The sequence below is a fragment of the Staphylococcus sp. GDY8P198P genome (genome assembly GCF_017891615.1).
GTDB classification, from domain to species: Bacteria; Bacillota; Bacilli; order Staphylococcales; family Staphylococcaceae; genus Staphylococcus; species Staphylococcus cohnii.
The window spans coordinates 461,371-519,041 of the sequence record NZ_JAESJQ010000005.1 but is presented as its reverse complement, the minus strand read 5'-3'; the positions used below and the strand labels follow the sequence as shown (position 1 = coordinate 519,041).

Sequence of the window (57,671 nt, the reverse complement as noted above, 5' to 3'; positions counted from 1 at the left end):
GGATTTGTTTATGTAAAGTAACAATAGTATGAGCGGAATAAAAAATGGTGATTTTTCCGCTCTATACCCCTTTGTTAGTTATTTAATGTGGCATTTCACTTAAATATATCCTTTACCGCAATTGTTAAAACGACTAAATGTATAATTTGAATGATAGGTACGAATATTATCTTAAATATTAAATGATGATATGCAAATTGTATACAATGATTTATGTGCATCTATTGAATTTTTATAATTTTGATAGATGCTTTTTTGGTTGTTTTAAAGCCTTTAAATATATTTTTATAAAAAATTATTTAAATAAACCTTTGACTTATTATATTTAAAAGTGTAATATTCATGAATATTAATACAAATATTAGAATAATAATAAGGTTGGTGTATTTAATGAATGAGTTATTCGAATTAACAGATCAATATAGTTCAAATAATTATAGTCCTTTGAAATTAGCATTAGCCAAAGGTAAAGGTGCGCAAGTATGGGATGTTGAAGGTAAGCGATATATTGATTGTATAGCAGGATTTTCAGTAGTGAATCAAGGACATTGTCATCCGAAAATTATAGAAGCATTTCAAGCACAAAGCGAGCAAATAACTATGGTATCACGTGCCTTATATAGTAATAACTTAGGACAATGGGAAGAAAAAATTTGTAAGTTAGCAAATAAAGACAAAGTACTACCTATGAATACTGGGACTGAAGCTGTGGAAACAGCAATTAAAATTGCACGAAAATGGGGCTCAGATGTCAAAGGTATTAAAGAAAATGAAAGTGAAATCATTGCTATGAAAGGTAACTTTCATGGTCGTACATTAGGGTCTTTATCTTTATCTGCCCAAGATAATTACAAAGAAGGGTTTGGCCCATTGCTAGATAATATTAATTATATAGAATTTGGAGATATTGAACATTTGAAAGTATTGATTAATGATAATACATCGGCCATTATTTTAGAACCGATTCAAGGTGAAGGCGGCGTGAATATTCCTCCAAACTATTTTATTCAAGAAGTGCGTAATTTATGTAATCAACATAATATTTTATTCATTGCCGATGAAATACAGGTTGGACTAGGTAGGACAGGCAAGATGTTTGCTATGGAATGGGAAGGTGTAGAGCCCGATATTTATTTACTCGGTAAATCATTGGGCGGCGGACTTTACCCTATTTCAGCTATCTTAGCAAATGAAACAATCATGAATGTCTTAACACCCGGCACACATGGTTCTACATTTGGCGGTAATCCACTTGCATGTGCAGTATCGATGGCAGCCATAGATGTTTTGCTAGACGAAAACTTAATTGAACGTTCCGCTGAATTAGGCCAAACATTGCTGAACCATTTACAACTTATTGATAGTCCAATCATTGATGATGTCAGAGGGAGAGGGTTATTTATCGGTATTGAATTAACAGAACAAGCGCAGCCCTATTGCTTGGAAATGATAGAAAAAGGTGTGTTGTGTAAAGAAACACAAGGCAATGTAATTAGAATTGCACCACCGTTAGTTATTAATGAAGATGAGATTAACCAAATTGCTGAAGTGATTAAAGAAGTGCTTGAAAAAAATAAAATAGCACATTAAAAATTCCGAATATTCAGAAAGGTATGAATCAGATGATAACAGTTGGAATAGTAGGCGGAAGCGGTTATGGTGCGGTAGAACTTATACGTTTATTACAACATCATCCTAACGTCGTAATTAAATATGTATTTTCACATTCTAAGATTGATGAACCAATCAGTAAAACATTTCCGCATTTAAACCATATCGCACTTAATTATACTGAATTAAATGAACAAGCGACGTCTTGTGATGTTATATTTTTTGCAACACCTTCCAATGTCAGCAAACATTTAGCACCAAATTTAATTAATAAAGGTATTAAAGTGATTGATTTGTCAGGGGATTTTAGGTTGACGGATAGAAATCTATATCAAACATTTTATGGTGAAGCAGCTGCAGAACAAGCACTTTTAGATAAGGCGCTTTATAGTATTGCAGAGTGGAGTGAAATAGATCCACAACGCACAAATTTGATAGCAAATCCTGGTTGTTTTCCTACTTCTATTTTATTAGCTTTACATCCTCTGATTGCTCAAAATGTAATCGATATTCAATCAATTATTATTGATTCAAAAACGGGTGTTTCAGGAGCAGGCCGTTCATTAGCACAACATGTGCATTACGCTGAAATGAATGAAAATTTTAGTGCTTATGCAATTGGAAACCACAAACATAAACCAGAGATAGAACAGTATATATCTAAAATTGCAGGAACAAAGTGTAATGTGATGTTTACGCCGCATTTAGTACCGATGACAAGAGGTATTTTATCTACAATTTATGTGAAGTTAAACGAATATACGACAGCTGAGCATTTACATGCTATTTATAAAAATGATTATGGACAGAAACCATTTATAAGAATTAGAGACTTAGGAGAATACCCTAAAACAAAAGAAGTGTATGGTAGTAATTTTTGCGATATAGGTCTATATGTAGATGAAAAAAATCAAAGAGCTGTCATCGTATCAGTGATAGATAATTTAGTTAAAGGTGCTAGTGGTCAAGCAATCCAAAATTTAAATTTACTTTATGGTTTAGATGAGGCAACTGGTTTGAATCAGTTACCAATTTATCCTTAATAAGATCCGAAAGGAGAGATGAGATGAAAGATATTGAAACAATAGATACACTCAATCAAATTACTGTAGATATTAATGGTGATGTAGGATCACCATTGGGCTTTATAGCTGGTGGTTTTCATGCTGGTTTAAGAAGAAAGAAAAAAGATTTTGGTTGGATTTATTCTACGACAGAAGCAACTGCAGCAGGTGTATATACCCTTAATCGTTTCAAAGCGGCACCTCTTAAAGTAACTGAAGATAGTATCAGCATCAATCAAACATTGCAGGCAGTTGTAGTTAATTCAGCAAATGCGAATTCATGCACTGGAGATAGAGGTATACAAGATGCGAAAGATACGCAAAGTTGGGTAGCTGAACGATTAAACATAGAACCACATCATGTTGGTATTGCTTCGACAGGGGTTATTGGTTCGTTTTTACCTATGGATAAAATAAAACATGGCGTCGATCATGTTTTACAAGATTCGTTTAATCAGAGTGAATATTTTAATCAATCGATTTTAACGACAGATACGACCACGAAACATTTGTCTGTAAAAGTAGACATAGATAATCAAACAGTGACAATTGGTGGCACTGCAAAAGGATCTGGAATGATACATCCTAACATGGCGACTATGCTAGGTTTTATAACGACAGATGCAAAAGTTGATAGTAAGGCATTGAATCAATGTTTAAGTCAAACTACAGATCACTCTTTTAATATGATAACCGTTGATGGTGATTCTAGTACGAATGACATGGTCTTATGTATGGCAAATGGTCAAGCTAATCATCATTCGTTAGATGAAAATCATCCTGAGTGGCAAAAATTTGTTTATGCTATCAATTATGTTGCACGTTATTTGGCTCAGTCGATTGCAAAAGATGGTGAAGGCGCTACAAAATTGGTGACAGCTAAGGTTAAAGGTGCAATAGATATTCATGAGGCTAGAAAAATGGCGAAAAGCATTGTTTCATCTAACTTAGTTAAAACAGCAATTCATGGTGAAGATGCAAATTTTGGAAGAATTGTAACAGCGATGGGCTACGCATCAAAATATATAGACCCTAATGCAACCAATGTGAAATTATGCCAAGTTTCTGTGGTTAAACAAGGCATGTCGGTGGCATTTGATGAAGCTTATTTAAAACAACAATTGGAAGCAGATAACATCGTTATAGAGGCTACTGTAGGTGATGGAGAAGGAGAAGCTACCGCTTATGGTTGTGACTTATCATATGAATACGTGCGCATAAATGCGTCGTATAGAACTTAAGAGGTGTTTGATATGGATTACATTGTAATTAAAATAGGTGGAAGCACTTTGACGGATATGCATGATTCTACAATTGAAGATATTGTTGCATTAAAAAATCAAGGTTATAATCCAATAATCGTCCATGGAGGAGGCCCTTTTATAAATCAATCTTTGGAATTACAAAAAGTAGAATCAAAATTTAAAAATGGTTTGAGAGTTACTACTGACGATGTGCTTTCTGTTACGACTCAAACATTAATTGGACAAGTGAATCCTAGTTTAGTCAATAAAATCAATCAATTTGGTGTTCAAAGTATTGGTATGAATGGCATAGATGCTCAATTATTTGATGTTAAACCGTTAGATCTAAAATATGGTTTTGTTGGCGAACCTATTCATATAGATACAAGTGTTATCGCAACTTTAACTCAATCTTTTCTACCAGTCATCGCATCTATAGGTGCTAATCAGACGACGTCTCAAGTATATAATGTTAACGCCGATACATTGGCATACAAACTTGCGCAAGCTTTACAGGCACCAATTTATTTATTGAGCGATATTCCGGGCGTTTTAATCAACGAAAAAGTACAACCGTCACTGAATGCGAAAAACATCGAAACATATATTGAACAAAAATTAATATATGGTGGAATGATACCTAAAGTACAAGACGCTGTAAAAGCAATAGAAATGGGATGCCAAAAAGTGGTTATTGCTGCAGGGAATGAAGCACATATTATTCAAAAACTGCAACATGGCCATAATGTAGGCACTACAATCCGTAAATAATATTTACCATGAGTGGCATATACACAATTTTTTAAAAGTGAAGCTTTTGTCCCACTCAGACAAGGATGAAGTTTTAAAAGTAAGTTTACAGATCTGACATCTCGTGCCCTATATATAAAAAAGCCCAGACATTTACTATGTTCTGAGCTTTTTTATATAGCTAAAGATTATTTAATTAAATCAAAACTAAAGATTTTTAGAATAAGTTGTTAAAAGTTCACTGTAAAAATCAATGAATTTTAAATACATATCTTTTTCTACACATTCATCAATTTGATGTGGTTTAATACCAGGGCCAAATACTAAGAATGGGAAACTTTCATCTTTATTTTTTAATAAGTTTGAAGCATCTGTAACGCCACCGATTGGAGAGGCAATAAAGTCCTTATCAAATAGAGATTTAGCTATAGTCTGAGCGGTATTAATTAAGCTATTATCACCAGTAGTAAGTACTGGATCTAGGTCTAAATATAAGTTGCTTGATAAATTTGCGCCTTTATCATTATGACTTTTAATTGTGTTTGAGAATAATGCTTTTACTTGTGCGTTATCATATTCTGGAATTGTACGAATATTAAAATCTGCATCAGCCTTTTCAGGGACAGAGTTAACTTGTACCCCACCTTTAATTAAAGTATTACTTATAACTAAACCTTGCAGTGCAGATTCTACATCTTCAAGTGCTGTTGTTGCAGGCAATGAAGGTTTAATTCTATCAATAAATTTTGTGAAATCTAACGCTTTTCCTTGTACTTCTTTGGAAATTCTAGCATAAGCGTCATCGATATCTTGTATAAATGAAATCAATGGTTTTATCGCATTTATGCCCATTACCGGCATAGAGCTGTGTGCTGATTTACCATAGGAAGTTATACGATAGTCCATAGAACCTTTATGTGCGTATACCATGATATCTTGGCAAGGTTCTGCTATAAGTAATGCATCAACGTCGTCCATATAGCCATGTTCATATAAAGTTTGGGAACCAAGTTGTTCCATTTCTTCACCACTAGTTGCTAAAAATCTAATACGACCATGTTGCAGTGCTTGAGATTGTTTAATATCAATAAGTGCAATTGCTAACGCAGCAAGTCCAGATTTCATATCTGCTGCACCACGGCCATATAAAAATCCATCATCCTCAGTAAGTGAAAATGGATCGTATGTCCATTGAGATTTATTACCCGCAGAAACCACGTCCATGTGACCTGAGATACCAATTACTGGATTTCCTTCACCTATTTCAGCAATAAGATTAGCACGTCGTTCATCAATTTTTTGGATTTTTGATTCAATCCCATAATTCGAAAATAATTGCTCTAAATAATTACAAACTTCAATCTCGTTATCATTTACTGTTTCAATTGCAACAATATCTGATAGGATTTGTACTTTTTCTTTATTAGAAAATGTACTCATTGTGTATCACTCCTTTGTATGACTAAATTAAGTATACATCTAGAAAAAATGATTTTTAAAGCGAAACGATTTTTAAAAAAAGAATATAACAAAATTATTTATATTGTAAAATCTTTAATAATGAAAACAAAATAAACTGTACTTGTACGATTACACATTTCGACGTGTGATATTGAAAATTAAGTATGTGTTAGGAATATAAGTAATACATCAATTGGAAAGTTAAATGTCATAACAATTTGTGAAGCAATGGTAGAAGCGGTAATTTATAAATGGATTTAGGTAATTCAACATATAGCTTTGAATAAAACATCAGTATTTCCATGGAAATGCATAATCAATGTTATAAATTAAATGTATACATTTATTGTGGCATTAATGAATGTATTATTGAATATAAACCGAAAGGAATGCAAAATAATTATTGTAATATTTCAAATCATTTTCTATGATTTTACCCGTATTTGATGATACGCTAAAGAAGTGGAATTTGGTTCCAAATTATTTTGTTTTTTCATATATTTTTTAAATAGTTAAGAATGAAAATGACAGTTATATATATGAAAATTTTATATAGAAAGGGGATAATCATATTGGCAAAAGTAGCAATTATTGCTGGCGGCAATAAACTTAAATCAAGACTCACAGGTATTATAGATTATGCGGAATCATATTTGAATGCTGAGGGCATCGAAACAAATGTCATTCATGTACATCAATTAGATGCTGAGGCTTTAATTACTGCAGATTTCTCTAATGAATCAATAAATACTACGCATAAAACGATAGAAGATGCAGATGGTATTATTATAGTATCTCCAGTATTTAAAGCAGCTTACTCAGGTATCGTAAAAACATATTTAGACTTATTACCACGTGGAGCATTTACTGGTAAAACAGTACTACCATTAGCTTTAGGTGGCACATTTGCGCATGTATTGGCAATCCAATACAGTCTTGATCCAGTGATCAAAGAACTAGGTGCAGATACAATTCATAAAGGTAGATTTATATTAGATAAGCACATCACACAAAACGAAGATGGTAGCTATGGTTATGATCAAGAAGCGAAAGATGGCTTAAATAAAACTTTAAAGAAATTTGTCAGCGACAAATCACAAGTTAAAGAATAAATGTATTTGGAATACGGATTATATCAAAAGTTACGATAAACGTAGTATCAACCATAATATAACAGTAATAAAAAAATAAGCACACAGTATCAAAACTTGTAAATTGATATTGTGTGCTTATTATTTTTTATAGTTCATTTAAATGCCACTGAGCTTGGTTATCTAAGGTTAACTTAAATTCATTTGTTTGAATGCACATGGGATGGGCTTCAGAAAATTGATCAGAGAATAGCCATTTATTATCTTCCGGCGTCAGTAAAATAAAACTGTCATCATAATGATCGCCGATAAAATTTAAATCATCTGGTACAAATGTTTGATTTTCATATGTATTTAAATGATACTTTGATAATGCTTCAAAGACTTCCGTCGTTTCATTACAAACGAACCCAATCTCACTAATTCTTGAAAATTCAGGGTCATCCGTAATATTAGAAATGCGTGCAATGAGTTCAACGACATTCCCTGATGGATCTTGAAAGTAAAATGAATGTGCAACAAAAGATTCGAAATAAGTCGTATGTTTACCATCTTCCATCAATAAAAATAATATATTTTGATAATGCTGTTTCATGTCATAAAAATGGTTGTATGGAATGTCAATTGCAAAGTGGTAAAATGGTTGGACATCATCGTCTGTTTGTTGAAAACACAAATGAGTCTCTCCAATTTCAACTGTAAAAGCTTCCCGACTAATCATACGAACAGGACATTCTAAAATTTCTTCATAAAATTGGAATGTCTCTTCAAACTCTGAAGTGAATAATTTAATGTTTTCAATTTTCATAAACGAACCCCACCCAATCCTCATTTTTAACATATAAATATAAGAAATAATTTACTTGTACTTTATCAAAATAATAATCAATATGATAATAATAAGAATTTTATATGAAATAATACGCTTTAAGTAACAATAAAGCCTATTTTCAGAAGCCATTTAACGCTATCTACTACAACTTAATTTTTTAGAAATATATACTGCAGTACATATTTCGCTTATGTTTGTTATAGGATTTGTCTACGATTATAAACATTTTCTTATTATTAACACTTTAAGAGCTGCAAACTAAATAAAGTTAAACTAGAAATGGTATTTGATATGTGTATATAGTAATATAGCGATTGATAAAATTTCATAAAAAGAAAAGGCTGAGACAATTCAACTTGTCTCAGCCTTTTTTGTCAGAGTAGGATGACAAAATGGTTTTAAATCAATTAGATTTCAATATTTCACTCTGATTTGTTAGTTCAAGATGTTTGTATATCAGACTTGCTTATACTAAGTGAATAATAATGAGATAATATAAGCACTAATACCAACTAAAATACAATACAGAAGTGCAGGTCCTAATGTTTTTCTTATGACACTACCTTCTTTGCCTGGCATATTAACCACTGCACACACTGCTACTACATTGTGCACACAAATCATATTACCAGCAGCTGCGCCAATGATTTGTGCAGCTAATACAATAAATGGATCTCCACCAATAGAGTTGGCGATATTTAATTGAATAGGCGAGAAGGTCAACGTTGAAACAGTTGCACTACCTGTAATAAATGAGCCTAAAGCACCTAAGAATGGTGCAACAAATAGCCAAATAGGACCTAAAGTGTTGGCCATATTTTTGGCGATGTATTCTGGCATACTAATTAAATCATGTGCATTCATACCAGAGTTAATAAAAACATGCACCATAGCGAGCGTAGCAATAAGTGTAATACCAGTGATTTTTATTGTGGATAGAGACGTTAAACTTGCATTACCAAAATCCTTAATAGATTTTCTTTGAACTATAATTGCGAAAACTGCAGATAATAATAAAATCGTCCCAGGTGAATAAAGAAATTGCCATTCAGATGATATTTCAGAGAAATTCAAAATATTATTCCAAGAAAAATCAAGGACATGTGTTGTGAAGTATTCAATACTTGGCACGGTTCTCGTTAATAGAAGTAAGATAACAACCATTACATAAGGTGCCCAAGCAGTTAGTAAACTCATAGAATGTTCCGTACTATCTGCTTCGTATGTGTCATCTAAGCCATCTCTCCACACTGTTTTAGGTAATAGCCACCCCTTACTTGCAGTTAAGACTGCTACTACAAGTCCAGTTAATGATCCTAATATAGCGACAAATTCTGCACCGAATACATGTGCATATACAAAGGCAGACACGGCATATACAATACCTATTAAAGCTAGCCACGGTAAAATTTCAATAATAGATTTTAGTTTCTTGTTTTTTCCAAAGAAAATCACCATTGTAGCGATTACGATAATAGGTATGAAAATACCACTTAATAAATCTAATACAGTTATTTGTTCAGCTGTAGACTGGAAAAAAGATTGATTTGCTTCTCTTAAAGTACTCAATCCAACAATAACTGGTGTACCTACAGCTCCGAAAGACACGGCAATACTGTCGGCAATTAAAGCTGTAACAACAGCAATCATAGGTCTAAAACCTAAAGCAACCATTAAAGGTGCCGTAACCATTGCTGGTGTACCAAAACCTGAAGCACCTTCAATAAGTGAACCAAATAAGAAAGCGACAATAATTACTTGGACACGCATATCTGGTGAAATTTTTTTGAATCCTGCATTTATACGGTTTACGGCACCTGTCTGACGTAATGTATTAAGTAAAACGAGTGCCCCGAATAAAATGTAAAGTATCGTTAATGTTTTATGTGTACCTTGAAGTATTGAAGCAATAACGACATTACCTTGCATCCCCCATACAAATATCCCTAAGATTGTAACAACGATAGCGCTAATAATCATTCCTTTTAAAGCAGACATACGTAAGAGTACGAGAAATAAAAAAGGTACGATTACTGCACTGAAAGCAACTAATAACATCATTTTATATAAAACTCCCTCATAAAAATTTAATAATCATCTAGTCATATGATGTTTAAATAATTTTCATTGTAAACGTTTACAAATAAATTTTCAATCATGTATAAAAAATATATTTTTAATTTTAAAAAATTAAGTGTTATGCAAATATTCTTTCTTTAACTTTAACAGCCTATATTTATTGATTTTATTCATTTATGTCTTAAAACGAAAATAAACGAAAATAAATTTGCGTTATTAGAAAAAATATAATAATATAATGATAATATTTGAAAGCGTTTACAAAACGATAGTCACAAAAATTGGAAGAAAATATTTAAATCAATTCTAATATTAACGATTGATTTATAAGGGGTGCGTAATATGAGTGATAAATTAACTAAAATGGGCATGCCTCCAACGTTATTTTGGGGATATGTTGGTGTATTAATATTTATGATGGGGGATGGTCTGGAGTTAGCATGGATTAGTCCTTATTTACATGATCATGGTCTGTCCGTACAACAAACAGCGATTTTGACAACGTGCTATGGTGTGACGATAGCCATTGGTTCTTGGTTATCAGGTGTCTTGGTAGAAATTATTGGTCCAAGAAAAGTAATGCTGTTAGGGACTGGGTTATATATCATAGGTCATGCAATATTCGTTGGTTTGGCAATTCCAACGATGAATTACAATATCATGATTCCTTCTTATGCAATAAGAGGTTTTGGCTATCCGTTATTTGCTTATTCTTTTTTGGTTTGGGTTGCTTATCGCTCTCCGCAAAAACGTTTAGGAGCTGCAGTAGGATGGTTTTGGTTTGTGTTTACAGGAGGGCTTAGTGTTCTAGGATCATTTTATTCTTCATTTGCGATTCAGTTATTTGGACATTTCTTTACATTATGGACTGCGATCATTTGGGTGTTAATAGGAACATTTTTAGCAGTGTTTGTAAATAGAGATCAGTTTATTATTGAAGAAAAAGGCCACGGCTTTAAAGAACACTTTAGTGAGGTGCTTGCAGGTTTAACGATACTAAAAAGAGAACCGCGTGTTGCAGTGGCATGTGTTGTTAGAGTCATTAACCAAGCAGCGCAGTATGCTTTTCCATTATTCTTGCCGATTTATTTAGCTTCCAAAGGTATTGCAACTACAACTTGGTTAAATATTTGGGGGACAATTTTTATTGCTAATATTATTTTCAATCTAATTTTTGGTGCGTTGAGTGATAAAATTGGCTGGAAAAATACAATTTCCTATATTGGTGGTGTGGGATGCGCGATATTTACGTTAGGGTTGTATTTTGTCCCTGAATTATTTACAGGTAATGTCTTTATTGTCGGTGCTGTAGGATTTTTATGGGGAATGTGTTTAGCAGGCTTTGTCCCTATTTCTGCGCTTGTTCCTTCATTAGTTCATGATGGAGATAAAGGGCCTGCAATGGCAATTTTAAATTTAGGAGCTGGACTTTGTGTATTTGCAGGACCAGGATTAGTGGCATTGTTTTATGACAGTATTGGTGTGAAAGGCATGATGTACTTAATTTTTGGATTATATGTTGCTAGTGCAATCATGACACGTTTTTTAAAAACCCCAGAAGAAAGAGAACGTAGGAAAACTGAAAATTTTGCATCATAGCTTAAATAATCTATATAGAAGCTATGAAAAAGTAAGTACTTGGTTTAGTGCATGATATACCTAATAGTATGAATTTGAAATTAGTAAATAATAAAAAACGGGCATACAGTTTCAAAATGATGGATTTTGATATTGTATGCCTATTTTTATTCATTTTTAAAGGATGATTATGCAATGATTTTGAGATGATGTGGGATAAAGGGAATTATTTTTCTTGGAAACCACCAGAAACAAAATGAGCAGCAATTTGCTTAATAGTGGCAAATAGTAAATCTAACATATATATTCACCTCCAATGAGCTAGCGATTACATCATTAATTTACTATATATCATTAAAATATAGTGTAAGAAAGCACAACTTAGTTAAATGATTGCCACGTTGTTTATTGTCAGAAATTTTGCTTGCTTAACCGTTGCAAATAAGGTCGTGATTGTATATAAATATGTTTTCAAAGTAGCTTACACGTTGTTGATTTTATAAAATATTTAAAAATATACAAAAAAAGGTATATTTATACTTGAAAATAACTCTATTTAAGTTTAATATGTATATAAATCTTATAAAAATATTGGAGTGATGAAATTGGGGCGTACACAACAGATTTAAAAAAACTAGCATTGTTAAAAGGTAAGAGCTTTTTGAAAACGAGTGACTTTACTGCAGATGAACTAGTAACATTGATTGACTTTACCGGAGAATTAAAAGAAAAGAAAAAGCGTGGTATTCCACACCCTTATCTTAAAGGTAAGAATATTGCTTTATTATTTGAAAAACCATCTACAAGAACACGTTCAGCATTTAGCGTAGCAGCTAATGATTTAGGTGCATTTCCAGATTATTTTGGTCAAGGTGAAATTCACTTAGGTGTCAAAGAATCAACAGAGGATACGGCAAAAGTATTAGGTAGTATGTATGATGGTATTGAATTTAGAGGTTTTTATCAAAAAGATGTAGAAAGTATAGCGCAACATGCCAAAGTTCCAGTATGGAATGGTTTAACAAACGAATGGCATCCTACTCAAATGATTGCAGACTTTTATACATTAAAAGAACACCTAGGTACATTACAAGGTAAGACACTGACTTATGTCGGTGATGCAAGAAATAATGTGGCGCATGATTTATTAGTTACCGGTGCAATATTAGGTATGAATATCCATATTGCAGCCCCTCAATCGCTACAGCCTGATCAAGATATTCAGCAACTCGCTAAAAATTATGCAACACAATCTCATAGTAATATTTTAATTACTGATAATATTCAACAAGCAGTTTATAAAACAGATGCAATATATACAGATGTTTGGTTTTCAATGGGAGAAGATGAATCAGTTCAAACACAGCGTATTGAAAAATTACTTCCATATCAAATTAATGAAGCTATGCTTGTCAATACAATGAATCCGGATGTTATTGTATTACATTGTTTGCCAGCTTTTCATGATGTGCATACAAAAGTGGGACAACAAATTTATAAGACCCATGGATTAACTGAAATGGAGATAACAGATGATGTATTTAAAGGTGAACATGCTGTTATATTTGAACAAGCGGAAAATAGATTACATTCAATCAAAGCAATTATGGCTGGAACATTAGGAGATATTTTTTAGCGTCATATCATAATTGAATAAATATAGAACTTCACAAAGTAAAGTGACTTTGTGAGGTTTTTTGTATTTAAAATAAAAATAGTTATCTATTTTATGAAAAAGTTTTTCATAATGGTAATTTATATTGATTAATATTTTCTTTGATTGTATATTTATGGTAATTAGGAGGTTGATGACTATGAGTAAGTTGTTTGAAAAGGCGCAACAATTTGGTAAATCATTTATGTTGCCTATCGCTATATTACCAGCAGCTGGATTATTGTTGGGAATCGGTGGCGCATTAAGTAATCCGAATACAATTAAAGCATATCCTGTGTTGGATATTACTTTATTACAGAATATATTTGTCCTTATGTCATCTGCAGGTAATATTGTATTTCAAAATTTACCAGTAATTTTTGCTATAGGTGTTGCTATAGGATTAGCTAGAAGTGATAAAGGTACTGCAGGATTAGCAGCAATGCTAGGATTCCTGATTATGAACGCTTCGATGAATGGGTTGTTGATCATTACAGATACGTTAGCAAAAGGCAATTTGGCAGAAGAAGGACAAAGTATGGTTCTTGGAATTCAAACAGTAGAAACGGGCGTGTTTGGGGGAATTATAACAGGTGTTATGACAGCGCTCTTACATAATAAATATCACAAGATATCACTTCCGTCGTATTTAGGATTCTTTGGAGGATCTCGTTTTGTGCCAATTATTACAGCAATCTCTGCAATCATACTCGGGGTTATCATGTTCTTTGTTTGGCCTACAGTGCAAGGATGGATATTTGGCGTTGGAGGTATCGTAGATAAAACGGGTGTCATTGGTACTTTTTTCTTTGGATTTATATTAAGACTGTTGGGACCATTTGGTTTACATCACATTTTCTATTTACCGTTTTGGCAAACTGCATTAGGTGGCTCATTAGAAGTCAAAGGTCATCTTGTTCAAGGTACTCAAAATATTTTCTTTGCTCAACTAGGTGATCCAGATGTAACGAAATACTATTCAGGTGTTTCGCGTTATATGTCAGGGCGATTTATTACAATGATGTTTGGCCTATGTGGTGCAGCTTTAGCAATTTATCATACTGCTAAACCGCAACATAAAAAAGTCGTTGGCGGTTTAATGTTATCGGCTGCTTTAACTTCATTTTTAACAGGTATTACAGAACCGCTAGAGTTCAGCTTTTTATTTGTTGCACCTGTTTTATATGTGATACATGCATTTTTAGATGGTTTAGCTTTTATGATGGCGGACATATTTAATATTACGATAGGTCAAACATTCAGTGGTGGATTTATAGACTTTTTATTATTCGGCGTTTTGCAAGGTAATGCTAAGACAAATTTTTTATGGGTGATACCAATTGGCATCCTTTGGTTTATTTTATATTATGTTATTTTTAGATTTTTAATTAACAAATTCAATTTTAAAACACCTGGTAGAGAAGCGGAAGCAACTACAGAAACCGTTGAAACGACAGAACGGGCTAAAACAATCATCAAGGGTTTAGGCGGTAAAGAAAATATAGATATTGTCGATTGTTGTGCTACAAGACTAAGAGTGACGTTAAAGTCGGATGAACCTGTCAATAAACAAGTGCTTAATTCTACCGAAGCTAGAGGTATTATTCAGAAAGGTAATGGTGTACAAATTGTTTATGGGCCACATGTTACAACGATAAAAAATGAAGTAGAAGAATTGCTAGAAAGCGAGCAAGTGTAATTTATAAAATATTCAATTTATCATTAAACAAAAGTAATATGTAGAAAGTGATTGGTGAGTATATGTATATTTTGAATTTGGAGAATCGACAACTTGCAAGTCAATATGTTGCGATTGAACTGTTAAAACAAATGAAATTAAAACCGGATTCAGTATTGGGGCTTGCTACAGGAAATACTATGACAGATGTTTACAAGTATTTAAAAATATTAATCAATAATAATAATTTGCAACTAGATCAAATAGTGACATTTAATTTGGATGAATATGTGGGTTTAAGCGCAGACAATGATCAAAGTTATCATGCATATATGTACCAACAGTTATTTAAACATCATCAAACGTGGCATAAAGAAAATATATTTATACCACAAGGAGATACCGATAATTTAGAACAAGAATGCTTAATGTATGAACAATATTTAAAAGATAAAAGCCCTGCAGATATACAAATTTTAGGTATAGGTGAAAACGGCCATATAGGATTTAATGAGCCTGGTTCGTCGTTTGAAAGTGTCACAAGAGTTGTAGATTTATCTTCTTCAACGATTAATGCAAATAGTCGTTATTTTGATTCAATAGAAGATGTTCCTAAGCAAGCAATTTCTATGGGACTGGCATCCATTATGCGTGCGAAACGTATTATTTTGTTAGCGATGGGCAGAAATAAAAAAGAAGCCATTTCACAATTAATAGAGGGGGATATATCTGAAGCATTACCAGCATCTATATTACATCAACATCCTCATGTTGATGTAATTGTAGATAATGAAGTATTCGAAGCTTTAGATCAAGATCAAGTTCAGCGATTAGAAAGGCATTTGTCATAAAGATATTTGAATACGTTGTGTTTTGGCGAGACGCTTGAGGTAACAGGGCAAGCTGAAGACTATAGACTGAAACTGTCCCTTAAGAAAGAGAGCCAACAATACGAAGTATTGAATAAAAAAAGAAGCACTCAGATGAATTGAATTAAATCATCTGAGTGCTATTTTTCTAGGATTTATGTCTCAGACTCATCATTTCTGTCGTTATAAAAATAATATAAAACTTTATCACTGAATGACAACTAGGAAACATTAATTGTAAAAATTAAGTATTGTAATAACACTTAGGTATAAAAAACTACAAATTAAGAAATATTTACAACAATATTAATATTTTTTATTATAATTTAGTTAAAGGTAATCAACCTTTAACAAATAATATATCGAGGAATGAGGTGTGTTAAATGTCTGATTTCGTAAACGCAATCAGTGAAGCTGTAAAAGCAGGTTTAAGTGCTGACTGGGTGACAATGGGAACTAGCATTGCGGACGCATTAGCTAAAGGCGCTGACTTCATCTTAGGTTTTTTTAACTAATAAATATTGAAAGAGGCTGAGACAAATTGAATTGTCTCAGCCTTTTATTATTTAATTACTGGAATGGACGACGAAATCATTTTAAGTGAATTTGATTTCAGTACATACTCTTTTTAAAATACTATAATACTAAACCAACTATTGATGCTGAAATAATTGAAGCAAGTGTAGAACCTAGCAGCAAGCGTAGGGCAAACGAAGCCACCTTATTACCTTGTGCATCACTAAATCCTTTGATAGCACCAACGATAATGCCTACAGTACCAAAATTAGCAAAACTAACAAGATAGACAGAAATGATACCTTGTGTACGTTGTGTTAAATCTCCAGCTAATTTTTGGAAGTCTAACATAGCAACAAATTCATTAGTGATTAATTTAGTTGCCATCAGTGATCCAGCTTGAACTGCTTCGTTCCAAGGTACACCTATAATAAAAGCAATCGGTGCAAAAATAAAGCCGATTAATTGTTTGAAATCTAAACCAACAAAATTAAATAACACTGTGACTGCTTCCATCAAAGAGATAAATGCAAGTAACATAATGGCGACACTTACGGCAATTTTAAAACCATCCGTAGCACTATCACCAATCATTTGGAAAAATGGAACCTTTTTCGGCTTTGTTTCATCACTATTTGAATTGCTTTTAACTGTGGATGAGTTGGAAATCTCAACATCACTATCATCTGATTGATATGGATTGATGACACTTGCGATAATTAATGCACTGAAAATATTGAGCATAACGGCAGTAACAACATATTTAGGTTCAATCATTTGCATATATGAACCTAACATAGCCATACTGACTGCACTCATACCAGAAGTGGTAATTGTATATAGTTTCTCTTTAGATAATTTAGGAATCATTTCTTTAATAGTTAAATAAACTTCTGGCTGTCCTAACATCGACGTTGAGATTGCAAAGTAACTTTCGAGACGGCCCATACGTGTGATTTTATTGATAATAATACCAACATATTTAATGATAAACGGAAGAATTTTAAAATAGTTTAATACACCGATTAGTACTGAAATAAATACTAAAGGTAGTAACACTGTAATAAAGAAAGTTGAAGCACCTTTGTTTTGTAAACCGCCGAAGACAAACTCGATACCAGCTTTACTAATATTGATTAATTCTTCAAAAAATGAACCTAGTGTTGTTAATATCGTTAAACCAATAGTCGTATTCATCATGAATAATACAATGACGATTTGAACGATTAACATAATTACTGTTTTTTTGAAATCAATCGCCTTTCTGTTATAGCTAAATAAAAAAGCGATGAATAACGCAAAAAGTATACCAGTAATGGCAAATATGATTGACATAAGTATCACCTACAATTTATTGAAAGCAACTGCAATTTTAGCTCCAAGTACCGCATTGTTTTCAACTAGTTTGATATTTGTATTTAAACTCTTGCCTTCAGACTTTTCGACAATTTTACTGAGTAAAAATGGCGTAGAATCTTTACCACTAATACCTTGCGTTTCTGCTTCTTTAACTGCTTCTTCAATAATGCCGTCAATATATGATTTTGGTAGTTCATTTTCTTTCTGAACTGGATTAGCGATGACAATACCGCCTTCAATATTTAAATCATTTTTAATTTTACAAATATGTGCGATGTTGTCTGGGTTTTCAGAAGAACTGTTTAATTTAATACCACTTTGTCTTGTGAAGAACGCTGGTAATTCATCTGTTTGGTAACCAATTACTGGTACACCTTTTGTTTCAAGATATTCCATTGTTTTTGGTAAATCTAGAATAGATTTAGCACCTGCACATATTACTGTTACATTTGTTTTACCTAATTCTTCTAAGTCTGCTGAGATATCCATAGTGTTTTCAACGCCCCTATGTACACCACCAATACCACCAGTTACAAAGAATTGAATTTCTGCTAATTCTGCACTCATCATTGTTGATGCAACAGTAGTTGCGCCAATCTGTTTAGTAGCGAGTACTTCTGCAAAATCACGACGTGAAACTTTTGCGACATTATCACTTTTAGCAAGTAATTCTAGTTCATCATTTTCCAGTCCAATTTTAATCTTTCCATCAATTAATGCAATTGTTGCTGGAATAGCGCCATATTCACGTATGATATTTTCAACAGTCGTAGCCATTTCTACATTTTGCGGGTATGGCATACCATGTGAAATAATTGTTGATTCTAAGGCTACGATGGGCTTCTTGTCTGCTTTAGCTTGTGCTACTTCTGTGGAAAATTCAATATATTGCTTCATTTTTATAGTCCTCCAAATCTCTAAATAATTGTTTTTTATCTAAGTTTTGCCTCACTGTATATTCTGTTTCAATTGTTTTACGAGAATTAATCATGCCTGCTGTCAGTATGCTTTCGGTATCTAGGTCATTTAACCAACTGAAAATGACTGCACTAGAGAAAGCGTCACCAGCACCTGTTACGTCAACGACATGCTCAGAAGGTATGACAGGTTTAATTACTTCTTCGTCATTATTTCTAAAAATAAGTTCTTTTACACCGTTTGTAATAACGACATTTGAAACACCCAACTGATTCCATTTCTGTGCAGCTTTACGCAAATCATCAGTGTCTTGTATGTTCGTATTTAAATAAGTTTCTGTTTCATCTCTATTGATAATGAGCCAATCGATAGCATGTAACGAATCAGGCATGTTTTTCATTTTTGGGGATGAAACTGGAATCACTATTAATTTAATACTATGTTTTTCTGAATAGACACATAAAAAATCCATTGCACTTTTTGAAATATTGAGGTCTGCGATGATACATTTTGCTTTTATTAATAAGTGTGTACGCTTAATTAAAAATTCTGGAGTGATATAATCATAGACCTCCATATCTGCTAAGCCATATTCCATATTACCGTCGCTATTGATTAATGCAGTATAGGAACCAGTGTTTGCATTTTCAATTTGTTGAACGTGGTCTAAATTCATGAATGGGGTTGATAATTTGTGAATCATATCCCACTCACTATCATTGCCACTCACAGATAAAAATGCGACTGTTTCTCCCATACGGCCTAGATTCTCAGCAATGTTGCGCGCAACACCACCTATAGATCTCGTTGAGGTAACAGGATTAGACGTTTCTAATTGTAAGTCGCTATGAACATAAAATTTTCTGTCTAAGTTCGCAGCGCCAATGCACACAATTGGATAATCTTCATTTAAAACATATGCTTTTCCTAAAACATATTCTTTACGAATAAGTCCGGATATAATATTTGCAACTGCTGGCCTAGATAATCCAATGGACTGTGCTAATTCTTGTTGTGAAATGAATGGATTTTCCTGAATACGATTTAAAACTGCTTGTTCATTTTTATTCATATGGCAACCTCCTTTATGCAAAATTAAACTTAAGTTTACAAATTAAACATTTGTTTAAGTTGATAAGATAATAGCATGAATATTCTGAATTGTATGCGCTTACATATAATAGTTCGTAAAATTGTAATATCTATATAACTGCGAAATATCAATTTGAATATGCTACATATTGCTGGAAATCAGGAGTTTTATGGCTTTTTATAATTCGTGTAATTTATTAAATTAGTTTGAATGAAAATTTTTTTCAATTAATAATCGAACTTCAATAATTTTATGTTTGAATTGTGGAAAGTATATTTTCAAACGTTAATAAAGTTAAATAGAAATGAGGGTGTTTATAAAAAGATATATATTTAATAGTTTTATAACTAATAAAAAGCTAGGGAAACGAGAGATTAAGGTAACAGATAGACATGTCAGACAGTAGGTGAACATAAATAAAAAACTGTCGACAAGGTGAGACCTTAGTCGACAGTTTTTATTTTGAGAATATCATCTATATTTTATAATTTTTGAAAACATATATTAATTTTACATGCTAACTTTCAGCGTTATCATTATTTGCTTCTTCATCTTTATTAAACAAAGAAGAAAATTTAGATTTTATATCATCTAGCTTACTATTTACTTTTTCCAATTCTTCTTGCATTTTATCAGTATTACCATTATCTTTTTCGGTTTTTGCCTGTTTTAAATCATCTATCGTAGTTTGATATTTATCAGCTAAATGATTTGTTTTATTAGAATCAGCTTCTTGTTTTAAACTATCAATCTTATCTTGTAATGCTTGTAATTTAGAATCTGTTGCTTCATTAGAGTTTGAAATATCTGTTTTTAATGATTGTATATCATCTTTAACTTGATTGTTCTGACGTTCGAAATTGACATTATCGCCTTGAGTATCATTCGATTGATTTTGATTGGCGGTGGATTGTTCACTTGATTCATTTGCAGTTTGTTGATCATCATTGCCACCATTCATAAAAGTACTAACTGCAAAGATGACAATGATAACTAATAAAACCACCATACCTAAACCTAGCCAAAATTGTTTGCGTTTTGATTTTTTATTTTCTTCTAATAACTGCAACTCACGTTCGCGATCTCGCTGATTGTAGCTTGTTTCTGACTTGTAATCATTGTAATTATTGTCATTATAAGATTCGCTATTTTTTTCAGTACGACGATAGGGATTGTATAAGATCGTTCCGAAGGTATCTTGTTGTTGCTGGTCATTCACAGTATGAATATTTAAATCCGTATTAACGTTCCCATATTTGTCTAACGCAATAATTTTTCCATCATCTTCAATTTTTAAAATTTTAGGATAATCATTGAAAGAGTTATTATTAGCCATTTTTTCACCTTCAAATATATTTAGATATTAATTGCTTACTTTTAAATTACCCAACTCTAGTAGTATAAACATTGCTTGTTTTAATAGTCTTTCATATATATTACTTAATTTTTTAAAATATAACATCATCATTTAGACTGAGGTGATGCATTTGGTGATATTTTGTTTTACTTTAACAAAGATATAAATTAAGGAGTGGGACAGAAATCTTTTTAATAAAATTAGATTTCAATCCCACTCCTTTAAATAGTGTGTTTAAGTAATTATGCAATGTAATGGCCACGTTTCAAGTAACAAGTTGGATTACTATTTGTGGTTTGTTAATATCCTGAATCGACTTCTTCACCGTCTTCGTCATATTCAGTAACGTAACCATCCTCATCAATTTTATAAGAACCTGCTAACTCTCCGTCTTTATCTGTGAAGGAGAATCCCCAACCGTCTCCAGTTTTTTCGGGTTCTTTATAAGTATAATTATCTGTATCCAAAGTACTCCCTTCATAAGATTCAACTTTATCAATAACATTATCACGTGTTACTTTTTCATCAGAATTGGAAGTACTATCATCGTCGTCATCAGAATCTGCTTCTTTTTCAATCATTTTATCTTCATAATCGCTTATTGCATCATCGTCAAATGTTAAAGCTACGTCAATTTCATCTTCATCATCATTTGGACTTGAAACATTTTCTACACTAGATTTGAATTGTTTACCCTCAACTTCAGTGGTAGCATAAACTTCGACTTTTTCATCAGGTGCATAAGGGCCGTAAGTGACAGATTCATATTCATCAAAATCTGATTGTTCATTACCATTTATATAAAGTTTAAGTGAATCGGAATCTGCAAAAGATGAATCAATACTAACTGTAAAACGTTTTTGTTTGAATTGCAGATCTGCACTATTACTTTCTGACATATCGATATGAATGACACCATCGAATTTTTTGTTATCAACCTTTTGCGTTGCTTTTAAGTCATATATGCCGATTGGAAAATCATCAAGTGTTTTCGTCTTACCTTGTTTTAATTTAACTTGTGTTGTTTTGTCATTAAGTTTGTAAGATAGTGTCGTGTCTTCTTCTGAAGTAATAGAAACAGGTTCCTCATTAACATTAAAAATGTAATTTTTAAATATGCCCCATTTTTTTCCATCTTCGGTAATATTGATTAGAGAAGTATCGCCAACAGTGACAGTTTGTTCGTTTAATTTGTCTTCTTTGATATTTTTTGCACTACTTTGTAGTTCATCAGCAACACGATCTACGCTATCGGTTTCGTCAATATATTTATAAATAGCCTTAGCTTCATCTTTAGAAATAGCTTCACCATTTGATTTTAAATGGCTAGCTAGACGATCTGTATCTTTGTTTTTTAAATCTTTAGCAATGGTTTCTGCTTGTTTTGTAGGTGATAGTTGCGCGTCTATTATTTTATAAGCCACAAACAAAGCGATAATAATGACTAATATCACTGCAATAATAATAAATAGAGGCCATTTTGATTTATGGTTAGGTGATTGATTAGTTGCTCTTTGTTGAATAGGCGTCCCACATTGGGTACAAACGCGTTGACCAGGTTTAATTTCAGCACCACAATTACTACAATACTTCATTTGAAACATCCTCCTTAATAACCTGTATTAAAAAATGAACTTAAATCACTTAATGTATTAGAAACAGTACTTTCCACTATAATACGTAAAATGATTCCCAAAATGATGATATAGATGAATATAGAATAAATGACTGGCATACGTATAAGTTGGTTGTGACTATATTTCGTAATTAAATATATTGGTGCAATTAAAGTGAATAATATAGCAATAATGATAAGGAATATTGCAAAACTTGGAACATGAATTGCTAAAAATAGTAAACCAAGTAAAAGTGTAATGACAGATAGGGTGTTAACTAAAACGAAATCTGAAAATACTTTATGTAACGTCGAATTAATATTTAATATTTTGATTAGTGCATAAGTGATTCCAAATAGTACTGCAATTGCAATTAATAAGAAAAGTGAAATGTTAAACACAACACTTGTTTTACTTGACATGAAATATGCTACTTCTGCAGGTATCAGTATTGTTAGTAATATGATGGATAAAAGTAATCCCGCTACAATTATACTGAAAAGTGTTTTGTAAGAAAAAAAGTGGGGACTCACAAGTTCTTTATCCGGATGTCTAAAAGCAGTTGAAAAGAACGTTTTAGCTTCATTGAAAATGTCTGAAGAATGCTTTGAAAACTGCTCGGTTTTAGGATTAGACTGTGTTGAATATTGTGTTGATGTTTGTGTTGCATTAGATTGCGTTGAATCTAGTTCAGATGTGTAGTTCGGTTTGTTTTTAGTTTCGTTCGTTGTATTCGTTTGATGAGATAATTTTGTACCACACTCTCCACAAAATAAATCTGATGCTTCAATAGGATTTCCACATTTTGGACACTGCATAAAGCTTCCCCCTTGTAATATGTATATTAAAATATAATATCACATTTATATTTACTACTCACTACTGTTTTGAAAATTAACTAAATTAAAATTCAAAAGATTGTAAATGTATATAGAAGTAGTTTTTTATTTAAAAAAGAATAATAATAAGTAGAGGGTGTGTATAATGAAATGTAGAGTAATCCTGTGTAGTTATTACGAAGGAAAAGAACATCATTATTATATAATGTAGTTATAATAAATAAAATGGCAACTAAAGTATATATTAAGGAGTGGAATCCAAATGGTTAAGCGATTATTAAGTAACAATGCTTCAGAACTACTAGCAATGACAGGTGAAGAATTGAAACAGAGTATTAAAGCTAGTGCTGGACGGGTGGTTTTATCTGAAAATATAGTAACAGAAACGCCTGTCGTGCCAGATATTACCAATGCTGAAATAGCGCGTGCGTTTGGTGCCGATTTGATTTTACTAAATGGCTTTGATGCGTTTCATCCAAAAGTGAAAAATATAGAAGAACATGAACAGGTTATAGAAACATTAAAACAATTCGTTGGTAGACCCATTGGCGTGAACTTAGAACCTGTTGATGACGGAACAAATATGTATGATCAACACTTAGAAATTGCAGAAGGACGTCAAGCAAGTCCTGAAACGGTTCAAGTACTTGAAGCATTAGGGGTGAACTTTATATGTATGACAGGAAACCCTGCAACTGGCGTATCTAATAAGAAAATAGTTGAAGCAATACAAAATACAAGAAATCATTTTTCTGGTTTGATTATCGCTGGAAAAATGCATAGTTCAGGTGTAGATGAACCTGTGATTACAAGAGAATATGTAAGGGAATTTCTTGAAGCGGGTGCTGATATTATACTAGTACCTGCAGTGGGTACAGTGCCAGGTTTCGATGAAGCGCAACTTAAAGACATTGTCAAAGAAGTTCATCGTGAAGGGGGACTTGTCATGTCAGCAATTGGTACGAGTCAAGAAAGCGCTGATCCAAGTACTATTAGAGATTTTGCCATTCGAAATAAAATATGTGGTGTGGATATTCAACATATTGGTGATGGTAGTTTCTGTGGTTTAGCACCTGTGGAAAATATATTTGAATTAAGTAAAGCATTGCGTGGAGAAAGACACACGTTGTCAATGATTGCGCGTTCTATTAATCGCTAATAAAATTACAATATATAAATTCTAGTTTTCAAATATTAATTGGTTTATTTTAGATTGTTAAATATACCCAAAAGTATTTTATTTGTGGTTAGAACGGTTAAACAGTAATAACTCATTTGAAGTAACTACTTATAAGTTATTGGACATCAAAAAATGAAGATATAGAGGAGAGAATGCAACACATTAACGTTGGATTCTCTTTTTTTATATTTAATCGATATTTTTTATATAAAATGTTTATTCAATAAATTATAATTTGAAAAAGTGATCGTTTATATTAGATGTGCAACTTTTCGGATTATGAGACGAAAGAGATTACACATCTAAAAGTACGAGTAAGCGGTTACAATAAATATGTAAGGAGGTTGCTCATGTGTTAAGCAAGAGACAGCATCATATATTAACATTCTTACTTGAACGTGAAACGTTCATAACCATTCATCATTTAGCTATCCAATTCAATGTTTCAGAAAGGACGATACAGTACGATTTAGAATATATAGAAAGTATGGCACAACGCTTGGATTTAACTATTTCTAGAAATAAAAATGCAGGTATAATGATTAAATCTAAAATGCCCTTGAATGATATTGTTCCAAAATATATGGCGACTTCAATACATTATTCTAAAGAAGAAAGAATACGTTATATCATATTAAAGTTGTTTGAATCTAATACGCCAACATCTTCTAAAACGTTGGCCGATATGGTATCCGTTACACGTAGAACAATCGTTGAAGATCTAAAAAATGTACAAACTTGGTTATCTTCTTATGATTTAAAGTTAGAATATATTAAAAATAAAGGATTTATCATACAAGGTGAGGAAACAAATTACCGCAAAGCATATGCGACACGTGTCCATGAATATTTTCAAAATCATACACATCAAATAGGGCACAAGCTATTTTCGAACAAAGCTTTAGAAACGATTCGATTGACGGTAGTGTCGGTATTATTTGAAGCGGATTATCAGTTAGTACAAAGTGCGATTGATGGATTAATTTATCATATTTTAATTGCAATACATCGAACTAAAGAAAAATTTGTTTTTGAAATACCTGAAATGGAATATAACAAATTGGCAGAAACGGACCATTTTCGTGTGGCATTACTCATAAAAGCATCTTTGGAAGAAAAGCTAGATATACAATTCCCTAAAAGTGAAGCAGGTTTTATTACCTTACATTTGTTAGGTGCTAAAACTTCAGAGATGAATCAAAAGCACGAAACAATCGATGACTTAGAAATTCTAACCGAACAATTGATAGAACGTATGAGTGGTGACTTAGGTATAGATTTAATTAACGATACTAAATTATTAAATGGTTTAATTGTTCATCTGAGACCAGCTATTCACCGATTAAAATTTGATATGACACATAACAATCCTCTAGCAGAAGAAATCTTACAACAATATCATCACATCGTAGAAAGATTACGCAATCATATTTGGGGCGTTGAAGAGAATTATCATATTTGCTTTAACAAAGATGAGCTTGCATACATTACGTTACACTTTGCTTCAGCGATTGAACGTATTTCTGCAATTACTACAAATGCTATAAAAGTAGTGCTACTTTGCGGTTCTGGTATTGGTACTTCACAATTATTGAGAAGTAGAATGCGCCATATTTATCCTGAACTTGAAATTGTAGATGCTTATTCAATCTACGAAATTGACGAAACATTATTAAAACATGAAGGCGTTGACTATATCATATCAACAGTACCATTTGAACATGCGTCGATACCTATACTTAATGTTTCGCCATTTTTAGATAAAAATGATCGACAACAAATTAACACAATCATCAATAATTCAAGAGAACAATATGTGCATGATATCAAAGGTTTAGGGCCTACTTTGAAAGAAGTCTTACCAGAAAATAGAATTTTAACACAACAACCTTCACTTTATAGAAATGATGCCATTAAGCAAAGTATTGAAACTTTGGTTGATGCTCAAATTGTTGATTGTATTTATGCCGATGAAATTATTGAACAATTAGATGCATTTGGACCTTATATGGTTATAAGTCCACATATTGCTTTAATTCATGCGCAACCAACGCACGTTAAAGGGACAGTAGGTTTTAGTATTACACACTATCAAAAAGGTATTTATTTTGGGCATGAACAATATGATCCTGTTTATATCATTGTTACATTAGCAACCGCTCAACCACAAATTCATTTAAATGCCCTGAGACAACTTAGTGAGCTGATTATGGATGACAAAACTAGAAAGATATTACTTTCAGGAAATATTGAAGCAATTATGCACTGTATAAATGAAGTGAGTCAACGATAAGGAGGGAAAAAATGACTTTAGAAATTTTATCATCAGATAAAGTGCAAGTACTTGAACAAGTTGAAAGTTGGCGTGAGGCAATTAATATAGCTGCAAGTCCTTTACAAGAACAAGGTTATTTTCAACAAGCGTATATTGATGACATGATTCATAGTGTAGAAAAATTAGGACCATATATAGTTATTGCTCCAGAAATAGCAATTGCACATGCTCGACCGAATAATAATGTGAAAAAGATAGGTTTGAGTTTGTTAAAGCTAAATCAACATATTAACTTTTCAGAAGAGGGGCACTATGCTTCATTGGTTTTTGTATTAAGTGCTATTGACAATGAAGGACACTTAGAAGTATTGAGAAATTTAGCTAGGACATTAGGCAATCAACAGACAGTGAATAATTTATTGAATGCACAAACATCAAGTGAAATTATAAATATATTTAAAGGAGAATGATGACAATGAAAATTTTAGTAGTATGTGGGCACGGATTAGGAAGCAGTTTTATGGTTGAAATGAATGCACAAGAAGCACTGAAAAATTTAAATGCACCATCAGATATAAAAGTTGAACATAGTGATGTTATGAGTGCGAGTCCTGATATGGCAGACTTATTTATTTGTGGGAGAGATTTAGAAGAAAACACAAAAAAATTAGGTGATGTCATTGTATTAGATAATATATTAGATAAAGAAGAATTACAGCAAAAACTAGATGAAAAATTAAAAGATTTAAATATACTTTAATCATTAATAAGGAGGTAAGATTATGAAGCCAATTCTTGATTTTATCGTCGATATTTTAAGTCAACCTGCGATATTAGTTGCTTTAATTGCATTTATTGGATTAATTGTCCAGAAAAAGTCGGCAACTGATATCACATCAGGTACGATAAAGACGATTCTAGGATTTTTAGTTTTAAGTGCGGGTGCTAATGTAGTAACACAATCATTAGAACCATTTGGCAAGATTTTCCAACATGCATTTGGTGTGCAGGGTGTTGTGCCTAATAATGAAGCGATTATATCAATCGCTTTGGAACAATATGGTACGACTGCAGCATTAATCATGGTGTTTGGGATGATTGTGAATATCATTATTGCGCGCATTACTAACTTGAAATATATTTTCTTAACTGGTCATCATACATTTTATATGGCCGCATTTTTAGCAATATTATTGTCAGTTGGTCATGTGACAGGTACATTAACGGTGATTATTGGAGCGGTTATTTTAGGTTTAATTATGGCAATACTACCTGCACTAGCACAGCCTACAATGAAAAAAATAACTGGAAATGACCAAGTTGCTTTGGGTCATTTTGGTACATTGAGTTATTGGGCTGCTGGAGAAATAGGTAAATTATTTAAAAGTAAATCAAAATCGACTGAAGATATCAATTTTCCTAAGGGGTTAAGCTTTTTAAGAGAAAGTACGATTAGTATTTCTTTAACAATGACATTGCTTTACTTTGTAGCATCATTGTTTGCTACACCTACTTTCGTGCACTCAGAAATCAGCGATGGACAAAACTTCATTGTGTTTTCACTTATTCAAGGTGTTACGTTTGCAGCTGGTGTGTTCATTATCTTAACGGGTGTTCGCTTAATTCTTGCAGAAATCGTACCTGCATTTAAAGGTATATCTGAAAAGTTAGTTCCAAATACGAAACCTGCGTTAGACTGTCCGATAGTCTTCCCTTATGCACAAAACGCTGTGTTAATTGGCTTCTTTGTCAGCTTTATTGTAGGTGTGATTGGGATGTTCATCTTATTCTTATTTGGTGGTGTCGTGATACTTCCAGGTGTGGTGGCACACTTCTTCTTAGGTGCTACAGCAGGCGTCTTTGGTAACGCACGCGGAGGTATTAGAGGTGCGATTGCTGGATCTGCATTAAATGGATTATTAATCACGTTCTTACCATTATTATTCTTGCCATTCTTAGGTGAATTAGGCGGTGCTGCTACTACGTTCTCAGACACAGATTTCTTAGTAGTGGGTGTCGTGCTTGGTAATGTAGCGAAATATATGGGCATCATTGGCATTGTTGGTTTAATTGTTGTTGTCGGTGTGGTGTCAATTTTACTACAAAAACGTGCGAATCAAAAAGCGATGAAAGAACAGTAATCATAAAAAAACCTAGGCTATGCAAAATCATAGACCTAGGTTTTTTGTATTGTCTTATTCTTTATAATAAACAAGTTGAGTTGTCGTAGCTAATAATTCTCCATCAGAACTCCAAATTTCGCCAGTTTGGTCATAGAAACCATCATTAAAATTAAGTGCGCGCGTATGTCCTAATACGTGATTCTTGCTGTGCTGTGCTAATGTTGCCGTGTCTGAATGAAAGTACACAGTAAGAGAAACGGTACCTATTGGGACAACTTTTTCACGACGGACATATATTCTTGGGAAAAAAGCATCACACATTGAGGCAAGAGATAAATAATCTAACGGTCTATTTGGTTTGTCTTTCATCCATTGTAATGTAACTGAATCTGCATGATTTGATTTAGTGTAAGCTCTAGGTGCACCTTTTATTATTTTAATATCATATTGATTTACCCAGGGTGGAACTTCTGTTAATGATAAACTGTCCACATTCTCTGCGTTTGGTACTTCTGGCATGTTTAATTCGGTTGAAGACCATGTATCTCTTTTCTTTGCGGTAACTGCAGTCGCTGTAATGACTATATTATGATGTTGGCGCAGTTCGACATACCAATGTTGTGTAGAGCGATTGCTTCTTACTGGATTTGCATTTATGGTAAATGATCCATCTTTGACAGGTGCTGCGTAATTAACAGTAAATGAAACTGGGTTACCAAGACAATCGGAATGTTCTATAATTGCTCGTAATAATATTGATGCAATCACACCACCAAAAGGGCCAACCATATTGGCATAATCAGAAGAAGTATGTCCATGATAAACGCCAGTTTCTTGTGACTTTAAGTTTGTTGCGATATCAAAAGGGTGTGCGTACGTATTTAATGTCATTTGTATGCCTCCATATAATTTTTAGCTTACATTTAAGATTTTATTGAAGCATTTCTTTATAAACTTTATGATTTTGATATGAAGCATAAAGCAGTGGTGCATCTAATTGATGTTCTTCGGCTAAATTCAGCAAATAACCTTGTAAGTGATCGGCTTCAATATTTAATCCTTTTTCCATATCACGCTGCATAGATGTTTTGAAATGGTAAGATAGCTTAGAGAGTCCTTTCATATATTTATCAACAATTATTTTATCAATCGGGACTTGGTGACTTCTCATAATGGACGAGACTTCTTCATATAGTGATTTGATAAAATCAGTGCCACCTTCACTGTCACGTATTGGTCCGATTGGTGCATGCATCATTGTAGTTACACTTGATAATACTGTAATCATTAGATATTTTTGCCACATACCACGCTCAATATCTGAAGTTAAAATAAATTCAGATTTTGTATTAGCGAAAGTATCCTCTATTAATTTAGCTCTTTCACTATTTGTGCCATCTAATTCTCCAAAGAAAAGTTTATCGAAATCACTTGTTTGTATGACTTCACCAGTGGCATTTAATGAAGTTTCAATGATGCAATAACCACCCATAATTTTATTTTTACCAAAAACAGCTTGTAATTTTGGAATATGTGCAACGCCGTTTAACAGCGGAATAATCACTGTATGATCCCCAACAAATGGTTTTAAGTCATCGATTGCTTGCTCAAGATGATATGATTTTGAAGATAGTAAAATCACATCAAATGGTTCAGCATGATCTTCTCTAGTAATCAATTGTGGGGTGAAACTATAATCACCATTGTGGCTATGGATGACTAAGCCATTCCTTTCCAAATAAGATTTTCTTTTCGGCCTTACTAAAAAAGTAACATTTTTATGGTTCTCTGCTAAACGACCACCAAAGTAGCCACCAATTCCACCTGCTCCTAAGACTAAAATACGCATCTTAAACACTCCTTAATCTATGTAATGATTCATATTGTTATTTATATACCACTAAAAGTTCAAAGTTACGCATCGGAAATGAATGGAAAAATTAAGGGCAGGTTAATCGTATAATGTAATATACAATAAATTTATAATACCTAAGAACATCCATTCATATTTGAAAAGAGGGGTAACAATCTATATCAAATTGTAAGAACATTAAATTTTTGATGATCATGTAATGGATTGTCTGGAAAATTGCAAAAATAAGAGGAATTTATCTTAGTCCATTGTTTATTGTTACGCACTCTGTGGGTATATTTAATAAATGAATCATTGAGTGAAAGTGATGATTGTTATATACCAAATTTTTGAAATATAGAACAATGCACATATCATCAATTTGATATTTATAATGAACATGACTTTTAGATGTTTCATAATCTTTTCAAGGTCACGTGTATCGTCATCTTTGAAAGATATAAATCATTCAGTCAAGTAACATAAAAATAACTATAAAATGTGATTAACAAAGGTGGATTATGATGACAAAAGTATTTGTAACTGGTGCTACAGGTCTTATCGGTACAAAATTAACCAAACGTTTATTAGAAGAAGGCTATGAAGTAGCTGGATTAACAACGTCTAAAAAAGGTGAAGAAAAACTAGTTCATGCAGGTATTAAAGCATATATTGGTAATGTTTTAGAATATGAAACGATAGAAAGTAGTATTGGTGATTTCAAACCAGACATTATTATGAATGAAATTACTGATTTAAAACAAGTTGATATGTCAGCCAACACAAAAGTTAGAATAGAAGGTACAAAAAATCTTGTTGATGCAGCAATTCTGCATGGTGTTGAACATATCCAATCACAAAGCATTGCCTTCGCATATGAAAGTGGTCATGGGTTAGCAACTGAGGATACACCTTTAGATTACGAGTCTAAAGGTGATCGTAAAATCACAGTAGACGGTGTTGATGGACTAGAAAAAGAAACCGCTCGAATAAAAAATTACGTCATTTTACGTTATGGATTATTATATGGTCCAGGTACTTGGTATGGCAAAGATGGCATGATTTATAAGCAATTTATGAATAATGAAGTTTCAATCACAGAAGGGATTCAATCATTTATTCATATAGATGATGCGATTGAAACCGCGATACAGGCCTTAAACTTTGATTCGGGTATTTATAATGTAGCAGATGATGATCCTGTAAAAGGTAATGTTTGGGCTGACTGGTATGCTAACTTATTAAACGTAACACCTAATATTAATATAGAACCTGCAGCACCTTTTGAACGCGGTGTAAGCAATGAAAAGTTTAAAATGCAAGGTGGGAAATTAATATATAAAACATGGAAAGATGGAATGAATCCAATAACCTAGATTTAGATATTTTTAGAAAATGGCATAAACTAAACATTGGTATGAGATACTATTAATGTATATTTTTATTGTAAAAAGCCTTAACACTGATATGGTTAAGGCTTTTTCTATTTCTTAATTAATTACACAACATTGAATAAAACAAAGGATTAAGGTGTCAATTAGGGGGGAGCTAAAAGGTTTCATTAAAATCAAAATAATAATGTTATTTATTATCTATAAATCTGATTAATAAAACGAAAACGCCTATAATAAAAACTAGGAAAACATGTTTTGAAAAAGAAATAATTATTTCTAGCTTATATTCATTTGGAACTATAGCTTGGAAATTACTTATAACTTTTTTTATTTATAGAGATTTTTAGCGTTAATAAAGTATATTTAGAAAATAATAACGAATATTAAGGAAAGTTAATGGTTTTCATGTATTTAAATGACATCATAAAAATAAAATATTGTTTTTATTACTTAACTGGAATAGATATCGTTTTTTTCGCACAATCTTTGGCTGATACGGAAATTTTGATTTCACCTTCCTTATTTTTTGAACGAATAACTGCCAGCGCTTTGCCTTCAAATGTAGTGGTTTCGTAATCAAAAAAGTTTTCAGTACTTGTAGGATTAGCACTACCAAATCCTTGAAGTACGCCCTCTCCTTCAACATCTATAGTGACTCTTCTATCTTTTAAAGGATGGCATATTCCATTTTCATCAGTAATTGATATCATGATATATGCTAAGTCTTGAGCAGTTGGTTGTAACGTTTCACAATCAATATCTAAATTTAACATTAGGTTATCATCTGCCGATTGTAAGGTAGTGCGGCCGGTTTCTTTCCCACTTGTATATGCAATAGCTGTAATTTCACCTGGATGAAAGTGAGTGTCAAATATAGCAGTATAGTTATTTGATTCGCCAACTTGTTTTTTGCCAAGACATTGATTATTTATAAATACTTCTACTTCATCAGCATCAGAATAAATTTCAATTTTTATTGGTTGTGCTTCATAACCTGGCCAGGACCAACTTGATATGCTATCGCTCCATGACCAAGGTGTTGTATTTGCTTTTTTGCCATAATAATTAGGTTTTTGAACAGCGATGTATGGATTATTTCTTAACCCCCATACAATCTCTCTATAAAAAGATTGTGGACGACGATTTCCAATGATATCTATATCCCCACAATATGCAATGTACCATGGATATGAACCATACATATTAGAGTTGCTATTTGAAGTGTAATCTATTTTACCAATACCAGCTTCTCCAATGTAATCCCAACCAGTCCAAGTAAAATCGCCTAAAAGATAATTATGTTTTTTGACCGATTTCCAATTTGTGGCAATATCTTTAGGCATTGTTTCGGAACCAACAATTAAACGATTGGGATAGAGATCTCCATCCAACTCGTATCTACCATTCATATAATTATACCCAGCAATGTCTACACTATCGAAAGTTGCTTCAGTTGCTTGACCTACTTTTTCATGAGCAACAATTTGATTCATCATACCCATAAGACTTCCCATCACATTATTAATGTCTGCTTTATCACTAAACATAATTTCTTGCTCATTGTTGGTACTTTTTATAATTTCTTCTAAGTCATCCATAACTGTGAGCAAACCGTTAACCGAATTTATAATAAACCTACTGTCATCCAAGGAACGTGTTTTATTAGCTATTTTTTGATTCCAATAGGCGCCTATATCCGTACCGACCTCTTGGATTTCGTTTCCGATGCTATATATAATTACGGAAGGATGATTATAATCTTTATCAACCATTGATTTGATTTCAGATTCCCACCATTCATGGAAATATAATGCGTAATCATAGTCAACTTTTGCATTGTTCCATACTTCAAATGCTTCGTCTATGACAAGCATGCCGATTCGATCACAAGCATCTAACATTGCTTTAGATATAGGATTGTGTGTACTTCTTATCGCATTAAATCTTGCATTTTTTAAAATTTTGATACGGCGTTGTTCTGCTTTATCAAATGTCGCTGCACCTAGTACACCATTATCATGGTGAATACAAGCACCACGTAAATTAATCATTTTGCCATTCAATCTTAAACCGGACTTTCTGTCTAATTGAATTTTTCGAATGCCAAATTGTGAAGTTGCTTCATCGATTAATTCGTCTTCGACAAGTATTTCTCCTTTACAATGGTATAAATTTGGGGAATCTATTGACCAAAGTTTGGGTTCAGGTATATATAAGCGCTGTCTAATTGAGATGCTATCACCAGCAAAAATTGAAAAAGCTACTTTATTTGAAGTCACAATACCTCCTTTTTTGTCCTTGATTTTCGTAAGAAAGTCTCCATACTGTGTAACCAAACTTTCATTTTTGATTACTGTGTTTACTTCAATAACTGCTTGATCATCTTCAATGTCAATTGTATTGATTTTCATTCCGTCTAATTGGATATGCAAAGGGTTGCCAACTATTATTTTTACATTTCTATAAATACCGCTACCTGTATACCATCTTCCATTAGGTTCAGCACTTGTATCTACAATAACTTGAACTTCATTTTCAGTGTTAAAATTTAAATATGGTTTAATATCAATATAAAAATTGGTATACCCATATGGATGTTTACCAGCATAATCACCATTTACGTAAACTTTTGCATTCATATAAGCGCCTTCAAATTCTAATGAAACAACCTTATCTCGATATGAACTTGGAACGAAAAATGATTTACTATATTCATATTTCCCTCCTGGAAAGTAGCCTGTGTTATTTTGGTTTTTAGTATTTGGGTCTCTTTCCTCTAAAATCATTGCATCATGAGGTAATGTCACCTCACTTATAGTACGTTCATTATCATTTGTCATTTCATTAAGTAAGCTTTGTACTTTACTAAAGTACCATGTATTATTAAAATTTTGTCGTAACATTGTATCCTTCTTCCTGAATTTTGAATTTGTAAATAAAAAACTTTTTAATGAATGAGTGACGCAATATCTTCTACTGCTAAATCCATTTCATCAATAGGCATAATAAAGAAACCATGTATTAATCCGAGCATTCTTCGCATAGTCACAGTATTACCATTCTCAATGAGCAATTGTCCGTATGCTTCTCCTTCATCACGTAGCGGATCGTATTCAGCTGTATAAATCATTGTATCTGATATATCATTTAGATATTTTGCTTGAATCGGTGATACATATGGGTTCAATATTTCAGAAGTATTATTTAAATATAGTTGGTAACATTGTTGCATTGTAGACTTTGTAAGTAATGGTCCGTCTTGAAATTGAAGCATACTTTCATAATTGTTATTTTCATCGTTCGTTAACACACGTGCATCAACTGCTGGATAAAATAAAATTTGCTTCCAGAATTGAATACCATACTCATTTTTTAATTTTAAATTCAGTGCCGTAGCTAAGTTTGCACCTGCGCTTTCACCCATAATCACCAATTTATTTTTATCAATATCTAAATTTTCAGCGTTTTCTTGTAACCATTGCGTTACAGCTAAACAATCCTCTAATCCTTTCGGGAATTTGCTGTTTGGTGCTAATCTATAATCAATAGAAAAAACCTTACATCCCACTTTATTAGCAATTTTTCTTAATGATATTTCGGCCATATCTAATGTGCCACTACACCAACCACCACCGTGAATGAACAAAATGGCTTTTTTTGATTTTATATTTTCGGGTTCGTAAATTCTTATCGGAATTTTTACATCTTCTGTATTAACAATACGATCTTCTACATATGCAATGTGAGGTGCTTGTTGTTTTAAGTAATTCATAATTAGTTTAATATCATCATCTGATATAGCGTCACTAGTAAGATTTAAATTTGTTTCTATTTGTAGTTTTTCAACGAATTTAGTAATGCTGTTACTTATTTTCATAATTTTTATCATCCTTATTTTTTAAATGTTATTGAACTTTATGTTGTAAAATGAAAATTTTGCTTGATATACTTATTCTCATAATTTCACTTATTTTAAAAATCCATTTATTAAATTTTCACTCCTTTGCTGTTTAACATATGATTAAACTTAAATAACTTGTGTTGATAATTGAGAGTATAAGGAACGAAAACTTATAAATTCAACTAACGAACGATGTAAATAGCTATAAAGCAACATTAAGGAGGGATTTGTTGCAACATAATCGCGCTAATTTAGAAAAAAATGGTACAAAAGAATGGATATTTCAAGCTTTACTCATTTTACTGAGAGAAAAAAATTTAGAAGTTATAACTATTACTGAGATTTGTGAAAAAGCAGGCGTTAATCGATCCAGTTTTTATAGAAATTTTGTTAGTAAGGAGGATGTCATTGCAAAACAATTAGATTATGATTTTAAAAAAAAAGTAAAGTTGCTCAATGATAATCATAGTGCAACTTACATTTATAGCTATATATTTATAAATTGTAAATACGTTATTGAACTGGCGAATTATAATTTAGACTACATTATGTTCGAATTTTTAAATCAATTACAACAACGTATTTTAAAAACAAAATACATCACTGATGAAAAAGATAAATTAATATCTGTATATCACATTGCAGGCGTATTAAATATCTTATTACATTGGTTGAATTCTAAAAAAGCTATATCTACAAAAGAATTAACGCAAATCATTAAAGATCAAACCGGAGAAGTTTCGAAGCATGATCTTATAAAAGTGCTTTCTTTGATCGTTGATAAATAGCACTTATAACTTAAACAAAGGCTTATATAAAATCTAAACGTGTTCTCACTCTAATATTGAAAATCTTCACATTTTGATGATTGTTACAAGTAATCATCAAAAAACAATATGATATCAGTTTTTTTAACTTGTAAAAGACGGCAATTTCTATTAGAATTGCCGTCTTTTTATAAGCTTTTTTAGACTATTATTTATCTGTTTTGATGGTGTTGATTTTATTTAACACACTTGTATTAAAATATGTTAGACTGAGAACATGCCAAAAATAATAAATCACGAAAAGAAGAAAGTACAAATTATTCAATACGCTTTCGACTCAATTGTAGAAAATGGGGTTAAGGGATCTACTGTAAGACAAATTGCGAAATTAGCTGAAATGACACCTGGACAGATTAGATATTATTTTCCAAATCATTCAGAGTTATTAAATGCTGTAATGTCTACAGTGGAATTAAAAGTGAGGAGGAGAATTGAAATAATATTTACGTCCGAAAACCTTAATACAATAGACAAAGCAAAAGCAAGTTTATTATCGGTATTACCATTAGATCAAGAGAGATTAGCTGATATGGAAGTATGGATGGCATTTCGATATGACATACATGAATATGGCCAAAGTACACTTGATGATGGGATAGATCAATTATGTAATAGTGTTCTGACATTATTAAAAAACGAACATTTGTTGAAGGATAATTTGAATATTCATCTTAACTCTATGAAATTACACGCATTAATTGACGGTTTGGCGTTGCATAAATTACTTAACCCAAACGGAATTTCAAACGATGATATTCAAACAATTGTAGATGAAGAAATAGTTAGATTAACGCAATGAAGGAGGACAGCCCATGAATTTTATCGTGTGGCTTATAATTTTTTGTGAAATTGCCTTTTGGGTTGTAATATTACTTGGTTTGGTAACAAGATATATCTTAAAACAACAAAAACTAGGTTTTTTCTTCCTAGCACTTACACCTGTTATAGATTTAATATTGCTTATAACAACAGTAGTAGATCTCATGAATGGTGCAACAGCTGAAATGCCGCATGCTATAGCTGCAGTTTATATTTCAGTATCTCTTGTATTTGGGAAGAGTATGATAAATTGGGCTGATGATAGATTTAGATATTATGTAATGAAACAAGGTCCCAAACCTTATAAACTCGATGGTTTAGCATATTCTAAAAAATATTTTAAAAGTTGGTTGAAACATTTACTTTCTTATATTATAGGTACAGGAATTTTACATTTACTTGTTTATTTAATTAATGATAAAAGTCGTACAGAAGCCATGGATGGTGTTATTCATATTTGGACAATTGTCATTATTATAGACTTAATTATTAGTATTTCATATTTTGTGTGGCCGCCTAGAAAAGAAAAAAATCATAATGAATAAGAAAAGAGAAAACGGCATCACAGCAATGTCCTTATAATATATAATATTTATCACCTTAATAGCATGCCAGTTTCTGTAATCGACTGGACAGTATGTTTAATCGTATTGATGATTGTTCATGAGCCTTATTCTTAGTTAGATATTGTAAAAAGAGTAATGAAATGTTATCTTGATAGTACTTTATTAAGCGAGGAGGATTAAAATGACTGCTTCTATGAGACTGAGATAACCCTTTTTGAATACAAAATTAAATTAATTCAAAAAGGCTTGTCCGCAATACACACTCATAGGGTGACGTATGTCATTTTTTATCCTTTGATAGGAATAATAAGCACTTTTAAATACTAAAACTTCAGTAATAAACTTTAGATATTTGAAAGTGTGATGTGAATGAGACGGGAGTAGCCTGTCTCATTTTTTTGCGTACACGTCCTTTAAATATACAAGGAGTGTATAAAAATGGAAAAATACACAATTAAATTTAACCAAATTAAACATAAGCTGACAGATTTTCGATCCCTTAATATTGAAAATCTTTATGCTTATCAATTTGAAAAAATAGCACTTATTGGAGGTAATGGTACTGGCAAAACCACATTACTAAATATGATTGCTCAAAAAACAAAACCAGAATCTGGAACGGTTGAAACGGATGGCGAAATTCAATATTTTGAACAGCTTAACATGGATGTGGAAAATGATTTTAACACATTAGACGGTAGTTTAATGAGTGAACTCCATATCCCTATGCATACAACCGACAGTATGAGTGGTGGTGAAAAAGCAAAATATAAATTGGCTAATGTCATATCAAATTATAGTCCGATATTACTTTTAGATGAACCTACAAATCACTTGGATAAAATTGGTAAAGATTATCTGAATAATATTTTAAAATATTATTATGGTACTTTAATTATAGTAAGTCATGATAGAGCACTTATAGACCAATTTGCTGACACAATTTGGGATATACAAGAAGATGGCACAATAAGAGTGTTTAAAGGTAATTACACACAGTATCAAAATCAATATGAACAAGAACAGTTAGAACACCAACGTCAATATGAACAGTATATAAGTGAAAAACAAAGATTGTCCCAAGCCAGTAAAGCTAAACGAAATCAAGCGCAACAAATGGGACAAGCATCATCAAAACAAAAAAATAAAAGTATAGCACCAGATCGTTTAAGTGCATCAAAACAAAAAGGCACGGTTGAGAAGGCTACTCAAAAACAAGCTAAGCATATTGAAAAAAGAATGGAACATTTGGAAGAAGTTGAAAAACCACAAAGTTATCATGAATTCAATTTTCCACAAAAAAAATTTATGATATCTATAATAATTATCCAATCATTGCACAAAATCTAACATTGATTAAAGGAAGTCAAAAACTGCTAACACAAGTACGTTTCCAAATACCATATGGCAAAAATATAGCACTCGTAGGTGCAAATGGTGTAGGTAAGACAACTTTGCTTGAAGCTATTTACCACCAAAAAGAGGGGATCGATTGTTCTCCTAAAGTGCAAATGGCATACTATCGTCAACTTGCTTATGAAGACATGCGTGACGTTTCATTGTTGCAATATTTAATGGATGAAACGGATTCATCAGAATCATTCAGTAGAGCTATTTTAAATAACTTGGGTTTAAATGAAGCACTTGAGCGTTCTTGTATTGTTTTGAGTGGTGGGGAAAGAACAAAATTATCGTTAGCAGTATTATTTTCAACGAAAGCGAATATGTTAATTTTAGATGAACCAACTAATTTTTTAGACATTAAAACTTTAGAAGCATTAGAAGTGTTTATGAATAAATACCCAGGAATTATCTTATTTACCTCACATGATACAAGATTTGTTGAACATGTGGCAGATAAAAAATGGGAGCTAACAGAACAATTTATTTATGATATAACTTAAAAACTAAAGCCAAGAAAAATGATATAGATTTAATTTTTGGAATTTATAAAATTATTTGAGCATCACCTAGAAGTAATGTTTGAGTAATAAATTAAGTTGAACAGGAAGTTGATTTTGTCTTAACAGCAATGAATATAAAATCAGTAACTCAACTAACTAAAAAATGCATAACAGTAAAGTAAACATTATTATCACAATAGAAATTATGGTTCTATACAAATTCATAAAGTTATCATGTGACATGTTAAAAGCGACTTCTTATTATTCAGAAGTCGCTTAATAATTTTAAAGTCTAATATTATGCTAATTGTAAAGATTTAATGCTATTTCTTAATTATTGAGATTTCAACTTATTATTGATAATAAGACTGAAATATTAACGCTAAGAATCATTAGGAATAATACTTTTAAGAATTCTGGAGAAATTAGCCATTTTTCGTTTTAATTTATCAAATTGATGCGATGAATATACTTTGTTATTAATCATATTTAATCATGTTTTATTGACATCACAAGTATTTGAAAAAGTGTTTAATTAAATAATTATTTGACAGTATCAATACATTCAAAACAATACAAATGATTATTTTTATGCACGCCATTTAAAAAACCATTTAAACAAAAAACATCTTTATGGCAATTTTCACATTGACCAATTAATTCTCTCATTTAAAAACCTCCTCAACCATTTTATTTACATGAATATCCATTGTTTCTAAAATTGGAATATTAAAATCATTTTTATCAAAAAGCATTTGTAATTCTGTACATCCTAAAATTAAACCATCAATATTGTCTTCTTTTGTCATTCGACTGATGATTTTTAGAAAGTCTTCTTTAGTTTCTTGATTTACAATACCATTTTCCAATTCATCAACAATTTTTTGGTGTATTAGTTGTTGTTCATTCTCATTAGGTACGACAACATGCTTATTATTTTTGGTGAATTGTTTTTTGAAAAAATCATGTTCCATTGTAAATTTAGTTCCTAAAAGACCTAATGATTGTAAGTTTTCTTCATCTGCGCATTCATATGTTGCATCTACGATACTGATCATTGGTACATTTACCATTTTTTCAATTTCATTAAATACTATATGTGGCGTGTTTGCAGCTATAATTATAAAATCTGCACCAATATCTTCTAATTTTTTTGCTGCATTTCCTACATAGTTTGCTAATTCTTCAAATTGATTGTTATTAATATATTCAAAAATATTATACATATTAATGCTATTAATAAATAACTCAGGAAGTGTTTTTTTACTGTTTTTTCTGTCTTGGTACTTATGAATGAAAGATTGGTAATAGTCCACTGTTGATTCAGGTCCGAGGCCCCCAATAATGCCTACATTTTTCACCTTAATTCCTCCAATAACCGTCAAAAAATAAATTTAAACGATGTTATATATTAATCAGTTATTAAATTATTACCCGAATAATTTAATTTCAATGTTAATCAATTATTTGAAAATCTATATTTTATTAAGCAGAACGTTTGTTTTTGCTATTATTTAGATAAATAATAAAGGCAAGCTTAAGCAAGCAATTTGTGATCATAAATAATAATTAAAAAGTGGTGTAGATATGGAAGATATAGATTTGGAAGAAAAAGTAAATGATCTTATCTCAAGTAATTTTGTCAATAATGTTGAAGAGAAAAAAAGACAGATGAATCTTGCAATGGAAAGTGTGAGAAACATCATAGAATTATGTGGAGATGATCCTGATAGAGATGGTCTCATCGATACCCCTTATCGTTTTATTAAAGCTTTTTTAGAATATACAGAAGGGTATAATGAAGATCCTAAAACGCATTTAGCAAAAACGTTTGATGTTAAACAAGACGACATGGTTTTGGTCAAGGATATAGAATTCTATTCAATGTGTGAACATCACTTTGCTCCATTTTATGGTGTTGTTCATGTTGGTTATATACCTAATGAAAAGGTAACTGGATTATCAAAAATTGCTAGAGTAGTCGAAGGATATGCGAGAAGATTTCAAGTACAAGAAAGATTAACAACTCAAATTGCACAAGCAATCAATGAGGTGTTAGAACCTAGAGGTGTCATGGTAGTGATTGAAGCTAAACATATGTGTATGTGTAGCCGAGGTATCAAGAAAGAACAATCTTCTACAATCACTTCAGCTGTACATGGGTTATTTCATAAAAATTATAATACAAGAAATGAATTTTTAACTTTAATCAATAAATAATTAGAATAAGGTGTGTAATTATGTGTAGAAGAGTAGCCTTAATTACTGGTAGTGCAAAAGGTTTGGGTAAGAAAACAGCACTTGATTTAGCTGCTAATGAAATTGATATAGTTATTAATTATCGAAAAAGTAAGGAAGAAGCACAAAAATTAGTTGATGAAATCAAGCATAAATTTGGTGTGAATGTTATAGCAATCCAAGCAGACGTATCAAAAATAAATGATGTAAAAAATATGATTCAAACAATTATGTCTACTATGGGGCGCTTAGACATTTTAATTCATAATGCAGGACCATTTATTAAGGGGAAGAAAACCATTGTCGATACTACTTATGAAGAATGGAATGCTATGGTTGACGGTAATTTAAAAAGTTTTTTCATTTTAGTTAAAGAAGTTATTCCTATTATGAGGAAGAATAAATGGGGGAGAGTTATAACATTTGGTTTTGATCAAAGCCAAAATATACCAGGTTGGATATATCGAGGCGCATATGCCGCTGCAAAAACAGGTGTCATATCATTAACACAAACTTTATCAAAAGAAGAAGCGCGTTTTGGAATAACATTTAATACAGTTTGTCCAGGTGATATTTTAGGTGATGATAAGGAAAAAAATATAGCTGAGTATAAAAGAAATGAATTATCTCATTTTGAGATTCAAAGAAAAGAATATGGTGAAGATATTTCTCGTGTCATTAATTTTCTTTGTGAAGAAAAATCAAGTTATATAACTGGTGCAACAATCTCTGTGACAGGTAATCATGATGTTATCAACAAATATAATTTATAAAGAAGTACTTTAATATGGATGATAATGTTGTAATTGTAGGTGGGTCTATAGTAAGTATATTTGCAGTAAAGAAATTAAGTAAAAAGGGTATCAAGGTGGCATTAAAATTGTTCAAAGTGAGGAACGATTGCCATATGATAATCCCCCTTTGACGAAAGTGTGGATGCAAGATAATGAAAATACTTCTATACCTTTATTAGAAAAAGAGAATTTTTTGCTGATAATCATATAGAAATTGTCTTAAATACCAACATTTTCAATCACATATTATGATCAATTAGATAAACCACAGGCTGTGTTTTTCACTAATGATTATAAGAATAAAAAAGAAGTACAAGATTATCTTATAAAAAATAAAGAATAAAATTAGGAGTAGTCATAATGACTAATAATTCCACAAACTATGGCAGTTTAGCTAAGCAATTAGTAGCTTTAATAGAAGATGAAGTAGAACCTATTACCATTTTTTCTAATATCTCATCTTTACTTTATTCAAATTTACCAAATGTAAATTGGCTAGGCTTTTATTTTATAAAAAATGAAGAATTATTATTAGGTCCTTTTCAAGGACAACCAGCTTGTTCACATTTAAAATTGGAATCTGGTGTATGCGGAGATGCTGTAACACAGCGTAATTTAATAAATGTAGAAGACGTTTACGAATATCCAAATCATATATTTTGTGATTCAAACAGTAAATCAGAAATTGTATTACCTATATTTGTAGATAATATGATAATTGGCGTGTTAGATATAGATACACCAACGATTCATCGTTTTAATAAAAATGATGAAGCAAATTTACAAAATATAGTAGAGCTTATAGAGCAAAAATTAACAGAAATAGATTTAAGTATCATGACAGACGTATCTATCAATTACATTAAAAAATAAGGAGTGTATAAGATGAGTTTACGAATGAATTATGAAGAAATTGCCTCAGATAATATTGAATTAATGTATGAAATGGAAAAATTATTGAAAAAAAATACAATCGACAACAAATTGCAAGAATTAATAAAAATAAGAGTTTCTCAATTGAATGGTTGTGCATTTTGTTTAAACATGCACACTACAGATGCTAGAAAACGAGGTATAGACGAAAAGAAAATTTATTTATTAAATGCTTGGGAAGATACTAATATATACAGCGACGCTGAAAAATTGGCACTAGAATTAGCTGAACATGTTACGTTAATTTCTAATCATAAAGTTCCGGATGCGCTCTATAATCGCGTTCGTGAAAATTATAACGAAGAGGAATATGCCGATTTAATATTTACAATTGCACAAATTAATACATGGAATAGAATATCTATATCTATGGGAAATGAATACAATATTTAAATCAAAGGAGTACAAAATATGTCTATAAATAATCAAGTTGCGATTGTTACAGGATCCGGTAGAGGTCTAGGGCTGCTATTGCTATAAATTTAGCAGAAAAAGGTGTCAATATTGTATTGAATTACTTAAATGATGAAAAAAGTATTGAAGGTGTCCAAGAAAAAATTAAAGATTTAGGTTCCAACGCCATTATTGTGCAAGCTGACGTCACAACCATTGATGGCTCGCAGAGAGTAGTTAATGAAGCATTAAAATCATTCGGTACTGTTGATATTTTGGTAAACAATGCTGGTCCATTATTTAGACCAATGTCAATTGAAGACATGACTTGGGAAGACATGTCTAAAAATTTAAATGAAGATATGGGCGCAGCCTTTAATATGACAAAAGCTGTTTTAGGCACTATGAAACAAAATCATTATGGTCGTATTATTTATATAGGATCATTATCTAGTGAAAAACCGTCAAATAATGTAGCTCATCATGGTAGTTCTAGAGCTGCAATAAGTACTTTTTCAAAATATGTAGCACTTGAAATGAGTGAATATGGTATCACTTCGAATGTTGTTGGTCCAGGTATGATAGAAACAGACCGAACTAAATCACAAACTAAGATTATTAAAAGTATTGCCGAAATAACACCCGCTAAAAGAATAGCTAAACCAGAAGATGTTGTTCGTGCAGTTAACTTTTTTGTGAATGACGATGATGGTTTTTACACAGGACATTACTTCCCCGTAAGTGGTGGATTACACTTAAAATAAAAAATGTTTTTAAATTTAACTTTCAAATACTCACAGTATTATTATAGCTTTAACTGTAATGAATTTTTTAATTGTAAAATATATTTTTAACTATAAAAATAAGCATTAAAGAAGGTTTAAAATGAACTTTTACGACAAAAATGGTGATGCTACAGCCTATACCGAAGATAATATCCATATTTATCTTTTTAATGGTAGAGCAGTCGTTTATTTTCAATGTAATAAAGTATATGGTTTTAATGGGAGTCATTTAGGTTGGTTTGAAAATGGATGGATAAGAGATTTAAAGGGTAAATGTGTAATGTTTAGCTCGAAAGCATCTGGTGGCCCAATAAAACCTATAAAAAACAAGGCTCCTAGAAAAAATATAAAAGAAGATATGCCAATTAAAAAGAATAGAAAACAAGTTAAAATTAAAAATATCTATCACTTAGCTTGGTCACACTTAAGTGGCATAGATTTTTTATTACAAGGTGTTTGAAAAATGACTGTTTTAAGCCATCCTTTTAAAACAACTGCTTGCATATGTTATTCATTTTTAGCACAAAATAACTAGGTCATAGTACTGTTATTTTGTGCTATTTTTTATTTTTAAAGTGTTTTTTTAGAGCTTTTTTATCATTATTTTTTTGAAGGGCAATATCATATATCCAACAATCTAAATTAGTTTCTTCTTTAGAAATACCATTAGGCCCAATGCTATCTGTTAATATACAAATACTAGAACCACAAATACGCTCTAATTTTATAGTCATAACATTCTTTTCCAAACACTTGATTTTACAAAAATGATATGAATAGTATGCTAAAGATAGCTTTCATTAATATCTTAAAATGATAATAAATATGTTAGTAATTTATTTGAATAAGGTGATTTAATATAATTATTTTGTCTTAAACTATCTTAAATTACTATTAAGGAGAGATTTTATGTTAACGAATGAAGAAATCAAAATAATTAAAGAAACAGTGCCACTTCTAAAAGACGAGGGACAAAATATTACTTCTATTTTTTATAAAAGGTTATTTGAAGAGCATCCAGAATTGAAAAATGTATTTAACCAAACGAACCAGAAAAAAGGTTTACAATCTTCAGCACTAGCTATGGCTGTCTTAGCTGCAGCTGATAATATTGATGATTTATCTCCAATTGTTCCGGTTATCATGCCAGTGGTCTACAAACATTGTGCGTTACAAGTTCAACCTGAGCATTATCCGATTGTAGGTGAAAATTTAATTTGGGCGATTCAAGAAGTAACTGGATTGACTGATGATAGTGAAATTATTCAAACATGGATTAAAGCTTATCAAGCAATCGCAGACGCATTTATTGGCTTAGAAAAAGAAGTTTATAGCCAAATGGCTTGGGAAGGATTTAAACCGTTTGAAGTCACTGATATTCAAAAAGAAACAGAAATCATTAAATCATTTACGATTCAATCAGAGGATATTGATTTAAGTCAATTCACACCAGGTCAGTATATTACTGTAAATATTTCAAATAAGAAATTACCTTATCAGGCTAAAAGACATTATTCCATTGTAGATGGAAATCGTGATTATTTAACATTTGGTGTAAGAAAAGATTTTACAGAAGAACATGAAGGTGAAGTTTCAACGATTTTACATGACGAAGTTAAAATTGGAGATACATTAGAGTTATCTGCACCAGTAGGTGGTTTTGGTTTAGTAAATAAAGATAAAAAACAATTATTCTTAGGTTCTGGCGTAGGTGTAACACCACTTGTTTCAATGTATAGAGAAGCTGTTGAAGCTAATTTATCTGCTACATTTATTCAGGTAACTTCAGATAGCGATAATATTGCTTTTGAAGATACAATTAAATCAATTAACGCAAAATCAGAGAAAAGTATATTTCATGCTCATTTACGTGATGAGGATGGTTATATAGAAAAAAAAGATTTAGAGGCATATCTTGATGATGAAACAGAAATTTATATTTGTGGTGGAAGTTCATTCTTAAATTCAATGATGTTAAATTTACAAGCACTTGAAATTCCAGAAGAACGTATTCATTTTGAAACATTTGTTCCAAGATTAAGTTTTTCTGTATAAAAATATAATATTTTTTGAAAATCATATTTGATGATGATTAGAAAAGATTATAAAAAATGTATGCAAAAAACGTCAATTTCTAATGGAATTGACGTTTTTTTATTATGTTTAGTAATTTTAAAAGTCTACTTAGTTTAAGTAGCTGAGTTACTAAATGTTCACTACTTTTAGTGTAAATGTATTCGTTTCACATGGAACAATTTTATTAATATTAGATTAATCATTAATAAATTAGAATTTTCTAAAATTTCATTGACTAAACATGAGTGGAATGCTAGGATTAATACAACTCAAATACATATGATTGACTCTTATTTAGAGAGGCGGAGGGACGTGCCCGATGAAGCCCAGCAACCATCGTTTAACGAAATGGTGCTAATTCACAGAAAGTAACAATGATTACTTTCGAAGATAAGAGAAGGTGCATACTTTCTCTTTATTTTATTAAGAGAAAGTATTTTTTTACATAATGAGTGAATTTTATTTTTAGATAAAGTTAAGGAGAGATGTTATGAAAAAGGTCATTAGTTTAACTGTTTTAGTATGTTTTGCTTTAATACTTGCAGCTTGTGGTTCGTCCAAAGATAAAGAGAATAAAAAGATCACAATTGCTACATCACCAGCACCTCATGGTGAAGTTCTGAAACATGCGAAAGAGGAAATGAAGAAAAAAGGTTATGATTTAGAAATTAAAGTTGTTAATGATTATAAAGTACCCAATAAACTCTTAGATAAAGGTGACGTGGACGCAAACTTCTTTCAACATGTGCCTTATTTAAAGGCTGAAAGAGAAGACCATAATTATAATATTGAAGAAGTAGGGAAAGTATTTACGACACCAATGGGTGTATACAGTAAAAAATATAAAGATATCAAAGACATCCCGAATGGTTCTACAATTTATGTTTCTAATAATCCAGCTGAAGAAGGACGTTTCTTATCATTTTTCGTAGATAAAGGGTTAATAAAAATTAAAAAAGGTGTCAAAATTGAAGATGCCAAATTTGAAGATATTGTAGAAAACAAAAAGAATCTCAAGTTTAACAATAAACAAGGGGCAGAATTTTTACCTAAAACTTATAAAAGTAAAGAAGGCGCAGCTGTAATCATGAATTCTAATTACGCGATTGATAATGGTTTAACGCCACACAAAGACGCTATTGCAATAGAAGATAAATCATCACCATTTGCCAATATTGTTGCAGTTCAAAAAGGTCATAAAGATGACAAAAAATATCAAACATTACTAAAAGTTTTACAATCTGAAGATATGAAAAAGTTTATTAAAAAAGAATATAATGAAGATGTTATACCTTATGAAAAATAAAAATATTGATTTATGAATATAAGTTTTAACAAACAGAGGAGGTATGGTTAGACATGTCTAAGTTAGGAATTGTTGGACTTGGTAGAGTAGGCAGTCAAGTATTGACAGACGTTCAGTATTTGAATTTATTTTCAGAAATTGTATTGATTGATAGCAAAGAAGAAATTGCTAGTGGTGAAGCGCTTGATCATAATCATTCACAAGGACTGTTTAATACCAGTCATGTGAGAATTAAAGCAGGCGCGTACCAAGATTTAGCTGACGCAGATTTTATAGTTATTGCCGCAAGTATACAAACAGATAAAAACGATGGCGACCGAACATTATTGGCACAAGATAACCATGACATTATAAAAAATGTGATGAAGCAAATTGCTGAAGTTACGCAAGAAGCAATTATTATTTTAATTTCTAATCCAGTAGATTCGATGGTATATTTTGCCAATCAAGTCAATTATCCATCGCATAAAATAATTGGGACGGGTACAGCATTAGAAAGTTCAAGATTCAAAACTATTGTCGCTCAGCATTACCAAATTGATCCTAAAAATGTTGAAGCTTTTGTTATTGGTGAACATGGTCAGTATGCAGTGCCTGTATGGAGCAAAGTACGTATTCACGGTATGGAATTATCAGAGTATGAAGCTTTAAGTCAAGCGCCAGCGATTGATAAGGCACATATAACGTCTATTATAAATGAAGTTTCAATGGATGTTTTTTATCAAAAAGGGTGGACCAATGCAGCTATTTCCAAGGTGACGACTGCTTTGATACAAGCGATTGCTTTAAATCAGCGTACAATTATGCCATTAACATCAATCAGTCAGGAATATGGGCTAGATGATGGGGCGTATAGTTTACCGACATTAGTTGACCAATATGGCATTGTCCAAAGGTATCCTATAGCATTGGATGAGCAGGAAGAACAACAGCTAATTGAAGCATATCAATATATCAGACAAACAATTAATATAGCACAAAAATAATTTCCTTTAGTATAGAGATAGAAACATAAGTATCTCGTAGCAAATAAAAAAAGGCAATTTCTAGATTTTATCTAGAAATTGCCATTTTTTATTTGGTATTCATATTTTTGTTTTATTGGGTTAGTATTATTTTAATATTTAATAACATTCAGACGCTATCCAATTTTCAAACTTATGAGCGTTCAAAACCAATAATTAGTAATTGTGCAAACAAGCTTTAAATATATCAAACACAGATTTTAGGTGTTCATATACAAAACATATTAAATATTGCTTTTTGTGAAACATGATAATTAAATGTAATCGAAATGATTTATACATCATTTTATCAAAGGTATCTTAGTGTGACTTCTTGCTTTAATGTGAGGGTATGGCTACAATGTATTTAAATATTAATATTGAATTTAATAAAAATTCAAACGATTAGAAAGCGCGGTGCAATCATGTTGGTAAGACATGCTAAACTCATTAGGTTATTGCTAAATAACAGTAATCATTATCTAAGCGCAGATGAAATAGCAAGTTATTTAAATGTTTCAAATAGAACAGTGAGAAATGATATTAAATACATTAATAACGAAATTATAAATCATTTGATTACAAGTGTTAAAGGTAAAGGGTATAAACTCAATGGTGACCATTATGATGAGGCTGAATTAGAGACATTGGTACATTCGTTTTTAACGAAAGAAAATGAAAAATTAATGAAACTCGGTTACGAATTATTAATGTATCAAAAACCAAATACAATTGATCAAATAGAATCAGAATATGTGATAACAAAAACGGAAGCTTATGATTATATAAATAGAATAAAAGCTTGGTGTGCGTCTTTTGATATTGATGTTGATGTCATTAAGAAAAAAGGTATTACCATAATAGGTAATGAAATGAATATCAGAAATGCGATATTACATTTAAATCAATTATCTAATAAGGAAAAGACAGTAGAAGCTTTTATACTTAATGAAATACCTCAAGCGCACATTAAATCTATCTGTTATATTATTAAAAACAGATTAGAACAACATCATCTGTTTACTTCTGATATGCGTATTCAACAATTACTTATTCATTTGATTATTATTATAAAAAGGAAAAAAACAAGCGAAGATTCATGGGTGGTAAATAAAGAGGCAGAAGAAATAGCAATGCAATGTATAGAGGATATCAATCATAAATTAGCTTATGGTTTATTTAAAGATACTGCTAAGTTATTTTCTTTTTTTATTAGCTATTATTTTAATAAATACGATTTGGGAATAGAAACACTCTTTGTCGAAAGCTATGTAGCACGCATGATAAAGCACATGGAAAAAATAGTTGGTATCAATTTTACCCAAGACAATATTTTACGCGAAAATATTCAAGCACACTTTAGTAGAGCGTATTTGCGTATTGCTAAAAATGTATATATCAATAATCCATTAACTGATGAGATTAAAAAATATTATCCTTTTGTTTTTAATGCATTGTATGAAACTGTAAAATACCTGGAGAAAGATTCAAATCTAAACCTAGTAGAAGATGAGATTGCCTTTTTAGCATTACATTTTCAATCGTCCATTGACCGTAATAAAAAAGATGAAATTAATATTGTGATAACTTGTTATTATGGTTTAGGAATATCTAATTTGTTGGAAGTTAAAATTGCGAATTTAGATGATCATATAAATATTGTTGATACTTTAAAATTAGAGCGGATGTCTCATTACAACTTTTCAAATATTGATATGCTGATTACTACGCATCCCATTAATACCAAGGATTTACCAGATACATTACACGTGATAGAGGTATCCCCTTTGCTTTCAGATAATGACATAAAACAAATTAAATCATTTATTAATAGTAAAAGAAATCCTGTGCTAAAACAGGATGAAATATCTGCAATTCAATTTGATGTTCAAAAGATGACAGATGACGTCACTGTAACCCATATTTTTGAAAAAGCACAATCGCTTTTAATGAAACAACATGCCATTACGGAAAGTTATATGAAGAGTGCATTGGAACGTGAAAAATATGCTTCAACATATATAGGGAATGGCATTAGTATGCCACATGGTGACCCTGAAAAGGTGTTGCGTTCACAGGTCATTATATTTAAATGCCCTCATGGGTTACTATGGAAACAAAATAAAGTTAAATTAGTATTCTTTTTAGCAATTGCTAATTCTGAAATTTCAGCAATGAAGAAAATAATACATGTGATCGCTGATTTAAATGAGTATGATGTCGATTATCTTATGACTATGGAAACGCAGCATCTAAAACAATACATTATAAATTTAATCAAAGAATAATTGCCACTAGCAACGGCAATTATTCTTTTTATCTATTTTAGAAAGCGTTTACAATTGAATATGAGGAGGATGAAATGATGAAAATATTAGCGATTACATCGTGCCCAAATGGTATAGCGCATACTTATATGGCACAAGAAAAGTTAGAACAAGCAGCTCAAGAAATGGGCGTAGATATAAAAGTAGAAACTCAAGGTGGCGTTGGAGCAGAAAATGTTTTAACATCAAAAGAAATTAGGGAAGCGGATGGCATTATCATTGCAGCAGATAGACAAGTAGATTTGTCACGTTTTGATGGGAAATTAATCATAAATGAAAGCGTTCGTGAAGGTATTCATAAACCGAAAGAATTAATTCAACGTATTATTGATAAAGATGGACATATTCATCATGATCGTAACGGGGATACGAATCAAAAAGATGATGAACAAGAGCAAAAAAGCGGGATGCAAATGGTCTATCAACATTTAATGAATGGTGTATCATTTATGGTACCTTTCATTGTAGTTGGTGGTTTATTGATGGCCATTGCCTTAACTTTAGGTGGTGAAGCTTCATCAAAAGGTTTAGTTATACCAGATGATTCTTTTTGGAAATCTATTGAAAATATTGGTTCTCTAGCATTTAGTTTTATGGTTCCAATATTAGCTGGCTATATCGCAGTTAGCATTGCAGACAAACCTGGTTTAGTACCTGGTATGATCGGTGGTGCAATTGCAGCAGACGGTAGCTTTTATGGCAGTGATGCAGGCGCTGGCTTTTTAGGTGGTATTGTTGCAGGATTTATTGCAGGCTATATTGCAAAATGGATAAAGAATGTTAAGGTACCTAAAGCGATGGCACCTATTATGCCAATTATTATTATTCCAATCATCTCTTCATTGATTGTAGGATTAATTTTTATATTCTTGATTGGCGCACCAATTGCGAGCATTTTCGAAGGTTTAACAACTTGGTTAAAGAGTATGCAAGGGACAAATATTGTTATTTTAGCATTAATTGTTGGTGCAATGATTGCTTTTGATATGGGTGGCCCAGTAAATAAAGTAGCATTTTTATTTGGTTCAGCATTAATCGCAGAAGGTAACTATGCTGTTATGGGGATGGTTGCAGTTGCGGTATGTACACCCCCTATTGGTTTAGGATTGGCTACATTTATTAATAAGCGTAAGTTTAATAAAGGTGAAATTGAAATGGGTAAAGCATCATTTACCATGGGATTGTTCGGTATTACGGAAGGTGCTATACCATTTGCCGCACAAGATCCGTTAAGAATTATACCATCTAATATGATTGGTGCGATGGTAGCTGCTGTAATTGCTGCAATTGGCGGTGTAGGTGACAGAGTTGCGCACGGTGGTCCAATTGTTGCAGTGCTGGGCGGTATTGATCAAATATTGTGGTTCTTTATAGCAGTAATCATTGGTAGTATCGTTACAATGAGTGTTGTTTTAATCTTAAGAAGACAAACACCATCACTTGCAGTTGATACGAACAATATTGAAATTGGCATGGATCAATCAGAAAATAAAGATGAAACAGCAAAAAATAGTGCATCTAAGACGGATAATCAAGCATTAGAAGAACAAAGTGTATTTAGTGAAAAAGTCATTCATATTTCAGAACAAACTTTATCCAGGGATGAAGCGATAGATCAATTAATAGAAAATTTAAATGAACAAGGTTATATTACAGACCAATCACAATTAAAATCTGATGTCTTAAAGAGGGAGATGGAATCAACAACAGCTATTGGAATGAACGTAGCCATCCCTCATGCAAAATCAGATGCGGTTAAAACACCAATTGTTGCAGTTATGAATAATAAGCAAGGCGTGAAATGGGATAGTTTAGATGGAACATTACCTCAATTGATATTTTTAATTACTGTACCAAGTGATAGCAGTGACACACATCTTAAATTATTACAAAGATTATCAAGAACTTTGATGGATGATGAGACCAGACAAAATTTAATAAATGCAACAAATAGTAAACAGATTTATAATATATTAAAAGATATTTAAGTGGAGGTATCATACAATGCCATTATTTTTAAAACCTGTGTTTCAAGAACGTATATGGGGTGGGACAGCTCTAAAAAGATTTAATTATCATATTCCAAGTGCGTATACAGGAGAATGTTGGGCAATTTCGGCGCATCCAAATGGTACAAATATAATAGAAAATGGAAGGCATCAAGGTAAGACATTAGAAGAAGTGTGGAATGAGGATAAAGCACTTTTTGGTGTCACAGGGAATGCTAAATTTCCATTGTTAACTAAAATTTTAGATGCAAATGATAAATTATCAGTACAAGTTCATCCAGATAATACCTATGCCCAAAAATATGAAGGTGAATACGGTAAAACAGAGTGTTGGTATATATTAGACGCACAAGAAGATGCTGAAATTATTTACGGTGTTAACGCTAAAAATCAAACTGAACTAAATGATATGATAGACCAACAACAATTTGATGAGTTATTTCATAAAGTTAAAGTGAAAGCCGGAGATTTTTTCTATGTGCCTGCAGGTACAGTACATGCTATCGGTGAAGGTATTTTAATACTAGAAACACAACAATCTTCTGATACAACATACAGAATTTATGATTATGAGCGTACAGACAACAATGGGAACCAACGTGAGTTACACTTAGAACAAAGTAAAGCAGTGATCAACCTTGCTGCTACTTCACCTAATACAACACCCAAACAAGAAATAGTACAAGGGCAAACATATACGCAATTTGTTTCAAATGATTTCTTCACGGTTGAACGTTGGATGATCGATGGTGTGTTAAATTATGAAAAATCAAGCACGTATTGTCTTGTATCCATTGTTGAAGGTAATGGTAATGTAGAAACGAATGATGAAGTGTATAAACTACAAAAAGGAACACATTTTATATTAACGACAGAAGATCATGACATAGCATTTAATGGTAATATGACAATAATCATAAGTTATGTATAATGTTTAAGAGGTGAGATGAATTGATTTGTGCCAAAGCAAATTAATTTAATCTACACCTCTTTTATCTATAATCGAAGCAATAATATGAGTGATGGAGTGTATGGATATGTTGAAAATATGTGCAGATATAGGTGGTACGAAAACCATTGTAGGGCTTATAGACCAAGATTTATCAGTGATAGATAGTCAAAAATTCGAGACAGATGTCAATCATCCAGAGGTAGAATTTACAAGAATTATTAATATAGCGAATGAATTTAGCAAAAAATATAATGATATAGCACAAAGCACGTTAAACATTGCGATGCCAGGACCTTGTGATTATACAGAAGGATTGTTTTTGAATCCGCCTAATCTACAAAAATATATTGGTTTTAACGCTGGTGATTACATAAAGCAGCATAGTGCATTTCAACCACGTTTCGTAAATGATACTGATGCAGCAATATTAGCGGAATATCAATATTTAAAAACAGATGCAGAAGATGTCATATACTTAACAATTAGCACAGGTATAGGCATGGCATATATAAGAAATGGTCAACTCGTTACAGGCGTCGATGGTAATTTTGGAGAAATTGGTCATACTATTATTAAAAATAATAGCGATTATCAATGTCCAGTGTGCCATCAGTTTGGATGTGTTGAAAATGAACTGTCAGGCTTAGCAATCAGTCGTAAAGCGAGCGATATTTTACAAAGAACAGTAAGTACTAGAGAAGCAATCGACATCTATATGAGTAAAGAAAATGAAAATATCAATAATATGATGGATGAAGTAGTGTTACTAACACAACAACTGTGTACGAATTTATTTAATATATTTAATGTATATCATATTATTCTTGGTGGTGGTGTTACACAAAGTGCATTACCGTATAAAGAAAACATTGAAGCATATGCACAAAGGCATCATTTAATCCAAAATAAACCATTTCATATTAAAGTAAGTGATTTGGCATCAAATGTGCTAACTGGTCTTTATTATGTAAATGAACAATAAAAAAGTTTGCTGATTTATAAAAATAGCGAGTACCTGAAGTGATTTAATGGAAGTTTCAGATGCTCGCTATTTTTTGATGACTAAAATGATGAAGTGGATTTATAGTCTGTTGCGTTTAATTAAAATATATTTTCGTATGTTTAATGTTTTAGATAATTGATCAGAAAGCAATAGCCCTAAAGCAATAGAACCAGCAATTAAAATCGCTCGTATAAAGGTATTGGTAGCATCTGTGAAATTTAAAGTAACCAATTGCTGTGTCGCTCTAAAAGCGATACTCCCTGGGACAAGTGGAATGATGCCAGGAATCATAAAAAGTACAACGGGCGCTTTGAAAATACGACTCATGATATGTGCAAGTAAACCTAAAGTTAAGCTGCCAAGCAAACTGGAATATATACTATCCATTTCAAAGGATTGTTCTAAAATGTAGCTGACAAAATAGCCCATTGAACCTGCAAATCCAGCTGGAAAAAATAATTTTTTAGGGGCATCGTATATCACATTAAAAAAGTATGATGCGCTAAAGCTACATAAAAAAGTAAATAAAATTGTCATCATGTGACCTCCTAAAAAATTAAGTAAGCAATCGCAATACCTGAACCAATTGCAAAGGCAATAACGAGTGCTTCTAAAAATTTTGCTGTGAACATTAACATATGCCTACTAAACAAGTCTTGTATCGCAGTCGTTATCAGTACACCAGGTACAATTGGCATAACGGATGCAATCATAGCTGGCCCAAAAGATTTATTGACTTGAAACAATTCTGATCCAAATATAACGATAGCACCTAAAATAAATGAACCTACAAACTCAGGTATAAACATAGTTAGTGATTTACTTTGCATATACTCAACGATTAAAAACCCTATGGCACCAGCAATAATCGTAGTAATTGCATCAGACCAAGTGCCGCCTTGTAAGTATAAAAAACTTAACGAAATAATACCTGCAGCAATTACTTTTTTCCATAATGGAATACTTAAATTGGATCTATCAATATTTTTCAACGCTTCAAAAGCTTCTTCTATAGAAAGCTGATTTCCTGTGAGTTTACGTGAAATGTTGTTTACTTGAAATATTTTAAGTAAATTTGTACTGTTTTTATCAATGCGCAAAATTCGAGTATCATGCTCTTCACTTAATGAAAAATTGATAAATACATTAATGACATACCCCTGACTATTATAATAGCCCATACAAATGGCTATTCGTCTCATTGTATCTTCAACACGAGAAACTTCTGCGCCAGATGATAATAAAATTTTACCAGCAAGCAGTATCACATTCATCGTTACTTTATCTTTGTAGTTATCCAAAAGCGTACCTCCGACTTGATAAATAATTATCATTATTATCCCAATATTAATATGTAATTTCAAAGAGAATTTATTAAATTTACAGAAGTTAAAACAATGT

Annotated in this window: 51 protein-coding genes, 1 pseudogene and 1 riboswitch (1 of these 53 running past the window's edge); of the genes and pseudogenes, 34 read left to right on the top strand and 18 right to left on the bottom strand. The window is 31.7% G+C overall.

Annotation, left to right across the window (positions count from 1 at the left end; genetic code table 11):
• From KA824_RS06885 to argB, 5 genes are all read left to right on the top strand, one after another.
• Positions 1–16 carry the end of a gluconate:H+ symporter gene (locus KA824_RS06885; RefSeq protein WP_119517842.1) on the top strand. 1,322 nt of this gene lie to the left of the window's left edge, so only the last 16 of its 1,338 coding nucleotides appear in the window; its start codon lies off the left edge, out of view; the stop codon is at positions 14–16.
• A 374-nt stretch (positions 17–390) separates the two neighbouring features.
• Complete coding sequence (rocD, locus tag KA824_RS06880) at positions 391–1,590, top strand: ornithine--oxo-acid transaminase (protein ID WP_119517900.1); 1,200 nt, start codon at positions 391–393, stop codon at positions 1,588–1,590.
• A 32-nt stretch (positions 1,591–1,622) separates the two neighbouring features.
• On the top strand, positions 1,623–2,654 hold the full coding sequence (gene argC, locus KA824_RS06875) for an N-acetyl-gamma-glutamyl-phosphate reductase (RefSeq protein ID WP_119517901.1): 1,032 nt from the start codon (positions 1,623–1,625) through the stop codon (positions 2,652–2,654).
• 23 nt (positions 2,655–2,677) lie between these two features.
• On the top strand, positions 2,678–3,916 hold the full coding sequence (argJ, locus tag KA824_RS06870; protein ID WP_119517902.1) for a bifunctional glutamate N-acetyltransferase/amino-acid acetyltransferase ArgJ: 1,239 nt from the start codon (positions 2,678–2,680) through the stop codon (positions 3,914–3,916).
• A gap of 12 nt (positions 3,917–3,928) precedes the next feature.
• Positions 3,929–4,690: an acetylglutamate kinase gene (argB, locus tag KA824_RS06865; protein WP_119517903.1), complete on the top strand. Its 762-nt coding sequence runs from the start codon at positions 3,929–3,931 to the stop codon at positions 4,688–4,690.
• 186 nt (positions 4,691–4,876) lie between these two features.
• Here the strand turns inward: argB and KA824_RS06860 are convergent, their stop codons facing one another.
• The gene (locus KA824_RS06860) at positions 4,877–6,109 is read right to left on the bottom strand and encodes an ArgE/DapE family deacylase (protein ID WP_181187320.1); all 1,233 of its coding nucleotides are present in this window, start codon (positions 6,107–6,109) and stop codon (positions 4,877–4,879) included.
• A 593-nt stretch (positions 6,110–6,702) separates the two neighbouring features.
• Between KA824_RS06860 and ssuE the strand changes: the two genes are divergently transcribed.
• Positions 6,703–7,242: an NADPH-dependent FMN reductase gene (gene ssuE / locus KA824_RS06855; RefSeq protein WP_019469028.1), complete on the top strand. Its 540-nt coding sequence runs from the start codon at positions 6,703–6,705 to the stop codon at positions 7,240–7,242.
• 127 nt (positions 7,243–7,369) lie between these two features.
• On the opposite strand, the gene KA824_RS06850 is transcribed toward ssuE, so the two are convergent.
• Together KA824_RS06850 and KA824_RS06845 are read right to left on the bottom strand one after the other, a co-directional pair.
• The gene (locus KA824_RS06850; RefSeq protein ID WP_107504476.1) at positions 7,370–8,029 is read right to left on the bottom strand and encodes a hypothetical protein; all 660 of its coding nucleotides are present in this window, start codon (positions 8,027–8,029) and stop codon (positions 7,370–7,372) included.
• A 495-nt stretch (positions 8,030–8,524) separates the two neighbouring features.
• Positions 8,525–10,114, bottom strand: coding sequence for an L-lactate permease (locus tag KA824_RS06845; RefSeq protein ID WP_119517899.1), 1,590 nt, complete (start codon positions 10,112–10,114; stop codon positions 8,525–8,527).
• Between the two features lie 360 nt (positions 10,115–10,474).
• Here KA824_RS06845 and KA824_RS06840 point away from each other — a divergent pair, with 360 nt between their 5' ends.
• From KA824_RS06840 to KA824_RS06820, 5 genes are all read left to right on the top strand, one after another.
• The gene (locus KA824_RS06840) at positions 10,475–11,731 is read left to right on the top strand and encodes an MFS transporter (RefSeq protein WP_119517898.1); all 1,257 of its coding nucleotides are present in this window, start codon (positions 10,475–10,477) and stop codon (positions 11,729–11,731) included.
• Positions 11,732–12,314: 583 nt separating this feature from the next.
• Complete coding sequence (argF, locus tag KA824_RS06835; protein ID WP_181187390.1) at positions 12,315–13,346, top strand: ornithine carbamoyltransferase; 1,032 nt, start codon at positions 12,315–12,317, stop codon at positions 13,344–13,346.
• A gap of 178 nt (positions 13,347–13,524) precedes the next feature.
• On the top strand, positions 13,525–15,063 hold the full coding sequence (locus KA824_RS06830; protein WP_119517896.1) for a PTS transporter subunit EIIC: 1,539 nt from the start codon (positions 13,525–13,527) through the stop codon (positions 15,061–15,063).
• 62 nt (positions 15,064–15,125) lie between these two features.
• The gene (nagB, locus tag KA824_RS06825) at positions 15,126–15,893 is read left to right on the top strand and encodes a glucosamine-6-phosphate deaminase (RefSeq protein WP_107386028.1); all 768 of its coding nucleotides are present in this window, start codon (positions 15,126–15,128) and stop codon (positions 15,891–15,893) included.
• A 401-nt stretch (positions 15,894–16,294) separates the two neighbouring features.
• Positions 16,295–16,426, top strand: coding sequence for a beta-class phenol-soluble modulin (locus tag KA824_RS06820; RefSeq protein ID WP_019469020.1), 132 nt, complete (start codon positions 16,295–16,297; stop codon positions 16,424–16,426).
• Between the two features lie 121 nt (positions 16,427–16,547).
• Here KA824_RS06820 and KA824_RS06815 read toward each other — a convergent pair whose 3' ends face one another.
• The 6 genes from KA824_RS06815 to KA824_RS06790 all read right to left on the bottom strand — a co-directional run bounded on the left by KA824_RS06815 (position 16,548) and on the right by KA824_RS06790 (position 23,588).
• On the bottom strand, positions 16,548–17,762 hold the full coding sequence (locus tag KA824_RS06815; RefSeq protein WP_181187321.1) for a NupC/NupG family nucleoside CNT transporter: 1,215 nt from the start codon (positions 17,760–17,762) through the stop codon (positions 16,548–16,550).
• 9 nt (positions 17,763–17,771) lie between these two features.
• Positions 17,772–18,683: a pseudouridine-5'-phosphate glycosidase gene (locus KA824_RS06810; protein WP_119517769.1), complete on the bottom strand. Its 912-nt coding sequence runs from the start codon at positions 18,681–18,683 to the stop codon at positions 17,772–17,774.
• On the bottom strand, positions 18,667–19,776 hold the full coding sequence (locus KA824_RS06805; RefSeq protein WP_181187322.1) for a carbohydrate kinase: 1,110 nt from the start codon (positions 19,774–19,776) through the stop codon (positions 18,667–18,669). The genes KA824_RS06810 and KA824_RS06805 overlap by 17 nt, the downstream gene beginning before the upstream one ends.
• Positions 19,777–20,314: 538 nt before the next feature.
• Positions 20,315–21,133, bottom strand: a complete 819-nt coding sequence (locus tag KA824_RS06800) for a hypothetical protein (RefSeq protein WP_154409508.1) — start codon at positions 21,131–21,133, stop codon at positions 20,315–20,317.
• Between the two features lie 320 nt (positions 21,134–21,453).
• The gene (locus KA824_RS06795) at positions 21,454–22,749 is read right to left on the bottom strand and encodes a TcaA second domain-containing protein (RefSeq protein WP_119517771.1); all 1,296 of its coding nucleotides are present in this window, start codon (positions 22,747–22,749) and stop codon (positions 21,454–21,456) included.
• A gap of 14 nt (positions 22,750–22,763) precedes the next feature.
• Positions 22,764–23,588 carry a zinc ribbon domain-containing protein gene (locus KA824_RS06790; protein ID WP_181187323.1) on the bottom strand — a complete coding sequence of 275 codons (825 nt, stop codon included), beginning with the start codon at positions 23,586–23,588 and terminating at the stop codon, positions 22,764–22,766.
• A 283-nt stretch (positions 23,589–23,871) separates the two neighbouring features.
• Here KA824_RS06790 and KA824_RS06785 point away from each other — a divergent pair, with 283 nt between their 5' ends.
• The 5 genes from KA824_RS06785 to KA824_RS06765 all read left to right on the top strand — a co-directional run bounded on the left by KA824_RS06785 (position 23,872) and on the right by KA824_RS06765 (position 29,205).
• Positions 23,872–24,768: a DUF7916 family protein gene (locus tag KA824_RS06785; protein ID WP_107504513.1), complete on the top strand. Its 897-nt coding sequence runs from the start codon at positions 23,872–23,874 to the stop codon at positions 24,766–24,768.
• Between the two features lie 373 nt (positions 24,769–25,141).
• On the top strand, positions 25,142–27,082 hold the full coding sequence (locus KA824_RS06780) for a BglG family transcription antiterminator (protein WP_119517773.1): 1,941 nt from the start codon (positions 25,142–25,144) through the stop codon (positions 27,080–27,082).
• An 11-nt stretch (positions 27,083–27,093) separates the two neighbouring features.
• Positions 27,094–27,534, top strand: coding sequence for a PTS sugar transporter subunit IIA (locus tag KA824_RS06775; RefSeq protein WP_119517774.1), 441 nt, complete (start codon positions 27,094–27,096; stop codon positions 27,532–27,534).
• Between the two features lie 5 nt (positions 27,535–27,539).
• Entirely contained in the window at positions 27,540–27,824 is a 285-nt protein-coding gene (locus tag KA824_RS06770) for a PTS sugar transporter subunit IIB (RefSeq protein WP_019469010.1), read from the top strand.
• A 22-nt stretch (positions 27,825–27,846) separates the two neighbouring features.
• The gene (locus KA824_RS06765) at positions 27,847–29,205 is read left to right on the top strand and encodes a PTS ascorbate transporter subunit IIC (RefSeq protein WP_119517775.1); all 1,359 of its coding nucleotides are present in this window, start codon (positions 27,847–27,849) and stop codon (positions 29,203–29,205) included.
• 54 nt (positions 29,206–29,259) lie between these two features.
• On the opposite strand, the gene KA824_RS06760 is transcribed toward KA824_RS06765, so the two are convergent.
• Together KA824_RS06760 and panE are read right to left on the bottom strand one after the other, a co-directional pair.
• The gene (locus KA824_RS06760) at positions 29,260–30,078 is read right to left on the bottom strand and encodes an acyl-CoA thioesterase (protein ID WP_119517776.1); all 819 of its coding nucleotides are present in this window, start codon (positions 30,076–30,078) and stop codon (positions 29,260–29,262) included.
• 40 nt (positions 30,079–30,118) lie between these two features.
• Positions 30,119–31,036, bottom strand: coding sequence for a 2-dehydropantoate 2-reductase (gene panE / locus KA824_RS06755; protein WP_119517777.1), 918 nt, complete (start codon positions 31,034–31,036; stop codon positions 30,119–30,121).
• 527 nt (positions 31,037–31,563) lie between these two features.
• Here panE and KA824_RS06750 point away from each other — a divergent pair.
• Positions 31,564–32,415 (top strand): NAD-dependent epimerase/dehydratase family protein, encoded by an 852-nt coding sequence (locus KA824_RS06750; protein ID WP_119517778.1) that lies wholly within the window; start codon positions 31,564–31,566, stop codon positions 32,413–32,415.
• 464 nt (positions 32,416–32,879) lie between these two features.
• Here KA824_RS06750 and KA824_RS06745 read toward each other — a convergent pair whose 3' ends face one another.
• Together KA824_RS06745 and KA824_RS06740 are read right to left on the bottom strand one after the other, a co-directional pair.
• Positions 32,880–35,336: a glycoside hydrolase family 2 TIM barrel-domain containing protein gene (locus tag KA824_RS06745; RefSeq protein WP_181187324.1), complete on the bottom strand. Its 2,457-nt coding sequence runs from the start codon at positions 35,334–35,336 to the stop codon at positions 32,880–32,882.
• 44 nt (positions 35,337–35,380) lie between these two features.
• Positions 35,381–36,310 carry an alpha/beta hydrolase gene (locus tag KA824_RS06740; RefSeq protein WP_181187325.1) on the bottom strand — a complete coding sequence of 310 codons (930 nt, stop codon included), beginning with the start codon at positions 36,308–36,310 and terminating at the stop codon, positions 35,381–35,383.
• Positions 36,311–36,564: 254 nt separating this feature from the next.
• On the opposite strand from KA824_RS06740, the gene KA824_RS06735 reads away from it, so the two are divergent.
• The 4 genes and pseudogenes from KA824_RS06735 to msr(A) all read left to right on the top strand — a co-directional run bounded on the left by KA824_RS06735 (position 36,565) and on the right by msr(A) (position 40,450).
• Entirely contained in the window at positions 36,565–37,122 is a 558-nt protein-coding gene (locus tag KA824_RS06735; RefSeq protein ID WP_181187326.1) for a TetR/AcrR family transcriptional regulator, read from the top strand.
• Positions 37,123–37,378: 256 nt separating this feature from the next.
• On the top strand, positions 37,379–37,960 hold the full coding sequence (locus KA824_RS06730; protein WP_107504507.1) for a TetR/AcrR family transcriptional regulator: 582 nt from the start codon (positions 37,379–37,381) through the stop codon (positions 37,958–37,960).
• 13 nt (positions 37,961–37,973) lie between these two features.
• On the top strand, positions 37,974–38,525 hold the full coding sequence (locus tag KA824_RS06725; RefSeq protein WP_107383537.1) for a hypothetical protein: 552 nt from the start codon (positions 37,974–37,976) through the stop codon (positions 38,523–38,525).
• Between the two features lie 459 nt (positions 38,526–38,984).
• Positions 38,985–40,450: pseudogene (gene msr(A), locus KA824_RS06720) on the top strand (ABC-F type ribosomal protection protein Msr(A)).
• A 543-nt stretch (positions 40,451–40,993) separates the two neighbouring features.
• On the opposite strand, the gene KA824_RS12950 reads toward msr(A), so the two are convergent.
• Both KA824_RS12950 and KA824_RS06715 read right to left on the bottom strand, forming a co-directional pair.
• Positions 40,994–41,119 (bottom strand): hypothetical protein, encoded by a 126-nt coding sequence (locus KA824_RS12950; protein ID WP_258230511.1) that lies wholly within the window; start codon positions 41,117–41,119, stop codon positions 40,994–40,996.
• Positions 41,116–41,811, bottom strand: a complete 696-nt coding sequence (locus KA824_RS06715) for an aspartate/glutamate racemase family protein (protein WP_119517791.1) — start codon at positions 41,809–41,811, stop codon at positions 41,116–41,118. Before KA824_RS06715 ends, KA824_RS12950 begins: the two co-directional genes overlap by 4 nt.
• Positions 41,812–42,037: 226 nt before the next feature.
• On the opposite strand from KA824_RS06715, the gene folE reads away from it, so the two are divergent.
• From folE to KA824_RS06685, 6 genes are all read left to right on the top strand, one after another.
• Positions 42,038–42,670: a GTP cyclohydrolase I FolE gene (folE, locus tag KA824_RS06710; protein ID WP_107383540.1), complete on the top strand. Its 633-nt coding sequence runs from the start codon at positions 42,038–42,040 to the stop codon at positions 42,668–42,670.
• Positions 42,671–42,690: 20 nt separating this feature from the next.
• Positions 42,691–43,461, top strand: a complete 771-nt coding sequence (locus tag KA824_RS06705; protein ID WP_119517792.1) for an SDR family oxidoreductase — start codon at positions 42,691–42,693, stop codon at positions 43,459–43,461.
• A gap of 381 nt (positions 43,462–43,842) precedes the next feature.
• Entirely contained in the window at positions 43,843–44,355 is a 513-nt protein-coding gene (locus KA824_RS06700) for a GAF domain-containing protein (RefSeq protein ID WP_181187327.1), read from the top strand.
• A 12-nt stretch (positions 44,356–44,367) separates the two neighbouring features.
• On the top strand, positions 44,368–44,808 hold the full coding sequence (locus KA824_RS06695) for a carboxymuconolactone decarboxylase family protein (protein ID WP_107504502.1): 441 nt from the start codon (positions 44,368–44,370) through the stop codon (positions 44,806–44,808).
• A gap of 77 nt (positions 44,809–44,885) precedes the next feature.
• Positions 44,886–45,572 carry an SDR family NAD(P)-dependent oxidoreductase gene (locus KA824_RS06690; RefSeq protein ID WP_119517793.1) on the top strand — a complete coding sequence of 229 codons (687 nt, stop codon included), beginning with the start codon at positions 44,886–44,888 and terminating at the stop codon, positions 45,570–45,572.
• A 121-nt stretch (positions 45,573–45,693) separates the two neighbouring features.
• Positions 45,694–46,053, top strand: coding sequence for a 4-fold beta flower protein (locus KA824_RS06685; RefSeq protein ID WP_107383545.1), 360 nt, complete (start codon positions 45,694–45,696; stop codon positions 46,051–46,053).
• 97 nt (positions 46,054–46,150) lie between these two features.
• On the opposite strand, the gene KA824_RS06680 is transcribed toward KA824_RS06685, so the two are convergent.
• Entirely contained in the window at positions 46,151–46,327 is a 177-nt protein-coding gene (locus KA824_RS06680; protein WP_154409504.1) for a DUF488 family protein, read from the bottom strand.
• A gap of 175 nt (positions 46,328–46,502) precedes the next feature.
• Here KA824_RS06680 and KA824_RS06675 point away from each other — a divergent pair, with 175 nt between their 5' ends.
• From KA824_RS06675 to KA824_RS06645, 7 genes are all read left to right on the top strand, one after another.
• Positions 46,503–47,648: a globin domain-containing protein gene (locus KA824_RS06675; RefSeq protein WP_107504500.1), complete on the top strand. Its 1,146-nt coding sequence runs from the start codon at positions 46,503–46,505 to the stop codon at positions 47,646–47,648.
• 308 nt (positions 47,649–47,956) lie between these two features.
• Positions 47,957–48,066: riboswitch (SAM riboswitch) on the top strand.
• Positions 48,067–48,159: 93 nt separating this feature from the next.
• Complete coding sequence (locus KA824_RS06670; protein WP_181187328.1) at positions 48,160–48,975, top strand: MetQ/NlpA family ABC transporter substrate-binding protein; 816 nt, start codon at positions 48,160–48,162, stop codon at positions 48,973–48,975.
• Between the two features lie 53 nt (positions 48,976–49,028).
• Positions 49,029–49,961 (top strand): lactate/malate family dehydrogenase, encoded by a 933-nt coding sequence (locus KA824_RS06665; protein WP_181187329.1) that lies wholly within the window; start codon positions 49,029–49,031, stop codon positions 49,959–49,961.
• 443 nt (positions 49,962–50,404) lie between these two features.
• Complete coding sequence (locus tag KA824_RS06660) at positions 50,405–52,267, top strand: BglG family transcription antiterminator (protein WP_107504498.1); 1,863 nt, start codon at positions 50,405–50,407, stop codon at positions 52,265–52,267.
• Positions 52,268–52,344: 77 nt separating this feature from the next.
• Complete coding sequence (locus KA824_RS06655; RefSeq protein ID WP_107504497.1) at positions 52,345–54,294, top strand: PTS fructose transporter subunit IIABC; 1,950 nt, start codon at positions 52,345–52,347, stop codon at positions 54,292–54,294.
• Between the two features lie 16 nt (positions 54,295–54,310).
• Positions 54,311–55,246 (top strand): mannose-6-phosphate isomerase, class I, encoded by a 936-nt coding sequence (gene manA / locus KA824_RS06650; protein WP_119517834.1) that lies wholly within the window; start codon positions 54,311–54,313, stop codon positions 55,244–55,246.
• A gap of 106 nt (positions 55,247–55,352) precedes the next feature.
• Positions 55,353–56,249 (top strand): ROK family protein, encoded by an 897-nt coding sequence (locus KA824_RS06645; protein ID WP_107504495.1) that lies wholly within the window; start codon positions 55,353–55,355, stop codon positions 56,247–56,249.
• A gap of 99 nt (positions 56,250–56,348) precedes the next feature.
• On the opposite strand, the gene KA824_RS06640 is transcribed toward KA824_RS06645, so the two are convergent.
• A complete protein-coding gene (locus tag KA824_RS06640; RefSeq protein WP_046206676.1) occupies positions 56,349–56,807 on the bottom strand; it encodes a threonine/serine exporter family protein in 459 nt (152 codons plus the stop codon).
• A gap of 11 nt (positions 56,808–56,818) precedes the next feature.
• Positions 56,819–57,571, bottom strand: coding sequence for a threonine/serine exporter family protein (locus KA824_RS06635; protein WP_107383552.1), 753 nt, complete (start codon positions 57,569–57,571; stop codon positions 56,819–56,821).
• Positions 57,572–57,671 lie beyond the last annotated feature (100 nt).

Bases quoted from the DNA above. Each gene is read 5' to 3' on its own strand.
- rocD (WP_119517900.1), top strand. From the start codon at position 391: ATGAATGAGTTATTCGAATTAACAGATCAATATAGTTCAAATAATTAT.
- argC (WP_119517901.1), top strand. From the start codon at position 1,623: ATGATAACAGTTGGAATAGTAGGCGGAAGCGGTTATGGTGCGGTAGAA.
- argJ (WP_119517902.1), top strand. From the start codon at position 2,678: ATGAAAGATATTGAAACAATAGATACACTCAATCAAATTACTGTAGAT.
- argB (WP_119517903.1), top strand. From the start codon at position 3,929: ATGGATTACATTGTAATTAAAATAGGTGGAAGCACTTTGACGGATATG.
- KA824_RS06860 (WP_181187320.1), bottom strand. From the start codon at position 6,109: ATGAGTACATTTTCTAATAAAGAAAAAGTACAAATCCTATCAGATATT.
- KA824_RS06850 (WP_107504476.1), bottom strand. From the start codon at position 8,029: ATGAAAATTGAAAACATTAAATTATTCACTTCAGAGTTTGAAGAGACA.
- KA824_RS06845 (WP_119517899.1), bottom strand. From the start codon at position 10,114: ATGATGTTATTAGTTGCTTTCAGTGCAGTAATCGTACCTTTTTTATTT.
- KA824_RS06840 (WP_119517898.1), top strand. From the start codon at position 10,475: ATGAGTGATAAATTAACTAAAATGGGCATGCCTCCAACGTTATTTTGG.
- KA824_RS06830 (WP_119517896.1), top strand. From the start codon at position 13,525: ATGAGTAAGTTGTTTGAAAAGGCGCAACAATTTGGTAAATCATTTATG.
- nagB (WP_107386028.1), top strand. From the start codon at position 15,126: ATGTATATTTTGAATTTGGAGAATCGACAACTTGCAAGTCAATATGTT.
- KA824_RS06820 (WP_019469020.1), top strand. From the start codon at position 16,295: ATGTCTGATTTCGTAAACGCAATCAGTGAAGCTGTAAAAGCAGGTTTA.
- KA824_RS06815 (WP_181187321.1), bottom strand. From the start codon at position 17,762: ATGTCAATCATATTTGCCATTACTGGTATACTTTTTGCGTTATTCATC.
- KA824_RS06810 (WP_119517769.1), bottom strand. From the start codon at position 18,683: ATGAAGCAATATATTGAATTTTCCACAGAAGTAGCACAAGCTAAAGCA.
- KA824_RS06805 (WP_181187322.1), bottom strand. From the start codon at position 19,776: ATGAATAAAAATGAACAAGCAGTTTTAAATCGTATTCAGGAAAATCCA.
- KA824_RS06800 (WP_154409508.1), bottom strand. From the start codon at position 21,133: ATGGCTAATAATAACTCTTTCAATGATTATCCTAAAATTTTAAAAATT.
- KA824_RS06795 (WP_119517771.1), bottom strand. From the start codon at position 22,749: ATGAAGTATTGTAGTAATTGTGGTGCTGAAATTAAACCTGGTCAACGC.
- KA824_RS06790 (WP_181187323.1), bottom strand. From the start codon at position 23,588: ATGCAGTGTCCAAAATGTGGAAATCCTATTGAAGCATCAGATTTATTT.
- KA824_RS06785 (WP_107504513.1), top strand. From the start codon at position 23,872: ATGGTTAAGCGATTATTAAGTAACAATGCTTCAGAACTACTAGCAATG.
- KA824_RS06775 (WP_119517774.1), top strand. From the start codon at position 27,094: ATGACTTTAGAAATTTTATCATCAGATAAAGTGCAAGTACTTGAACAA.
- KA824_RS06770 (WP_019469010.1), top strand. From the start codon at position 27,540: ATGAAAATTTTAGTAGTATGTGGGCACGGATTAGGAAGCAGTTTTATG.
- KA824_RS06765 (WP_119517775.1), top strand. From the start codon at position 27,847: ATGAAGCCAATTCTTGATTTTATCGTCGATATTTTAAGTCAACCTGCG.
- KA824_RS06760 (WP_119517776.1), bottom strand. From the start codon at position 30,078: ATGACATTAAATACGTACGCACACCCTTTTGATATCGCAACAAACTTA.
- panE (WP_119517777.1), bottom strand. From the start codon at position 31,036: ATGCGTATTTTAGTCTTAGGAGCAGGTGGAATTGGTGGCTACTTTGGT.
- KA824_RS06750 (WP_119517778.1), top strand. From the start codon at position 31,564: ATGACAAAAGTATTTGTAACTGGTGCTACAGGTCTTATCGGTACAAAA.
- KA824_RS06745 (WP_181187324.1), bottom strand. From the start codon at position 35,336: ATGTTACGACAAAATTTTAATAATACATGGTACTTTAGTAAAGTACAA.
- KA824_RS06740 (WP_181187325.1), bottom strand. From the start codon at position 36,310: ATGAAAATAAGTAACAGCATTACTAAATTCGTTGAAAAACTACAAATA.
- KA824_RS06730 (WP_107504507.1), top strand. From the start codon at position 37,379: ATGCCAAAAATAATAAATCACGAAAAGAAGAAAGTACAAATTATTCAA.
- KA824_RS06725 (WP_107383537.1), top strand. From the start codon at position 37,974: ATGAATTTTATCGTGTGGCTTATAATTTTTTGTGAAATTGCCTTTTGG.
- KA824_RS12950 (WP_258230511.1), bottom strand. From the start codon at position 41,119: ATGAGAGAATTAATTGGTCAATGTGAAAATTGCCATAAAGATGTTTTT.
- folE (WP_107383540.1), top strand. From the start codon at position 42,038: ATGGAAGATATAGATTTGGAAGAAAAAGTAAATGATCTTATCTCAAGT.
- KA824_RS06705 (WP_119517792.1), top strand. From the start codon at position 42,691: ATGTGTAGAAGAGTAGCCTTAATTACTGGTAGTGCAAAAGGTTTGGGT.
- KA824_RS06700 (WP_181187327.1), top strand. From the start codon at position 43,843: ATGACTAATAATTCCACAAACTATGGCAGTTTAGCTAAGCAATTAGTA.
- KA824_RS06695 (WP_107504502.1), top strand. From the start codon at position 44,368: ATGAGTTTACGAATGAATTATGAAGAAATTGCCTCAGATAATATTGAA.
- KA824_RS06685 (WP_107383545.1), top strand. From the start codon at position 45,694: ATGAACTTTTACGACAAAAATGGTGATGCTACAGCCTATACCGAAGAT.
- KA824_RS06680 (WP_154409504.1), bottom strand. From the start codon at position 46,327: ATGACTATAAAATTAGAGCGTATTTGTGGTTCTAGTATTTGTATATTA.
- KA824_RS06675 (WP_107504500.1), top strand. From the start codon at position 46,503: ATGTTAACGAATGAAGAAATCAAAATAATTAAAGAAACAGTGCCACTT.
- KA824_RS06670 (WP_181187328.1), top strand. From the start codon at position 48,160: ATGAAAAAGGTCATTAGTTTAACTGTTTTAGTATGTTTTGCTTTAATA.
- KA824_RS06665 (WP_181187329.1), top strand. From the start codon at position 49,029: ATGTCTAAGTTAGGAATTGTTGGACTTGGTAGAGTAGGCAGTCAAGTA.
- KA824_RS06660 (WP_107504498.1), top strand. From the start codon at position 50,405: ATGTTGGTAAGACATGCTAAACTCATTAGGTTATTGCTAAATAACAGT.
- KA824_RS06655 (WP_107504497.1), top strand. From the start codon at position 52,345: ATGAAAATATTAGCGATTACATCGTGCCCAAATGGTATAGCGCATACT.
- manA (WP_119517834.1), top strand. From the start codon at position 54,311: ATGCCATTATTTTTAAAACCTGTGTTTCAAGAACGTATATGGGGTGGG.
- KA824_RS06645 (WP_107504495.1), top strand. From the start codon at position 55,353: ATGTTGAAAATATGTGCAGATATAGGTGGTACGAAAACCATTGTAGGG.
- KA824_RS06640 (WP_046206676.1), bottom strand. From the start codon at position 56,807: ATGACAATTTTATTTACTTTTTTATGTAGCTTTAGCGCATCATACTTT.